The 56,117-nt window shown below is 46.0% G+C and carries 46 protein-coding genes, 5 tRNA genes and 1 pseudogene; 30 read left to right on the forward strand and 22 right to left on the reverse strand.

Features of this window, described 5'->3' with window-relative positions; genetic code table 11:
* Positions 1 to 180 precede the first annotated feature (180 nt).
* The 3 genes from QUB77_RS25620 (at position 181) to QUB77_RS25630 (ending at position 5,453) form a co-directional block, all read left to right on the forward strand.
* Positions 181 to 3,399 (forward strand): tetratricopeptide repeat protein, encoded by a 3,219-nt coding sequence (locus QUB77_RS25620; RefSeq protein ID WP_333178720.1) that lies wholly within the window; start codon positions 181 to 183, stop codon positions 3,397 to 3,399.
* A 51-nt stretch (positions 3,400 to 3,450) separates the two neighbouring features.
* Positions 3,451 to 3,609 carry a hypothetical protein gene (locus tag QUB77_RS25625; protein WP_333178717.1) on the forward strand — a complete coding sequence of 53 codons (159 nt, stop codon included), beginning with the start codon at positions 3,451 to 3,453 and terminating at the stop codon, positions 3,607 to 3,609.
* Positions 3,610 to 3,998: 389 nt separating this feature from the next.
* Entirely contained in the window at positions 3,999 to 5,453 is a 1,455-nt protein-coding gene (locus QUB77_RS25630; protein WP_333178714.1) for a hypothetical protein, read from the forward strand.
* A 394-nt stretch (positions 5,454 to 5,847) separates the two neighbouring features.
* Here QUB77_RS25630 and QUB77_RS25635 read toward each other — a convergent pair whose 3' ends face one another.
* The 5 genes and pseudogenes from QUB77_RS25635 to QUB77_RS25655 all read right to left on the reverse strand — a co-directional run bounded on the left by QUB77_RS25635 (position 5,848) and on the right by QUB77_RS25655 (position 12,446).
* The gene (locus tag QUB77_RS25635; protein ID WP_333178712.1) at positions 5,848 to 6,627 is read right to left on the reverse strand and encodes a photosystem II S4 domain protein; all 780 of its coding nucleotides are present in this window, start codon (positions 6,625 to 6,627) and stop codon (positions 5,848 to 5,850) included.
* Between the two features lie 238 nt (positions 6,628 to 6,865).
* Positions 6,866 to 7,690, reverse strand: coding sequence for an SWIM zinc finger family protein (locus QUB77_RS25640; RefSeq protein ID WP_333178709.1), 825 nt, complete (start codon positions 7,688 to 7,690; stop codon positions 6,866 to 6,868).
* A 15-nt stretch (positions 7,691 to 7,705) separates the two neighbouring features.
* Positions 7,706 to 10,984 (reverse strand): DEAD/DEAH box helicase, encoded by a 3,279-nt coding sequence (locus QUB77_RS25645; RefSeq protein ID WP_333178706.1) that lies wholly within the window; start codon positions 10,982 to 10,984, stop codon positions 7,706 to 7,708.
* Positions 10,985 to 11,250: 266 nt separating this feature from the next.
* Positions 11,251 to 11,865: pseudogene (locus QUB77_RS25650) on the reverse strand (Uma2 family endonuclease).
* 74 nt (positions 11,866 to 11,939) lie between these two features.
* Positions 11,940 to 12,446: a hypothetical protein gene (locus tag QUB77_RS25655; RefSeq protein WP_333178703.1), complete on the reverse strand. Its 507-nt coding sequence runs from the start codon at positions 12,444 to 12,446 to the stop codon at positions 11,940 to 11,942.
* A 293-nt stretch (positions 12,447 to 12,739) separates the two neighbouring features.
* Between QUB77_RS25655 and serA the strand changes: the two genes are divergently transcribed.
* Entirely contained in the window at positions 12,740 to 14,323 is a 1,584-nt protein-coding gene (gene serA, locus QUB77_RS25660) for a phosphoglycerate dehydrogenase (protein WP_333178700.1), read from the forward strand.
* 701 nt (positions 14,324 to 15,024) lie between these two features.
* Positions 15,025 to 15,915 (forward strand): 50S ribosomal protein L11 methyltransferase, encoded by an 891-nt coding sequence (gene prmA / locus QUB77_RS25665; RefSeq protein ID WP_333178698.1) that lies wholly within the window; start codon positions 15,025 to 15,027, stop codon positions 15,913 to 15,915.
* Between the two features lie 54 nt (positions 15,916 to 15,969).
* On the opposite strand, the gene QUB77_RS25670 is transcribed toward prmA, so the two are convergent.
* Together QUB77_RS25670 and trxA are read right to left on the reverse strand one after the other, a co-directional pair.
* Complete coding sequence (locus tag QUB77_RS25670; RefSeq protein WP_333178696.1) at positions 15,970 to 16,566, reverse strand: hypothetical protein; 597 nt, start codon at positions 16,564 to 16,566, stop codon at positions 15,970 to 15,972.
* Positions 16,567 to 16,653: 87 nt separating this feature from the next.
* Complete coding sequence (trxA, locus tag QUB77_RS25675; protein WP_333056552.1) at positions 16,654 to 16,971, reverse strand: thioredoxin; 318 nt, start codon at positions 16,969 to 16,971, stop codon at positions 16,654 to 16,656.
* 73 nt (positions 16,972 to 17,044) lie between these two features.
* On the opposite strand from trxA, the gene fabG reads away from it, so the two are divergent.
* The gene (gene fabG, locus QUB77_RS25680) at positions 17,045 to 17,809 is read left to right on the forward strand and encodes a 3-oxoacyl-[acyl-carrier-protein] reductase (RefSeq protein WP_333178693.1); all 765 of its coding nucleotides are present in this window, start codon (positions 17,045 to 17,047) and stop codon (positions 17,807 to 17,809) included.
* 61 nt (positions 17,810 to 17,870) lie between these two features.
* Here fabG and QUB77_RS25685 read toward each other — a convergent pair whose 3' ends face one another.
* From QUB77_RS25685 to QUB77_RS25695, 3 genes are all read right to left on the reverse strand, one after another.
* Entirely contained in the window at positions 17,871 to 18,326 is a 456-nt protein-coding gene (locus QUB77_RS25685) for an HD domain-containing protein (protein ID WP_333178689.1), read from the reverse strand.
* 62 nt (positions 18,327 to 18,388) lie between these two features.
* The gene (locus QUB77_RS25690; RefSeq protein ID WP_333178687.1) at positions 18,389 to 18,817 is read right to left on the reverse strand and encodes an NUDIX domain-containing protein; all 429 of its coding nucleotides are present in this window, start codon (positions 18,815 to 18,817) and stop codon (positions 18,389 to 18,391) included.
* A 36-nt stretch (positions 18,818 to 18,853) separates the two neighbouring features.
* Complete coding sequence (locus QUB77_RS25695; RefSeq protein WP_333178683.1) at positions 18,854 to 19,909, reverse strand: adenylate/guanylate cyclase domain-containing protein; 1,056 nt, start codon at positions 19,907 to 19,909, stop codon at positions 18,854 to 18,856.
* Between the two features lie 549 nt (positions 19,910 to 20,458).
* On the opposite strand from QUB77_RS25695, the gene QUB77_RS25700 reads away from it, so the two are divergent.
* A complete protein-coding gene (locus tag QUB77_RS25700) occupies positions 20,459 to 21,592 on the forward strand; it encodes a class I SAM-dependent methyltransferase (RefSeq protein ID WP_333178680.1) in 1,134 nt (377 codons plus the stop codon).
* A gap of 329 nt (positions 21,593 to 21,921) precedes the next feature.
* Positions 21,922 to 23,625 (forward strand): lipoxygenase family protein, encoded by a 1,704-nt coding sequence (locus QUB77_RS25705; protein WP_333178677.1) that lies wholly within the window; start codon positions 21,922 to 21,924, stop codon positions 23,623 to 23,625.
* A 126-nt stretch (positions 23,626 to 23,751) separates the two neighbouring features.
* Here QUB77_RS25705 and QUB77_RS25710 read toward each other — a convergent pair whose 3' ends face one another.
* From QUB77_RS25710 to QUB77_RS25730, 5 genes are all read right to left on the reverse strand, one after another.
* Positions 23,752 to 24,903: a fatty acid desaturase gene (locus tag QUB77_RS25710; RefSeq protein ID WP_333178675.1), complete on the reverse strand. Its 1,152-nt coding sequence runs from the start codon at positions 24,901 to 24,903 to the stop codon at positions 23,752 to 23,754.
* 420 nt (positions 24,904 to 25,323) lie between these two features.
* On the reverse strand, positions 25,324 to 26,589 hold the full coding sequence (locus tag QUB77_RS25715; RefSeq protein ID WP_333178673.1) for a glutamate-5-semialdehyde dehydrogenase: 1,266 nt from the start codon (positions 26,587 to 26,589) through the stop codon (positions 25,324 to 25,326).
* Between the two features lie 4 nt (positions 26,590 to 26,593).
* Positions 26,594 to 26,998, reverse strand: a complete 405-nt coding sequence (locus QUB77_RS25720) for a hypothetical protein (RefSeq protein ID WP_039888086.1) — start codon at positions 26,996 to 26,998, stop codon at positions 26,594 to 26,596.
* A gap of 247 nt (positions 26,999 to 27,245) precedes the next feature.
* A tRNA-Gly gene (locus QUB77_RS25725) sits at positions 27,246 to 27,317 on the reverse strand.
* A gap of 68 nt (positions 27,318 to 27,385) precedes the next feature.
* Positions 27,386 to 27,613 carry a hypothetical protein gene (locus QUB77_RS25730; RefSeq protein WP_333178723.1) on the reverse strand — a complete coding sequence of 76 codons (228 nt, stop codon included), beginning with the start codon at positions 27,611 to 27,613 and terminating at the stop codon, positions 27,386 to 27,388.
* A gap of 222 nt (positions 27,614 to 27,835) precedes the next feature.
* Between QUB77_RS25730 and QUB77_RS25735 the strand changes: the two genes are divergently transcribed.
* The 4 genes from QUB77_RS25735 to QUB77_RS25750 all read left to right on the forward strand — a co-directional run bounded on the left by QUB77_RS25735 (position 27,836) and on the right by QUB77_RS25750 (position 30,984).
* Positions 27,836 to 28,252 carry a hypothetical protein gene (locus QUB77_RS25735; protein WP_333178670.1) on the forward strand — a complete coding sequence of 139 codons (417 nt, stop codon included), beginning with the start codon at positions 27,836 to 27,838 and terminating at the stop codon, positions 28,250 to 28,252.
* A 490-nt stretch (positions 28,253 to 28,742) separates the two neighbouring features.
* Positions 28,743 to 30,560 carry an ABC transporter ATP-binding protein gene (locus QUB77_RS25740; protein WP_333178667.1) on the forward strand — a complete coding sequence of 606 codons (1,818 nt, stop codon included), beginning with the start codon at positions 28,743 to 28,745 and terminating at the stop codon, positions 30,558 to 30,560.
* A gap of 197 nt (positions 30,561 to 30,757) precedes the next feature.
* Positions 30,758 to 30,839, forward strand: a tRNA-Tyr gene (locus QUB77_RS25745).
* Positions 30,840 to 30,912: 73 nt separating this feature from the next.
* Positions 30,913 to 30,984, forward strand: a tRNA-Thr gene (locus tag QUB77_RS25750).
* 364 nt (positions 30,985 to 31,348) lie between these two features.
* Here the strand turns inward: QUB77_RS25750 and QUB77_RS25755 are convergent.
* Complete coding sequence (locus QUB77_RS25755; RefSeq protein ID WP_333178664.1) at positions 31,349 to 33,907, reverse strand: PhoD-like phosphatase; 2,559 nt, start codon at positions 33,905 to 33,907, stop codon at positions 31,349 to 31,351.
* Between the two features lie 145 nt (positions 33,908 to 34,052).
* On the opposite strand from QUB77_RS25755, the gene QUB77_RS25760 reads away from it, so the two are divergent.
* The 7 genes from QUB77_RS25760 to QUB77_RS25790 all read left to right on the forward strand — a co-directional run bounded on the left by QUB77_RS25760 (position 34,053) and on the right by QUB77_RS25790 (position 42,982).
* Complete coding sequence (locus tag QUB77_RS25760; RefSeq protein ID WP_333178661.1) at positions 34,053 to 36,215, forward strand: CBS domain-containing protein; 2,163 nt, start codon at positions 34,053 to 34,055, stop codon at positions 36,213 to 36,215.
* A gap of 957 nt (positions 36,216 to 37,172) precedes the next feature.
* Positions 37,173 to 38,039, forward strand: coding sequence for a ferredoxin:protochlorophyllide reductase (ATP-dependent) iron-sulfur ATP-binding protein (gene bchL / locus QUB77_RS25765; protein WP_333178657.1), 867 nt, complete (start codon positions 37,173 to 37,175; stop codon positions 38,037 to 38,039).
* Positions 38,040 to 38,073: 34 nt separating this feature from the next.
* Positions 38,074 to 39,531: a DUF5331 domain-containing protein gene (locus QUB77_RS25770; protein WP_333178655.1), complete on the forward strand. Its 1,458-nt coding sequence runs from the start codon at positions 38,074 to 38,076 to the stop codon at positions 39,529 to 39,531.
* Between the two features lie 482 nt (positions 39,532 to 40,013).
* Positions 40,014 to 41,423, forward strand: a complete 1,410-nt coding sequence (locus tag QUB77_RS25775) for a ferredoxin:protochlorophyllide reductase (ATP-dependent) subunit N (protein WP_333065577.1) — start codon at positions 40,014 to 40,016, stop codon at positions 41,421 to 41,423.
* A gap of 113 nt (positions 41,424 to 41,536) precedes the next feature.
* Positions 41,537 to 42,241, forward strand: a complete 705-nt coding sequence (locus QUB77_RS25780) for an AbiU2 domain-containing protein (protein ID WP_333178652.1) — start codon at positions 41,537 to 41,539, stop codon at positions 42,239 to 42,241.
* A gap of 134 nt (positions 42,242 to 42,375) precedes the next feature.
* Positions 42,376 to 42,645: a type II toxin-antitoxin system HicA family toxin gene (locus QUB77_RS25785; protein ID WP_332955243.1), complete on the forward strand. Its 270-nt coding sequence runs from the start codon at positions 42,376 to 42,378 to the stop codon at positions 42,643 to 42,645.
* Positions 42,629 to 42,982 (forward strand): type II toxin-antitoxin system HicB family antitoxin, encoded by a 354-nt coding sequence (locus QUB77_RS25790; RefSeq protein WP_332955242.1) that lies wholly within the window; start codon positions 42,629 to 42,631, stop codon positions 42,980 to 42,982. The genes QUB77_RS25785 and QUB77_RS25790 overlap by 17 nt, the downstream gene beginning before the upstream one ends.
* A gap of 130 nt (positions 42,983 to 43,112) precedes the next feature.
* Here the strand turns inward: QUB77_RS25790 and QUB77_RS25795 are convergent, their stop codons facing one another.
* Positions 43,113 to 43,241 carry a hypothetical protein gene (locus QUB77_RS25795; RefSeq protein WP_333323586.1) on the reverse strand — a complete coding sequence of 43 codons (129 nt, stop codon included), beginning with the start codon at positions 43,239 to 43,241 and terminating at the stop codon, positions 43,113 to 43,115.
* Between the two features lie 16 nt (positions 43,242 to 43,257).
* Between QUB77_RS25795 and QUB77_RS25800 the strand changes: the two genes are divergently transcribed.
* The 5 genes from QUB77_RS25800 (at position 43,258) to QUB77_RS25820 (ending at position 49,608) form a co-directional block, all read left to right on the forward strand.
* A complete protein-coding gene (locus tag QUB77_RS25800) occupies positions 43,258 to 44,313 on the forward strand; it encodes a hypothetical protein (RefSeq protein ID WP_333178650.1) in 1,056 nt (351 codons plus the stop codon).
* A gap of 816 nt (positions 44,314 to 45,129) precedes the next feature.
* Entirely contained in the window at positions 45,130 to 45,798 is a 669-nt protein-coding gene (locus QUB77_RS25805; protein ID WP_333056576.1) for a DUF3318 domain-containing protein, read from the forward strand.
* 396 nt (positions 45,799 to 46,194) lie between these two features.
* The gene (locus tag QUB77_RS25810) at positions 46,195 to 47,193 is read left to right on the forward strand and encodes a sugar transferase (protein WP_333178648.1); all 999 of its coding nucleotides are present in this window, start codon (positions 46,195 to 46,197) and stop codon (positions 47,191 to 47,193) included.
* Between the two features lie 547 nt (positions 47,194 to 47,740).
* Positions 47,741 to 48,178, forward strand: a complete 438-nt coding sequence (locus QUB77_RS25815) for an ATP-binding protein (protein ID WP_333178646.1) — start codon at positions 47,741 to 47,743, stop codon at positions 48,176 to 48,178.
* A gap of 161 nt (positions 48,179 to 48,339) precedes the next feature.
* Positions 48,340 to 49,608, forward strand: a complete 1,269-nt coding sequence (locus QUB77_RS25820; protein ID WP_333178643.1) for a WcaI family glycosyltransferase — start codon at positions 48,340 to 48,342, stop codon at positions 49,606 to 49,608.
* 8 nt (positions 49,609 to 49,616) lie between these two features.
* On the opposite strand, the gene QUB77_RS25825 is transcribed toward QUB77_RS25820, so the two are convergent.
* The 5 genes from QUB77_RS25825 to QUB77_RS25845 are packed head-to-tail and all read right to left on the reverse strand — an operon-like array spanning position 49,617 to position 52,722.
* Positions 49,617 to 49,979 carry a hypothetical protein gene (locus tag QUB77_RS25825; RefSeq protein WP_333178641.1) on the reverse strand — a complete coding sequence of 121 codons (363 nt, stop codon included), beginning with the start codon at positions 49,977 to 49,979 and terminating at the stop codon, positions 49,617 to 49,619.
* 4 nt (positions 49,980 to 49,983) lie between these two features.
* Positions 49,984 to 50,877 carry a DMT family transporter gene (locus tag QUB77_RS25830; RefSeq protein ID WP_333178638.1) on the reverse strand — a complete coding sequence of 298 codons (894 nt, stop codon included), beginning with the start codon at positions 50,875 to 50,877 and terminating at the stop codon, positions 49,984 to 49,986.
* Positions 50,878 to 52,209 (reverse strand): Na+/H+ antiporter NhaC family protein, encoded by a 1,332-nt coding sequence (locus tag QUB77_RS25835; RefSeq protein WP_333178635.1) that lies wholly within the window; start codon positions 52,207 to 52,209, stop codon positions 50,878 to 50,880.
* Positions 52,209 to 52,484: a BrnA antitoxin family protein gene (locus QUB77_RS25840; protein WP_333178632.1), complete on the reverse strand. Its 276-nt coding sequence runs from the start codon at positions 52,482 to 52,484 to the stop codon at positions 52,209 to 52,211. The genes QUB77_RS25835 and QUB77_RS25840 overlap by 1 nt, the downstream gene beginning before the upstream one ends.
* The gene (locus QUB77_RS25845) at positions 52,447 to 52,722 is read right to left on the reverse strand and encodes a BrnT family toxin (RefSeq protein ID WP_333178629.1); all 276 of its coding nucleotides are present in this window, start codon (positions 52,720 to 52,722) and stop codon (positions 52,447 to 52,449) included. Before QUB77_RS25845 ends, QUB77_RS25840 begins: the two co-directional genes overlap by 38 nt.
* Positions 52,723 to 52,934: 212 nt before the next feature.
* On the opposite strand from QUB77_RS25845, the gene yqeK reads away from it, so the two are divergent.
* From yqeK to QUB77_RS25875, 6 genes are all read left to right on the forward strand, one after another.
* Positions 52,935 to 53,570, forward strand: coding sequence for a bis(5'-nucleosyl)-tetraphosphatase (symmetrical) YqeK (gene yqeK, locus QUB77_RS25850; RefSeq protein WP_333178628.1), 636 nt, complete (start codon positions 52,935 to 52,937; stop codon positions 53,568 to 53,570).
* 138 nt (positions 53,571 to 53,708) lie between these two features.
* Positions 53,709 to 54,128 (forward strand): ribosome silencing factor, encoded by a 420-nt coding sequence (gene rsfS / locus QUB77_RS25855; protein WP_333178626.1) that lies wholly within the window; start codon positions 53,709 to 53,711, stop codon positions 54,126 to 54,128.
* Between the two features lie 2 nt (positions 54,129 to 54,130).
* Positions 54,131 to 54,640, forward strand: coding sequence for a CGLD27 family protein (locus tag QUB77_RS25860; protein ID WP_333065555.1), 510 nt, complete (start codon positions 54,131 to 54,133; stop codon positions 54,638 to 54,640).
* 180 nt (positions 54,641 to 54,820) lie between these two features.
* Positions 54,821 to 55,774 (forward strand): asparaginase, encoded by a 954-nt coding sequence (locus QUB77_RS25865; protein ID WP_333178623.1) that lies wholly within the window; start codon positions 54,821 to 54,823, stop codon positions 55,772 to 55,774.
* A gap of 116 nt (positions 55,775 to 55,890) precedes the next feature.
* Positions 55,891 to 55,967 (forward strand) — tRNA-Met (locus QUB77_RS25870).
* Positions 55,968 to 56,041: 74 nt separating this feature from the next.
* Positions 56,042 to 56,115: transfer RNA gene (locus QUB77_RS25875), tRNA-Met, on the forward strand.
* Positions 56,116 to 56,117 lie beyond the last annotated feature (2 nt).

A 56,117-nucleotide genomic window follows, 5' to 3' on the forward strand; every position in this document is an offset into this window, starting at 1 on the left:
TATTCATTTTTTTATTCACGATCGAGTATTGCATATAATTGTATCATAGTCTTGATAATGATTTAGGATTGCTATATTGTCGCCCAAATGCGAGAACCCTTACAAAAAACAGGGTCCCAAACAGATGTGTTTAACCGGTAATAAATTAATGGATCGCACAATCCAAAATCCTAAATCGCAATGAACTCAGAACGCGAACAAGCCTATCTCAACCTGATAAATCAACTGCTAACCTGTACCAGCGGCGAAGAAGCGGAGATATTGAAAACTCACCCGGAATTGCTGGATAATGGCTTGGTGGCGGTAATGCTAGAAGAGGCCGAGCGTCTTAGAGAATTTGGCGAACTAAATAGCGCTAATCGGTTGATGAATTGTGCCGAGATACTGCTTGTGCTTGGGATGAATGACAACACCTCAGTGGCAGTCACCGGAAAAGCGGAAGCAGACAGACTGTTACAACAAGGAATTCAGCAGTATAAAATTAGTCAATTTCGAGAAGCTTTGCAGTCTTGGGAACAGGCATTAACTATCTATAGGGAAATCGGAAATCGCCAAGGAGAAGCTACTTCCCTCGGCAGTTTGGGCAATGCTTACGATTCCCTAGGGCAATTCCACAGGGCGATCGCATTTCACGAACAGTCTTTAGAGATTTCACGGGAAATCGGAAATCGCCAAGGAGAAGCCGCTTCCCTCGGCACTTTGGGCTCAGCTTACGATTCCCTAGGGCAATTCCACAGGGCGATCGCATTTTACGAACAGTCTTTAGAGATTTTACGGGAAATCGAATATCGCCCAGGAGAAGCCGCTTCCCTCGCCAGTTTGGGCTCAGCTTACCAATCCCTAGGGCAATACCACAGGGCGATCGCATTTCACGAACAGTATTTAGAGATTTCACGGGAAATTGGAGATCGCCAAGGAGAAGCTGCTTCCCTCGGCAGTTTGGGCTCAGCTTACGATTCCCTAGGGCAATACCACAGGGCGATCGCATTTTACGAACAGTATTTAGAGATTTCACGGGAAATTGGAGATCGCCAAGGAGAAGCCGCTTCCCTCGGCAGTTTGGGCTCAGCTTACCAATCCCTAAGGCAATACCACAGGGCGATCGCATTTCACGAACAGGATTTAGAGATTTCACAGGAAATCGGAGATCGCCAAGGAGAAGCTAATTCCCTCGGCAATTTGGGCTCAGCTTACAATTCCCTAGGGCAATACCAGCAGGCGATCGCATTTCACGAACAGTCTTTAGAGATTAAACGGGAAATTGGAAATCGCCAAGGAGAAGCTAATTCCCTCGGCAATTTGGGCTCAGCTTACAATTCCCTAGGGCAATACCACAGGGCGATCGAATTTCACGAACAGTCTTTAGAGATTGAACGGGAAATCGGAGATCGTCAAGGAGAAGCTACTTCCCTCGGCAATTTGGGCTCAGCTTACAATTCCCTAGGGCAATTCCACAGGGCGATCGAATTTTATGAACAATATTTAGAGATTGAACGGGAAATCGGAAATCGCCAAGGAGAAGCTGCTTCGCTCGGCAATTTGGGCATTGCTTACAATTCCCTAGGGCAATTTCACAGGGCCATCGAATTTCACCAACACTGTTTAGAGATTTCACGGGAAATCGGAAATCGCCAAGGAGAAGCTATTTCCCTCTGCAGTTTGGGCATTGCTTACGATTCCCTAGGGCAATTTCACAGCGCGATCGAATTCAAACAACAGTCTTTAGAGATTCAACGGGAAATCGGAGATCGCCAAGGAGAATCAATTTCTCTAAACAATTTGGGTTTAACTTTACTAAAAACCAACCAATTTGCAGAAGCTGAAATAGCACTTTTTGCTTCCATCAAAATTCATGAAACTCTACGTTCTGAATTAGTAAATAATGACCACAAAGCCTCAATTTTTGAAACCCAAATATCTGGCTATCGCCTGCTGCAACAAATTTTAGCCGCCCAAACTAAATTTGATGAAGCCTTAGAAATATCTGAAATGTCCCGCACCCGTGCCTTCGTCGAATTATTACGACAAACCTTATTAACAAATGATTTACCAGCCAACGACCAAACAAATAAATTATCAATTCCCCAAATCCAAGAAATCGCCCGCGACAGAAACTCCACAATAGTTGAATATTCGATTGTCGATCCAGAAATTTACATCTGGGTAATCCAACCAAACGGCAACATCACCCATCGCGCCGCCAACCTCGAACCCCTCAACCAACAAAACCAAACCCTCAAACAAATCATCCTCAAAACCCGCGTCTCCATCGGCACCGAGGAAACCGACGACAAAGGCAACAAAATTCAGCTAGAATCCCAGTACAATCGAGACGAAACAGGCAGCTTTCCCCTCTTGCAACTCCTCCATCAAATCCTGATCGAACCCATCATCGACTTGCTACCCACCGATGCCAATTCCCCCATCATCTTCGTCCCCCACTATGACTTATTTTTAGTACCATTCGCAGCCTTGCAAGATAGCAAAAACCGCTACCTCATCGAAAATCATACCATCCTCACCAGCCCATCCATCCAAGTATTAGAAATCACCCGCGAACATCAAAACCGAGTGCGAGGATTGAGACAAGCCGCCCTAATTGTCGGCGCTCCAACTATCGCCACCAAATTCAAAGAAAAGCCCTACGAACTCAAACAACTGTCCAGGGCAAAAGAAGCCGCCGAAGCCATCGCCGCAACTTTAGGAACCCAAGCAATTAGCGGAGAAAATGCCACAAAAGTCGCCATTTTAGACAAGATGCTAAACACCCGCATCGTCCATTTATCCGCCCACGGACTCCTCGACGATTTCCAAGGTTCCGGCATCCCCGGCGCGATAATTTTAGCACCATCAGGAGACAGCGACGACGGCGCACTTATAGCGGCAGAAATCCTGCAATTAAACCTCGATTCCGAACTCGTAGTATTGAGCGCGTGCAGCACCGGGCGCGGTAAAATCAACGGAGATGGAGTCATCGGATTGTCGCGCTGCTTCATCGTCGCCGGAGTCCCCAGCATCATCGTTTCCCTGTGGAATATGGGAGCGATTTCCGCTAAATTACTAATGACTGAATTCTACCAAAATTTAGCACGGGGTGACAATCGAGCAGCGGCATTGCGGTGTGCTATGCTAACCACAAAAGCTCGATTTCCGAGTCCCATAGCTTGGGCTGCATTTACCTTAATTGGCGAAACAGAAACTTTACCACTGTCAACTGAAAAAAGTGATTTAAGGAGATTAGTAATGTCACTTCCCGATGAGGCTACACCCAAAGAAATTGTGGCGGCTTTCAGTAAGTTATTGAAAATATCCGAGCCGCAATTTGTCAAACAATTATCAGCGATTGATGTTGGTTCAACCGATAATATCAATATTATCGCTCAAACAATCAAGAATTAGTGCCAAACTCGGCCTCAAAGTGAAGAGAATTTAGAGAACGAAATTTATCAAATGGGTGCGGGCGGGAGTGATAGCGATGCGCCGGAGGAAGTGGTGAGGGAGTTGTATGAGACGTTGAAGAAAAATAAGATTCGATTGGGTTTGTCTGGGGATTCTGCGGTGGTTGAGACGGATAATTCGGGGATGGAATCGGTTGATAATCCAACATAAATCCCGTAGGGGCGGGTTCACCAACAATCTTTAATCAGTACCGACAATCTGCATAAACCCGCCCCACCCAATGACAGAAATGCGATCGCGCATTCCCCCAATTTCTTACAAATTCCCTCGCACGCTAATCTCAGAAACCCGGTTTCTGACTGTATTTTTCGTACCCAACCCAAATTTGTCTCAGAAACCGGGTTTCTCGCCACCTACCAAAAAGGTCGATCGCACATACCTTAATTTTATCAAAAAGGTCGATCGTGAATCCGTGGTTTGGTGCGGGCGGGTTTATATAGATTGTTGGTGATAGTTAGATATGGTTGGTGAACCCGCCCCTACGGAAATTCGGTTTATTTGACCGGATATAATATTAGTATATTCCACAAGGTTGGATTATGACCGAACCACCGCAAATTAAAAATCCCAGCATTACCCTGTATCCTTTCCACCTGCGAGATGATAGCGACGAAGGCTACGGACAAGTAGCCAGAAATGCTCAATCCTTGTGGGAAAATCTAGCAGATAATGTCGGTAAAGAATTTAACATCAACGAACTAAAATCCCTCAGACACAAGCTAATTTGCTACAAAAACGGGCTGTACTATCCCGACAGCGAACGGGAAAATCTGACTAACGGCAAATTGCTGCTTCCAGAGGGAAAAACTCTGAATTTCCCGACAATAACTCAGCCCGATAACCAGAAACTTGATGGTTCTATCTATGCTCTGCGAGTTCAGGATACTTACACCGCAGACTTGACATTTTACTATCAAAATGTCACAATTAAACTAGCGGACTTAACTCGATTAAATCCCCAAGGTTGCTTGTTGCCAAATGCGATTCAACCGTCTCTGGGACAGACATTATTATTATACGCCGCACCAGCAGTTTATAATACTTACCGGAAACTAGCTGACGAATCAGTTAAAGCTTTTGTACAGGATAAACAGCCAGCATCACTAGACTTTCGCGCCGAAGGAAAGTTATTCGGGAGTCCGATTTTTGAGTATGACAGCCGAGAAGATGATGCGCGTCAGCGGTGTCACTTTCTAGTATGGTTGCAAGAAAATCCCCAAACTTTGAAATTCGCAACCCCGACGTTTAACTCTTACTTGATGAATCTGCTGTGCTCTCGCGCTAAAATCGTATTTGTGTATCGCGAAGCTAGGAAAAAGTATCACCAAGCACAGCAAATAGTCAGCAAGTTAGAAAAGAAGCTGCCCGAATTCAGTGTAATAGAAAGCGAACAAGATAAACAAATTAAGCTGCTGAAGTTAAAGAAATTGCTGGCTGAAGTCCGAACCAAAATGTTTGATTGTGCTCAGCAAGTGCGGTATTTGCAAGAAGATAGAAATACTATTGATACTAATGCTGAAAATTATAGTGAAACCTTGAAAAAAATTACAAGTTTGTGCATCCCAGGCGATAATCTAGATTTCTTGCAGAAGTTTCTAGATTTGGCTGAGAATAAATATCAGCGACAAATTGAAATCGATTTAAACTACCTGATTGCGAGTCAAGATTTTTTCCAGCAGTCGATATCCACTGTGCGCGGGATGGTTGAAATCGAACAGGTGGAATTGGACAGGGAACAGGAAGACAGGGAGAAAAAGGGATCTCGCCAACTTGAGAATATCATCTTTTTTGTCGGAACTGCGATCGGCGGCGGACAAATCTTTTCCGCCGCCTATCCTCTAATCAAGGATACACCGATTCAATGGCAACCCGATTTTTCTCTACCGCTGCATCTCTTTACTGCGACAATTATCTGGAGTCTGCTGTTTGGCTTACTATTGGGCTTGTTAATGCTGGGTATCGTCCTGTTGGTAAGGAAAACTTTTCTCCGATAAATTGGATTTAGGACTTACGCATAAAACCAAAGAAACCGGGTTTTTCGGGGTTTTTGGGTGGTATAACTCATGTGTTGCGGCATTCTTAAGAACAGGCAAGATGCCTGTTCCACAAAGAGTCAATCGATTTTAGATTTTAGATTCTAGATTAAAGAATTGAAGCATTGACCCCACGGATAAATTCGGGGGGCAAGTTTCATCGGATACAGGTTTTTTATTTCTGGATAGATAAATCAGGGGGCCTGTATCCTGGATGCTTTCGGTCAATTTTTTGTGGGGAGTAGGGATTGGGCATCTTCGCCTCAGCATTCTTAAGAACAGGCAAGATGCCTGTTCCACAAAGAGTCAATTTTTTGTGGGAGGTAGGGGTTGGGCCGAAGATGCCGCCCATAAATTACAAATATCGAGTTAACTGCACTCGATAGCGTTCCTTCTTAGTAACAGCAACTTCCCCAACTTCCAATCTTCCCTTGCCCGTAACAGCAATTAAATCTCCAGACTTGACATTATAACTAGCTTGAGTAACGTCTTTCCAGTTAACTCGCACGTCGCCGCTGTCAATTAAATCGGCCATTTTGCTGCGAGACATTGCGAACCCAGCCGAGGCGACAGCATCCAATCTCATGGATGCTTCAACCGTGGTCATTTCTTTCTTTTTGGGTTCTCTAATTTTGAGTTCGCTCAACTCAATGCGGCGCGTTTGTACAGGAACCGATCGCACTTGCTGCAAACTCATCTCCAAATACTCTACCATCTCCGGCATGACAATGGCTTGCGCGCCGCGTTCTCCCAAAACAATCACATCGCCAGTTTTCTCGCGGACAATTCCCGTACCCAACATCGCCCCCAAAAAGTCGCGGTGAGAAGCTGTATCGAACAAGAAATTGCCAGCGATTTCTACCGCAGCAACGTTAACGCTAGCAGAGTCGATCGGGATATCCGATCGCGCGATCGCAATTCTTTGTCTTTCAGCTTGCGGGTAGCCGCCCCAAGCCACTACTTCCACGTCTGTTAAGCGCTTAAATACCGTCAGAGTGTCCGCCAATTCCGGAGGCGACAGAAAATCAGTCAGAGTAACTTCCCAAGTTTTAATTGCTTGTTCCGCTTGGTCGATCGCCCGCGCCACACATTCGCGGTTTTCAATGCCTTTTAACAGTTCTTCTCTTGGTAACATCAGTCAATTTTAGATTCTAATTTGAAATTGCAAAAGCTTGCTGTAACTAAAAAGTCTACTTTTTTAACAGTCGCACTAATTTAATTATAGTCTAAAATCATCAAATAACGATCGTATGATTTTAGTTGCTGGTAAAGCTGATATGATGAGCACGATTATTGTACCAAATCGATGAAGTCTTCGAGTTTAAGTTTTTGCAAGAACTCGATCGAGTATGGCAGCAAAATTGTCCACCCAACTACTTATTCTTCTTCACCCGCAAATACAACTCTTCCATCGCCTCAATAAACGAACCATCCTTGTGCCAAAACTGTGGAAAATCTCCCTGTTTCTTCACCACGATCGCACTTACGCCACTTGGCGCTGCCACCTCAATCGTCTGCGGCAATCGCTTCGCACCATGCCAAAACTCTTTCAGGCTGACCGTTGGCGCCTCACTGGCGATCGCCTGCGTGTAATAGGAATCCACCGCCACAGGGGCCGCTGCATCCGCCGTTAACTCGGCAGAAAGCGCCATTCCCAAAGGCGTTTTTGCCAATTCGCGGTGCAGCACTTCCTTAGAAAGCCCCCGTAATTCAAACAGTAAAAATGGATCTTTGTCCAATTCTGCCGCCACCAAATAATAAACTCCCGCAATATGTTTGCAGGGATTGCTATAGTCTGGGCAAGAGCAAGTAGTCTTAAAGTCCTCGCGGCTGCTGGGTAAAAGGTGCAATCCGAGGGGTGAGAAAGCATTTTCAATGTTGTCAGGCATTTCGTTGAGTAGCAGCCGGGAAATGAAGCTGGCTTTCGATGCCATTTGGGCGATCGCCATTTGCCACTTTTCCTGACTAATTGGCTCAAACTCAATTTGAGTTATGTACAGAGGCTCCTTATAAACCCCAAAATAAGGATTTACCGAGCCTCTCACCTGTGCCATCACTAACCCATCATTCATGCCAAAGCTTTTTACCTTGCCGTTTCGTGCATAGGAACGTCCCCGTCCGAGCCGCCCCGAATCAGTAAATCTTTCCAGCCCCTCTATAAATTTATTGCCCCACCAAGTCCGAGTAAATTGTGACATATTTTTTGGCTTCTCCTAATCTAGAACCGCATTTTTATTGAGCCTAATTAACTTTTTAAATGCCTCATTATCCAACTCAGTCAACCACGACTCATCCGCACCAATAATTGACCCTGCCAATTTCTTTTTGTCCTCAATCATTTGGTCAATCTTTTCTTCCAAAGTGCCAATCGCCACAAACTTATGCACAAACACATTTTTTTGCTGTCCGATCCGAAACGCCCGATCCGTCGCCTGATCTTCCACTGCCGGATTCCACCAGCGATCGAAATGGAATACGTGATTGGCTTTTGTCAGCGTAATTCCCACCCCGCCCGCCTTCAGTGACAGAATAAATACCGAAGGTTCAGACTCTGGATCTTGAAACTCTGAAATCATCCGTTCCCGTTTTTCGCGACTGGTTCCCCCGTGGATGTAGTAAGTGTTGTAATGTAGCGTTTGTTTAATGTATTTTTCCAACGCGCTTCCCAGTTCTGTAAACTGCGTAAATACCAATAAACTTTCGCCTTCTGCTTTGACTTCCTCAATCATCTCGATCAGCCGTTCCAGTTTGTGCGATCGCTCTGGTGTAAACTCACTTTCATCTTGCAAAAACTGGCGCGGATGGTTACAAATTTGCTTCAGCTTCAGCAGTGTCGCCAAAATCATCCCCTTGCGCTTCATCTCTTCCGTCGCGTCAATTTCTTGCTCTACCTCTTTCACAATTGCTTCATAAAGCGAAGCTTGCTCGCGGGTGAGATTGCAGTAGAGTTTTTGCTCAACTTTGTCGGGGAGATCCTGAATAATCGACTTATCAGTTTTCAGGCGGCGCAGGATAAAAGGTTCCACTAATTTTTTGAGCGCTGCCGATTGCGTGCGACTCCCATTTTTTTGAATCGGGATCTCAAACAACTTCCGAAACTGTGCCTCTTTGCCCAGATAGCCCGGATTGAGGAAATTAAAAATTGACCACAAATCCAGCAATCGATTTTCCACGGGTGTTCCAGTCAATGCCAGTCGATGGGTAGCGGGTAACTTTAAAATCGCCTTGGTTTGCGCCGCTTTCGGATTTTTAATATTCTGCGCTTCATCAATTACCACGCGATGCCACGCTACGCTGCTCAACAGCTTCTCATCTTTTCGCACCAAGGTAAAGGAAGTAATCAACATATCGCAACCTTGGAGGGCGGCTTTAAATGCTTTTGCATCTTGCAAACGTTGAGGGCCGTGGTGTATGAGCGATCGCAATTCTGGAGCAAATTTTTCCATTTCCTTCTGCCAGTTGCCTACTACGGAAGTGGGCGCAATTAGCAGCGTGGGTAGAACCGAATGTGCGATCGTTTTTTCCGTCTCTTTTGTAGGAGATAAAACTTCTCTTTCTTGCAATAATCGAGCAATTACCTGCGCCGATTTACCCAAACCCATATCATCGGCAAGACAGCCATTTAATCCCAAACTTTCCAAATAACTCAACCAAGAAACGCCGCGCTTTTGGTAATCCCGTAACTTGCCCTCAAACTTTGCTGGATCTGCAATTAACTCTAACCGACTCTTATCGTGCAACTTCTCCAACATATCCGATAAAGTGCGATCGCGCTCCACCTCCAACTGTTCGCTCGCTTCTCCTTCTGCCGTCAACTTCATAAAGTCAATCAGGCTTAAATGGGGGTTTTCTTGTCGATGTTTTTTCCAAAACTCCAACATCTCCTGCATCTTGTCTTTGTCCAGTTCCATCCATTGTCCTCGGAACTGCACCAGCGGTGTTTTACTATTTACTAACGCCTGCCATTCTTGTTCGCTAACCCGTTCACCCCCGATCGCCAATTCATACTGATATTCCACCAAGGAATCCGCCGAAAACAATCCTTTGCCCTTGATTGCAGAGCTCTTGATGCCCTTCCCTTTGACTTGCAGGCGAATCTTCGCCCGCTGTCGTCCCTTCGGCGTCCACCAAGCGGGGACAATCACTTTGTATCCGGCATCTTCTAATACCCAAGCGGACTCGCTGAGGAAGGTGAAAGCATCATCTAAGCTGAGGGAAATGTTAGCAGGTTGGTCGGTTTCTAGCCCTTGCCAAAGTTGGGGATAAATGCGGGCAGCGTAGCCGAGATTTGTCAGCAAATGTTGCTCAAAGTTGTCGCCGAATTGTGTTTGCAACTTTTTTTGTTGAGTCGATCGCGATCGCCAATAATCCTGCAACGGCATCCGCAGAGATGGGTCTTTTTTCGCAGCCACCTGAAACTCTAAAACCCAAGGCTGTTCGGGGTTTTCGGGGGATTGTAGTTGAAAGCAGAGGGAGAATGAGTCAGCAGATTGATTGCGCGTAATGCGATCGCGCCAGGTTTGCCATTGCCGATATTGTTCAAGGCTTACTCGCGCGATTTTTCGTGTTTGGTTGAGGCAGATTTGCAGTAAAGAATCCGCAATCTTATTTTCAAACGATGCTGGGATGGGGGTTTGAGTGACAATTTCCGCGATCGCACACTCGGAAAAATGCCGCAGCAACCGTTCGCGATCGTAGAACTTTGGTGTATCTTGTAGCTGGATCTTCGGAAAACCGGACACACAAACTAAAGGCATCCATTCCACATAGCGTGGTAAATCAGTTTCGTACTGTGTTGAAACAATTTCCCATCCCGGATAAATCTCAAAGCTGGGTGCAATTTTGGCAGTTGTTTTTGGAGTTTTTGCAGTTGTTTTGGTTTTTGTCTCGCCCGCTTTCTTACGCCCGCGCGTGGCTTTCTCAGCGGGTTCGGATGTTTCGATGGGTGCGATCGCGATCGGAGCAGTTTCTCGATAGCGCAACGCCGGAATATAATGATCTTTCAGAACAATTTGCTTAAAACTTTGGGTGTAGTGATACCAAAATAGCAAGTCTGAACCAAACTGAACTTCTGCTAAATCGTAGAGAGCAAAAAAATGCAGATCGTTCAATACTTTAGTCAAAGTGTGGGTGGCGATGGACACACAATCAACTTCCCAATACTCCAACTCAAATGTTTCGGGTAACTCTGTCTCTAAATATCGCGCTAACTCTAAAGATGGTAACGGCTGGTTGTCGGCAGTGGGCAGTAAAAAATACCGAGGGACGATCGCGTATTCTAGCCCCATCGCACTTGTATTGCTGACTGGTTGCAGTTGAATCCCGGCTTCTTTCGTTAGAAACTCTCTTAACTGTGCCGTCTTCAATTGTCGGGGATGAACCTTAGCGGGCTGTTTTTTCTTTTCAGTGGTTTCAACCCAAATATAAAACGTTCCAGGTTGAATAAAATTCTCTTCTGCTTGAGGAATCCAAGTCCCGTGGAGGATTTTCATAGGTCATACCAAACGCAACCTTTGGCAGCCTATCATATCATCAATTAGCGGGAAAAGATAAGACGGCGGTTGAAACCGCTGCTATACAAACGATGTCCGCCTCCGCGGACTAAAGAGAATAAAATAATTTTACCGCGCTATCTTTAACCGGCGTCGGCAGGTTTTGCTTGTAGAGACGCGGTTTCAACCGCCTAGTTTTCTTTAATCGGCGCGGGCAGGTTTTGCTTGTGTAGATACGGTTAAAACCGCCGAGTCTTCTTACAAATTTAGAAAATATCAGTTAAATCCAAAACAAAACCGGGTAATACATCTTCACCTGACAGAGTTGCAGGTTCATCTAAAATTTCTACTTCTCTACCTTGACGGGAGATTTCTACTTTTCTATTTTTGCGATCGAGCAACCATCCCAACCTCGCTCCATTTTTCACATACACTTTCATTTTAGCCCGCAATTTTTCTAGGGAGTCAGTGGTCGATTCCCTTCGGGATAGCTTCGCTTCACGCAATTCCACCACAAAATCGGGACAAATCGGCGCAAATTTCTTTTTTTATTCCGCAGTTAAAGCATCCCACCGATTGCGCCGAATCCAAGCAGCGTCGGGAGAAATATCAGTACCGTCGGGCAGTTTAAATCCAGTTGAAGAATCAAAAGCAATTCCCAAATGCTTATTTTGACGGCTCCAACCTTCGAGTTGAAAACTTAGATCCGCATTCCGCCTGCCTGTATCGCTACTCGCAGGCGGCATAATAATTAATTCTCCCGTTGCAGTCCGCTCAAATCTTAAATCCCGGTTGTCTATACACAACTGAAAAAACTGCTCGTCTGTTAATTCGAGTGTTAATTCTAGGGGAGAATGTAGGGGGATAGTTTGTAATTCAATAACTGCCTCCAAATATTACACGAGTTGAATGTCAACAGTTAACAGTTAACCGTCAACTGTTAACAAACAAATAACTAAGTCTCTGTATAACCTTGGATATTTTCCGGTTCAAACTGCTGCAAAATCTTCGCAGCTTTCCCAGTCAAATCATCAGTACCCTTAACCGCAATCAAATATTTACCCGCATTCAAACGGTTGCGGTAGGGCAAAGCATCGCCGCTGCCAAAAGCCATGCCCCCGGCTCCGCCAACAACAAAGCTGCCCATCCCGCCGGCGATCGCACCTAGCACTCCGCCGATCGCGTGATCGCCAATTTCGCCCGCCCACGCAAAAGTCTTCAACTGAGTCATCAGACTGAAAGTAACCCCAGCAATAAAGCCAAACGGCACCAGCCAAACAGCCATGAGTTTAGCTTGTTTACTCGCTTGCTGGTTGGGGTCGATCAAGCCAAATTCATCAGCAGTTTTGTAGCCGCGGCCCAAAATGCTGACTTGCTTCATGGGCAAGCCTTCTTTTTCCAGAGCACTGTAGGCAGCTTCGGCTTGAATTCGATCGGGCAGTACGGCGATAAGATAATTCATTGACAATAATTCCTGATGGTTAGGCTCGGACACCTAGAAATAATTATAGTCGGAAAAGACATACTAGCTAAGCAGTTCGGGGATTTCCCGACCATCCGAGAGGGCGATCGCCCGCAAAGCTAAAATATTTCACGCAAAAAACGGCCTACCTTGACCGAATACAGATACAATTCAAACTGCACAAAGGCAAGCTTGAGCTGAGCTGTTAGATACTGCTCTAAGTCATAAGTCTCACTCAACTTTGAGCTCGCCAACGCTCGGTCTATTTTTACTATTGCACTCAATTGCTTGCTATGCCTAAAGTTCTAGTATCCGATCCGATCGACCAAGCCGGAATTGACATCCTCTCCCAAGTCGCGCAAGTTGACGTAAACACAGGACTCTCAGCCGAACAACTGGTACGAATTATTCCAGATTACGACGCTTTAATGATCCGTTCTGGCACCCAAGTTACCAAAGAAATCATAGAAGCCGGGAATTCACTTAAAATTATCGGCAGAGCCGGAGTCGGCGTAGATAATGTCGATGTACCCGCCGCTACCCGCAAAGGAATTGTAGTCGTCAATTCCCCCGAAGGCAACACGATCGCCGCCGCCGAACACGCGCTCGCCATGATGCTCTCGATGTCCCGCCACATCCCGGAAGCTAACGAATCCGTCAAAGGTGGTAAATGGGAACGCAACCGCTTTCTCGGCGTAGAAGTTTACAAAAAAACCCTCGGCATAGTCGGTTTGGGCAAAATCGGCTCCCACCTCGCCGCCGCAGCCAAAGCAATGGGCATGAAACTGCTGGCCTACGATCCCTTCATTTCCACCGAAAGAGCCGACCAGTTGGGCTGCCGCTTGGTAGAACTCGAACTGCTGATGCGCGAATCCGACTACATCACCCTACACATCCCCAAAACGCCGGAAACCCTGCACTTAATTAACGCTGAAGTGCTGTCAAAAATGAAGCCCACGGCCCGCATCATAAACTGCGCCAGAGGCGGCATCATCGACGAAGCAGCCCTCGCAGAAGCAATCAAAGAAGGCAAGATAGCCGGTGCAGCTTTGGACGTTTACGAACACGAACCCCTCGAAGCCGATTCCCCGTTGCGGAAGGTCGGCCAGAACATCGTGCTAACGCCCCACTTGGGAGCATCCACAGCGGAAGCTCAGGTGAATGTGGCGATCGATGTTGCTGAACAAATTCGCGATGTACTGTTGGGATTGCCCGCGCGATCGGCTGTCAACATACCTGGCATTTTCCCAGACTCGATCGAAAAACTCAAACCCTACCTGCAACTCGCCGAAACCCTCGGCAACCTCGTCAGCCAGCTAGCCGGAGGCCGAGTCGATTACCTCAACGTTCAACTCCAAGGCGAATTGGCCAGCAACCAAAGCCAGCCCGTAGTCGTTGCCGCCCTCAAAGGCCTGCTCTCCCAAGCCCTGCGAGAGCGCGTTAACTACGTCAACGCCAGCATTGAAGCCAAAGAACGCGGAATTCGCGTCGTCGAAACCAGAGATGCCTCGATTCGCGACTACACCGGCTCCCTGCACCTCTCGGCCAAGGGAACTCTCGGCGAACACACAGTCACGGGTGCAGTGCTCGGCGAAAGCGAAATTCGGATTACCAGCGTTGACGATTTCCCCGTCAACGTTTCCCCCACTCACCACATGCTGTTTACCCTGCACCGCGATATGCCGGGGATTATTGGCAAAATCGGTTCCCAATTGGGCAGTTTTAATGTCAATATTGCCAGTATGCAGGTAGGCCGTAAAATCGTGCGAGGCGATGCGGTGATGGTTTTGAGCCTTGATGACCCTCTACCAGAGGGGATACTGGCGGAGATCCTAAAAGTTCCGGGAATTCGGGATGCTTACACAGTAAATCTTTGACGGATTTTGGAGTTTAGATTTTGGATGCAAGCGCTGATAATTGGTAATGGGTAATTGGTCATTGGTCATTGGCCAGAAAGCGGGAATTTTTCTATTAGCCAATCCTCCTTCCTCATTTCCCAGTCTCCAGTTCCCTTGGGCCAATCTAAAATCTAAAATCTAAAATCTAAAATCGTTGACCCTCTACCAGAGGGGATACTGGCGGAGATCCTAAAAGTTCCGGGAATTCGGGATGCTTACACGGTAAATCTTTGACGGATTTAGAAGTTTAGATTTTGGATGCCAGGACTGATAATTGGTAATGGGTAATTGGTCATTGGTCATTGGCCAGAAAGCGGGAATTTTTCTATTAGCCAATCCTCATTCCTCACTCCCCAGTTCCCAGTCTCCAGTTCCCGTGGGCCAATCTAAAATCTAAAATCTAAAATCTAAAATCGTTGACCCTCTACCAGAGGGGATACTGGCGGAGATCCTAAAAGTTCCGGGAATTCGGGATGCTTACACGGTAAATCTTTGACGGATTTAGAAGTTTAGATTTTGGATGCCAGGACTGATAATTGGTAATGGGTAATTGGTCATTGGTCATTGGTCTGAAAGCGGGAATTTTTCTATTAGCCAATCCTCATTCCTCACTCCCCAGTTCCCAGTCTCCAGTTCCCTTGGGCCAATCTAAAATCTAAAATCTAAAATCTAAAATCGTTATGGCACATAGCTGGTGGGAAATTAGAATTCTTTGCGATCCGGCGCTGGAAGATATCATCTTTTGGCGTCTGGAACGGTTTAACTGTCGGGGAACTGCTACTGAGATCAAAAGCAATTCCTGCCTGATGTCGGCTTATTTGCCCGAAGAACAGGCAGGATTGCTGGATTTGGCCGCTCTGTCTCTGTGGCTGCGCCAAGATGCTCTGTGTGCAGGTTTGCCCCTACCTGCGATGCAGTGGGATTTGATTGAAGACGAAGACTGGGGCAGCACTTGGAAGGAGCACTGGCAGCCTCAAGAAGTGGGCGATCGCTTTTTAATTAATCCGGCCTGGCTGCCCTTACCGACGGATACCGATCGCGTCATTTTGCGTTTAGATCCGGGTGTGGCTTTCGGTACCGGTGCTCACGCTACTACTCAACTTTGTCTGGAGTCGCTGGAAATGCGTCTCGGTTTTGATGACAGCAAGTGCGTAGTTGCGGATATCGGGTGCGGATCGGGTATTTTGTCGATCGGCGCAGTGTTGTTGGGCGCTACAAAAGTTTATGCTTTGGATACTGATCCTTTGGCAGTGCGATCGACCATTAGCAACAGACTACTCAACCGCGTTAATTCTCAGCAGTTGGTTGCAGAGCTCGGAAGTATCGATCGCTTGAAGGAAATGGTCGATGAGCCGATCGACGGTTTGATCTGCAACATTTTAGCAGAAGTAATCATTGATTTAATCCCGCAGTTCACCGCAATTAGCAAACCCACTACTTGGGCCGTGCTCAGCGGCATTTTGCTCGAACAAGCTAAGCCAATTGCTGACACTCTCGAACAGCACGGCTGGATTGTTGCTACTCTGTGGAAGCGCCAAGATTGGTGCTGTTTTAACATTCGGCGCAGTTAACAATATGGTAATTGCTAATTCCTAATTGCTAATTGGTAATTTTGAATTCATGTTTCATCTTTGGGAAGTGAATTTAAATAAATCTCGCACCTGAAAATAAACCGCGCCAGCCCAGTAAAAACCATTTACCAAAATTAACAACGTTTTTCCAGCATAAGAATTAACAAAACCAAAAACGCGGTAAGTTGACAGCAGCACTAACAACATTTCTACAAAAGAAACAATTGACCCGTAGTGCTTTCTATCCCAATAAGAAATCGGACTGATAAAACGGTAATTGCTGAACGGAAAAAAGTGCCGATGAGCGTCGTTATTGTGGACAGGCAAATCTCCCAGAGAGTGCAGTATCATGCTAATAAACAGAATTTGCACACTTTGCCAGCCAAAGTAATAAGCAATTAGCAAACCAATAACCGCAAGGGGAATTGAATGAAACAGAGCTACAATATTTTGCACAAAAGGCTCATAATATGCTTCTGACCAAATTGTAGCTGCGGGCAAGCGAGCAATGTATTTCGCCCAAAAGTAAAATAAAAATATCGGAATATCCGGCAAAATTCCGCCGATCGCAATAATAATGAGATTAGCTGGCGGCAGTTGCGGTTTGCCGAGAATTGCGAGATTGATAATAGCGTGGCTGGGAGTTTTCATCAGTAGGGTGCGTCAACTAGGATTATCTTATTCATAATTAATCAGATATGAGCTGACGCACCCTACTTGTGAGATAATTGGCTCGTGTTACAAGAAAGGTTGCACTCGATCGATCAACTGCGCCGCTTGCATCACTCCCTCAATTCGATCGACCTCAGCGCCATTTTTGAACAACACCAAAGTCGGCAAAGCATAAATGTGATGCTGCGACGCCAACTGTTCGTACTTATCGGTGTCAATTTTGACAACCATCAGCTTGTCTTTCATCTGACCACTCACTTGTTCCAAAATCGGTGCCATCATCTGACAAGGCCCGCACCAAGTAGCGTAAAAATCTACCAACACCGGCAAGTCAGAGCCCGATAGTAACTCCTCAAAACTGCTGAACTGTTTTTGAACTGCCATAAGACAAAATAATTTTTTGGGTTCTGGCTCGATTTTAGTGCAAAATTCTCTGGTAGATTGCGAGGATACAATTATGGAATTATTACCAGAGACTTTTCAGAGATTGCGGGGCCAAGTTGCTGTCGTGACCGGTGCGTCGCGGGGAATCGGCCGCGCCGTTGCTTTAACACTAGCAGCAGAGGGCGCTAAAGTCGCCGTCAACTATGCGAGTTCGAGTGCTGCTGCTGATGAGGTGGTAGCAGAAATAGTCGCTGCTGGAGGAGAATCTGTGGCGCTTGCAGCAGATGTCTCGAAAACTGACCAAGTAGATTTACTCACCAGTAATGTCATGGAAAAATGGGGACGGATTGACATTTTGGTGAACAATGCAGGCATTACTCGCGATACTTTGCTGCTGCGGATGAAGTTGGAAGATTGGCAAGCTGTGATTGATTTGAATCTAACCGGCGTGTTTTTGTGTGCGAAAGCGGCCAGTAAAATCATGCTGAAGCAGCGAAGCGGCCGAATTATTAATATTGCTTCGGTTGCTGGACAAATGGGCAATCCAGGACAAGCTAATTACAGTGCGGCGAAGGCTGGGGTAATTGGGTTTACTAAAACTGTGGCGAAGGAGTTGGCGAGTCGCGGGATTACTGTGAATGCAGTTGCACCGGGTTTTATCACTACAGATATGACTAAAGATGTCAAGTCTGATGAGATTTTGAAGTTTATTCCGCTGGGGAGATACGGGGAAGTTGAGGAAGTTGCGGGGATGGTGAAGTTTTTGGCGGCGGATGCGGCGGCGGCTTATATAACAGGGCAGGTTTTTAATGTGGATGGGGGGATGGTGATGGCTTAGATTTGGGGATTTTTTTAACCGCAGATGCCCGCGGATGAAGGCGGATATTTGCGGTTAATAATTACTTGAAGGCTGCACGCAACTGACTGAGGACTTTTTTGTATTTTGCAATACGTTGAAAATCTGCCTCTGTGGGATTGGCGATGCGACGCAGATCGAGGTTATGAGTAACATCAGCGATTTTGACTCGCAGTGCGATCGGGTTGGCAATCACACGTTCTAAATAAGCTGGATAAGCTTCTCCTTCTATTTTGGTAATCGCCTGGATCGCCGAGACGATAACTTCTGGAAAACCTTCGCTTCTAAGTTGCTCAAGTGTAAGTTCAGAATCTTCGACCGCATCGTGTAGAACCGCTACGATTTTTTGCTCTATAGAATTTACATTTTCCATCACAAATAGCGGATGATCGAGATAGGGATTGCCTGCCTTATCGACCTGCCCCTCATGAGCTTTTGCTGCGATCGCGATCGCTCGTTTAAGTAATAATTCGTACTCGTAATTCGTATTTGACAACATAGTAAAGAAGTCCTTTATTAAAGTTTCAGTCCCCTCGCGGGGAAAGCGTAGGGTGGGAATTTTTATTTTAAATATTCCTGCAACAATTTCCAAGCCATGTGAGTACCTTCCCCGGCGTTGACTTTTTCAAAGTCTACATCTTTTCTCAAAACTACCAAACCCACACCTTCTTTGATTTCTATTTTTTCACAATCGCTCACTCTCGCCAAAAAAAGGTGGTTTTTTTGTAAAACTTTTCTATCATTTTGAGTCTTTTGGTGAGTAAAAGTTGTGATAAATTCCATTGTGTAATAATTGATTGTGAGGCAAGTTTCTTCCTCCAATTCTCGCACGGCTGCCTGCTGTGGACTTTCTCCAATGTCCACGCCACCACCAAAAGTAGAAAGCATTCCTTGACTGGCAATACCGGGAATATTATCTCGCAGTTGTGCCGCAATCTGACCGTTGGGGAGCATGAGAAAAATGCGAACTATTGACTGAGGAATATTCATCTTATCGAGGGAATAACAAAACTCAAAAAAGTGGATCTAGAGTTTTCTAATTTGAATCCAAATTTTCCTAATCCAATTGTACACCGCAGCATACAAAGCCCGCACTTTATTGACAAAAGTTTGCCAAATATCACCTTCCCTTACCTCAGAAACTTCTTCGATTTCTACGGGCAGCGGCGGCATCCCGACTACTTCATAGAGCGGATATTCGCCGCTTTTTCCCGGAATTTCAACTAATATGCACCGATCGACGATCGCCAATTCCTTCACTTCCTGATAAGTATCCTCGGAAATCAATAAACTTGTTCCTACTTGCTTGTTCGCAGCTTCAATCCGGCTGGCAAAATTCACCGCATCTCCGATTGCCGTCACCGTCTGATTTTTCGACGCCCCCAAATTCCCCACAACCACCAAACCGCAGTGGATGCCAATCCCAATCCGCAACGGGTGACGGTATAAAGTCTCAAAATAGGGATTGAGTTTCTCTAGTTCCTCCAGCATCTCCACCCCAGCCCTCACCGCTTGTTCCGCCGCCTTGTCGGGATTTTCCAACCCAAACAGCGCCATAAAACCATCTCCCATGTAATTATTAATCATGCCACCATTCCGGTTGATTACATAACCCATTCTTTGGAAATAGCGATTTAAAACATAGATTACGTCGTAGGGTAACAGCGATTCTGCAAAAGGCGTAAATCCTCGAATATCCGCAAACAAAATTGCAATTTTCTTCTCTTGACCCACAGGAGTAGAAATCAACTTTCCGGCCATTTCGTCGTTAAATGATTCCAAGTCTTCAGAATCGATCGCCAATCGGCGCAAAATCACCTTGCCGCCAGCAATCTGCGTCTGACAAGCCAGCCTAATTTCGGGCTCTAAACGCAATTTTTTGGCAAGTTCCTCCTCCGGCGAAGTGCGCGGAGAGCAAAATTCCAAACCTTCGACAATCAATACCCGGCAAGTCGAACATCGGGCGCTACCGCCGCAGATGTGGGTGTGGGGAATGTCGGCACGCAGAGAAGCTTCGAGAATTATATCGTCGTCGTCTATCTCGATCGTGCGATCGTCCGGCAGATAGTGAATCTGTGGCATACGTGGCGCGTTTAGCTAATTAGCGAGGAATCTCGCGGACATCTGTTATTGCAGCGAACCTTTATGCAAACCCGGTTTCTCGGCATTTTTTCTGTATCCCCTGATTCCTTAACTATAAGTCGCGATCGGCATTTTCTTCTCGTTGCGTCAGCTCAAGCGCCCAACTGACACCAGTTTAAAAAAAGAAAGCAACTTTACGCAAGAGTCGAACTCTTAGCTGATCATTCATCCTCAATTCTAAAATCTAAAATGGTATAACTGAGCACTAAAACCCATCGCACCGTGAAAGTACCCCCATTCAAGCTGTGGAGTTAATCTAAAATCTAAAATCTAAAATCTAAAATAGACTTACATAATTCTTAATAAATTTCCTATCGCCCAACCCCTATAAATCCGTTATAAAATCCCCTTCAACCGCCATCTATTTTAGGATTTTGCAGAGTTTTGCTGTGCAACCCTTACTTGGCAATAGTTTTAGCTTTTTGGCTCTATAACCACCAGCCAATTTTCGTGAGATAGAATAGCAGCATCTTTAAAACCACTATAACCATGACTTCATCAACAGCCCTACAAAACATCGAAAACCACATTCCCATCGTGGGAAATATCCATACCAAAAGTCCGATCGCCTACGGAGCAACCAGGCTCGCAGTCAGTGCAGTTAACGCTGCCCACATGGCAGTAGCAGAGTCTTATATCAATGGATTAGAAGTCCCTGATTCTGTATTGCGATCGCTTTTTGATACCTGTATGCCCGTATTATTTCGGTACTTTCCCTCTCTGCTTATGGCCTACGAATGGGTACTGACAGAAACAGACCGCACCGCCGAAGGGTCCCGGGATTTAATGAAAATTCACTACGACTTGCCTCAAGCAATGCTGAATTCGATGTTAGGCGACGGCAAACTCATTTATCCTAAATACACCATGGGGTTGTGGGAAAAAGGAGCGGTCAACCTTGAACAATCGCAAATGCAGATGATTGATGATGTGATTGAGAAGCTAGACATTCAGGATGGCGATCGCATTTTAGACTTTGGTTGCGGTTGGGGTTGCGTTCCCAATTACATTCTTTCCAAATTCCCCAATGTCCAGTTTACTGGCATTAACCTCAGCCACAACCAATGCGAGTATATGCGTCAGAAGATGCAAGACCCCGAAAGCTACCTCAGTTCCGGTCGATTTACCCTATATGAAGGCGATTTGAACGACGCCAACTTCGAGACAAAATTTGACAAAATTCTCTCCATCGGAGTTTTTGAGCATGTAGGCAATTTAACGAAGGGTTTCCAAAAGCTTGCCTCTTTCCTGAAGGATAACGGCAAAGTTTTCATTCACATTATCACAGTCCGCATTCCCAACAATATGTCCAGCCCTTTCCTCCACAAATACATTTTCCCCCACGGTCGTATCTGGAAATACGATGCCGTTGCCAGCCACAACAAAGACCTCAAAACGATAAAAAACTGGTATCTCAACGGATACAATTACTCTACAACCTTAGTTAATTGGCTGAAAAATTTTGATGATTCTCAGGCAATAGTCAAAGATTTAGACTACGGCATGGACTATGGCAAATTTCGTCGCATCTGGCGGTTTTTCTTGATTTGGGCGGAAACTCTTTTCGCGAGTTGCGATGGTGAATATATCGGCAACGGCCAATATTTAATGGTTCGTGCATAACCGCTAATCAGTAGACAAAGCTCAAAAAGCTCAACAACAGAACACCCCGAACCCCGACATCTCAAAGAAGTCGGGGTTCTTGAGTGCGAGCTACTTATCGGGAGAATGAAACGTTTCAACTTAGATTTAGGGCGATCGAGAAGTGTTGCCTTCTTTTGAGGAATTTTTCTGAGTTTAAAAAAATCCGGAATAAGATTATTGCTCGGTGAATAAGACCTATATCAAGCGTGAGCCTGCACAATACTTTTTAAACTCCCTCCTCGATCGGTAGCGATGATGTCCGATATTTTACTACAAAAAGAGAGTTGATTTATACAATGGTAGACAATATGAAACCTTCTCTTCCTCAAGACGACCCGAACCAAGAACAGCGCAAAGATTCCTTGAATCGTCAGCAACAAGCTTATCAGTTTGACTATGAGTGTTTATCACCTTTGGCATTATTGAAAAATGTGCCGGCAGTCGAGAACTTTTCGAGCAAGTATCTTGCAGAACGGCTATTAGCAACATCGGAACTTCCAGCAAATATGCTGGCAGCCGATTCGAGAACTTTTCTCGATCCCCTCGACGAACTCCAAGACTATGAAGACTTTTTTACTTGGCTGCCGCTACCTGGAGTTGCCAAAATTTACCAAACCGATCGCTCTTTTGCAGAACAGCGCCTGTCTGGAGCAAATCCGATGGTGCTTCGCCTGCTAGATGCCAGCGATCCTCGGGCAGAAACGCTGAGGGGTCTTTCCAGTTTGCACCCATTATTCGATCTGCGCCAAGAGTTGCAGGACAAAAACATTTACATTGCCGATTACACAGGTACTGACGAACACTATCGCGCGCCTGCTCTGGTTGGAGGCGGAACCTATGAAAAAGGCAGAAAATACTTGCCGAAACCACGGGCTTTTTTCGCTTGGCGGTGGACGGGAGTCCGCGATCGCGGTGAAATGACACCTATTGCCATTCAACTAGATCCGACGCCCGGTAGCCATGTCTATACCCCATTCGATCCTCCTGTCGATTGGCTGTTTGCGAAGCTCTGCGTGCAAGTAGCAGATGCCAATCACCATGAAATGAACTCGCATTTAGGTCGAACTCATCTGGTGATGGAACCAATCGCGATCGTCACCGCCCGACAGTTGGCTAAAAATCACCCGCTTAGCCTGCTGCTGAAACCGCACTTTCGCTTTATGTTGACCAACAACGATCTGGCGCGTTCTCACTTGATCGCTCCCGGCGGGCCCGTCGATGAATTGCTAGGCGGCACCTTGGCTGAGACAATGGAACTGACTAGAGAGGCGTGCAGTACGTGGAGTCTCGATCAATTTGCCTTGCCCGCTGAACTGAAAAATCGGGGAATGGATGACCCCAATCAACTGCCTCACTATCCTTACCGAGATGATGGATTGCTGCTGTGGGATGCGATTGAAACCTTTGTATCGGGCTATCTTAGATTCTTTTACCCGACAGAGATCGCGATCGCGCAGGATATAGAACTGCAAACCTGGGCTAAAGAATTAGCGTCTGATAACGGCGGTAAAGTCAAAGGAATGCCAGACCACATCGACACAGTTGAACAATTAATTGCAATTGTCACAACTGTAATTTTTACCTGCGGCCCGCAGCATTCAGCACTCAATTTTCCCCAGTATGACTACATGAGTTTTGCCGCCAATATGCCCTTGGCCGCCTACCGGGACATTCCTAGAATTACTGCTTCGGGTACTCTAGAAGTGATTACGGAAAAGGATATTTTACGGTTACTTCCTCCGTACAAACGAGCGGCTGACCAACTGCAAATTCTGTTTATTTTGTCAGCTTATCGGTATGACCGTTTAGGTTATTACGATAAATCTTTCCGAGAACTCTACCGGATGAGTTTCGACGAAGTTTTTGCGGGAACGCCGATCCAACTTTTAGCCAGACAGTTCCAGCAAAATTTGAATATGGCAGAACAAAAGATTGATGCCAACAATCAAAAACGAGTCATTCCTTATTTTGCTCTCAAGCCTTCGTTGGTGCTAAATAGTATCAGTATGTAGAATTAAAAATTCAGCAGGATATCTCAAAGTAAGGTGTGCAGTACACACCTTACTCTGTATTGGTCGTTAGCGTCGGTTTTTAGTTGTAGTCTGGGGGAAACTTGTGAGCGTAACGGGTGTATTTAGCTAGATCAAAGGTGTTACACCAAAATTATCAAGAGGGCAATTTACCGAAGTTTTCCCTAAATAATCAGTTAAGGTGACTTCATCTTTGTAATGCCGAGGAGTTTGCATTAACAATTGCCAAGCTTCACCAGCATCAAGTAAATTCATCCGCCCGGGATAGTGAGTTTGGAGCAACTCTTGAACCAAAGGGTAATAGTCTGAGTTAAGACTAGGGAAAATATGATGCTCCGTGTGATAGGAAAAATTGAAATGCAACAAATCAACTATTTTGGGAACCCGTATTGAAAGACTATTAATCAGCGGGTCATTAACACTCGTCATCCGACAAATCAGGTGATTTGTGTAGATATAAAACATTGCAACTGTATGACCGATTGCTAAGGGTAGCAAGTACCCAAGAACGATTTTTAGCGGATGAAACTCTAAATAGAATAAAATGCTAAAATGCAGGCATAAAACCGCAAACAACTCAAGAGCAATTTTCAATCTATCTTTCTGACTGACTGTGAATGCAGCGGGCACATAATCCACAATTTTATTATTAAACAATAGGCTCGACGAGAGGTGGCAAAATTGATGAAATAACCACGATGCTGGAAGTCCTACTATTAATAACCAAGATGGATTATCAATCGCTGGCGCAAAGAAATTATGAATCCATTTTCCCCAACTATTCGGCTGCTTGTCAAGGTAATTGCGATCCGGATCTTCTAGATAATTTGTTTGACTGTGATGTACAATGTTATGAACATATTTCCACTGAGTTGAAGGCATAAACATCATTGCAAACCCTATAAAACTAATTATATGATAAGTCATACGAGACTTTTTATTGACGCTACCGTGCATGAAGTCATGCGCGAAAAATCCCATAGTTACGATACTATTACCCATACTTAAAGCTAAAGGTAAATAAAGCCATAGAAGATAGATGGGCCACTGATCTAGACGAGCGGCAATTCCCCAACCCAGTAGCAAAATGACCATATTAATGAACAGTATAACCAACTTACTAGAATCTGGTTTAAAGGCTTCTGATGGCAGGAGTGGGCGCAATTTCTTAGCGTATACCGAGTGGTGAATTAGCGTTTCTTCGCCTAAAGTCGGCGTTGGCGTCTTGTCTAGAGTATTGAGTGATTTTTCTGATTTCATGTGAGCGCTAAGAGTATTTTCATGTGACTTAATAAGTTTCTAAATTTAATTAGAGTCCGTACCCGATTTTAGATTGAACCCACATAAATCCGGCGGCTTATTGTTAGGATGCAGAGATTTTATCGGTCTCCACTGCGGCTATCCGGGAGCTTGCGATCAAATTGCTTTAGATCAAGGCTGCCTGATTGTTCTACCCAGATATTATTGTATCCTATAAAAAGATTTTTGGAACAAATATTAAAGGCTTACGCATCGACGATAGTCTCCCACTTTTCAGTTTGGTTTAATCTCAATAAGCTGTTACCCATTTAAATTGGAAATTAGGGGCAGGCTAGAAGCCCGTCCCACAAGAGTTTGATTGATTTTTGACATACAGTTTAAATGTAGAACAGCTTAACCAATCCTAAATAGCCTCTAAGATTAAAAAAGTCCGTTTCCCTGAACAATTTCTTTAATTGTCGTCAGCGTATCTAACCCGATCAATCCCCGGCGATAACCTTTTTGGTTGGACATTCCCAAAAATATCGCATCTCCCCGATTTTGATAACGCCAAAACCGAGGTGAGGCATTAATAAAAGTTGAGGCGCTGTTAACATCCAGAGCAAATTGGCGACTTTCTAAGTAAGATTCAGTGGCGATGCAGTCAGCGTGACCACTGCTGTAGCGGTTGATCCAGCCGATCGCAATCTCTAAACTATCGACAACTTTAAACGCTATGGTTTTGTTTAAATACGGTTGAGTCCACTCGTATGGTTCCGCCAGCTTCAAGTCGGGGAAATCTGCAACAAGATCCGCATCGGCGCTAATTTGAAAGCCTTTTTCTTTTAAACTGTTCCACAGCCTGACTAAGGAAGAAGGCTTTTGGTTGCGATCGATGAGCACTTTCTCGATCGCATTAACAGGATCGGGCACGCTTTGATGGCTGTCCAAAATCATCCACCTTGCCATCTCCAAACTGCCAGTCGGTGACCAATAAAGGTAACAATTTCCCATTGCCGACCTCAGAACTGGTGCTGTGCACAACCTTACCACCTGCTGCACCAAACTTGGTCGGCCGTAAGGAATAATTAAATTGAGATATTGGTCTTGAGTGACCAATTCTCTGATCGAAGCGCCCCGATCCGGTGGTAGTACCTGCAAACATCCCGAAGGCAAACCGACCTCATCGATCGCCGACACCAAAGCTTCTCCAATTACTGTATTAGTTTGCCAGCTTTCGCTGCCGCCTTTAAGAATCAAACTGTTAGCACTTTTGAGAGACAAACCTGCCGCGATCGCCCCCAACTCTGGAAACGCCTCGTAAATTAGAGCGATCGCCCCCAGGGGTAGCGACTGACAGTAAACCTGACAGCGATCGACCTGATAAGAAGCATTGATCACCCTGCCGATCGGATCTGGCATTTCCCCCAACCGTTCCAGAATTTGCACAGTTGTCTTGATCCGTTCCGGCGTCAGCTTCAGCCACTCCACAATCAAGTCGGGAATCGCCATGTCCCGACTCGCTTCTAGATCCAGAGTATTTGCTTCTAAAATGTCATTTTGCCGCCGTTTCAGCGAGCCCGCCATCGCCTGCAAAGCAGCCGCGCGATCGGCACTCTTTGTCGTAGCCAACTCCAAAGAAGCTTGATAAGCGCGACGCGCGACATTTGCGGCATCTGATGAATGGGTAAAATCCTCTATTATCATCTAGCTAACGCCTATAAGCCAGCCATACCATCAGCGCCGGCAGCATTGCTAGCAGCACGGCGACCATTGCCCACAGAATAATATTCGGGCCCGGCGAGTGCAGCGCCAAGGGCAACCAAATCACTAGCGGCACCAATATCATACCCAAAGCCAGTGGCAAGTAATGGGCCTTCAAACCCGGATGCGCTCTGTTCCACTGGTTCCCTGTCCACCGCCAAGCCTGCTTGTAAGGATAGTTCGTTGATAGTTGCTCAATCACGTATCCACTTTCGTCCAATACAAATATTTGTTGACAGCGGTTGCAGCCAAAGGCTTCTGTCAACGTTATGGGAACTAGACGACCCCGGCGTCGGCAAGGACAGGGGTACTCATCGTTTAAGTCAATCTTTGGAGCTTTTTGAGATGGCACTAGCGATCGGATAAAAAAAGCGTTTTTGCAAAAATAATCGTTAACATATCCACTTAATCAAACTTGTCAATTCCGCCCTAGCGAGGCTTTCAACTGCCTATTCCGAGGTATCGCCCAATCGGCAATTTTGACTTGCAAGTTCTGCATTCAATATTACCACTAACTTAGGTATTTTCAACCATCCTTAGGAGTAGACCGAAAAATTTCTTGATTTACTTTCCGGTTTTCTTGATTTTTTATCTTCTAAAGCGGGTGACGCGATTCGAACGCGCGACATTCACCTTGGCAAGGTGACGCTCTACCACTGAGCTACACCCGCATTTCCTGCGGTATTAACAATATTGTCTCACTTCCCGAAATTTGTCAAGTCTTTTTAGTAATTTTTTTTCACAAACCCAGTAAACCCCTCTCAAACCCAGTCCCCACCTGAACTTTCAGCAGCCAGATTCTTAACCAAATCAGTAATTGTGAAAATTGACCGCCATCGGCCAACTGCAAAGCTACAATCAAGCTGGAATTGTGGGAGAACACTGTCATGTCAGATTTAAATCGCGGAATCATGAAGTTCAAGGGAGCTGACAGTCCTATAGCGATCGCCATTTCGGCGATTGTCATTGCCGGCGGAATCGGCTTCTTGATCTGGTGGGCGCTGCAATCAGCCTACACCTTTAGCTAACAGACTACGCAAACGTAAAACTTATAAGACCTTGCTCAGAAGGCAGAATTTAAGAAAAATTCTGTCTTTTGCATTTTTTTGCCCTCAGACAGCACTTGCCAAACAGTCGTAGGATGCTTATCTTGATTTTGATGACTCTTGCATTCTCGTAACTCACCTATATGCGATCGCTTGTCTTGACGATAGCTCTTCTTTGTTTAGCCACCCCCGCTGTTGCCACAACCTGCGAGGAAAGCTTTCAAAAAAAAGGCGACTTTTTCAATGGTGCAGCCTTTTCTGCGCGCGTTCAGGTTGAGGGGTTATCAATAGAAAGAGCCTTTTCGCAATTGCGACCCATTTTAGCCCGCGAGGGTATCAAGACTGTCAGCACCGATGTGAACCTGGGTGTCATGAAAGCGGAAAATCCCGCAACAGCATTTCAGCGTGCTTTGCCGATCGATGTATTTGCCTCACAGGATGGCAATCTATTAAATGTCGAGATGATCTTTACCATTCCGAGTGGGGTGGGTGCAAGCAGGGATACCGTGAAAAAATATTTGTGTGGTGCGCTAAATCAATTATTGCCCAAAAGTAAGTAAACCCGCCCCGACGAAAATATTATGGTCGATCGGACACGATCTGAAATATCGTTGCGCGCGATCGATCTGCTTCCTTACCAGAAAGAATTGGTTTAAAGCCGGAATCCTTTCAGGGAGAAATTAAAAGAAGACTATTCATTACTCCAATCCTCGGACTTCCAGGTAGAGGTCTCTATCAACTGTCAACTGTCAACTGAATGAAGATGCCCGACTCACAATAAATAATATCTATTGACCTCTCCAATGATTATTGTGGAACAGGCATCCTGCCTGTTAAAGACCTGCTTTTCTGGAGAGGTCTATTCCTCATCAGCGAGGGTGGTGATCGCGCAAAAACCTCGATCGCCTTCAAAAGCCGGCTGATCTGCTTCAACTTATCCCCAGAGAGTTCCCATATCGACTACTTTTGTAGTACACTTGTAATCAGAGCGCCAGGAGCGCGCAGTTATCAGACTCAAGTGTTTGCAAGGGTTGTATCGCAAAAAGAATTATGGCAAGCTTTCAGGACATCTTCAAATACTACAGTCGCTACTGGAAAATCTCCGTTTACAGCATAGGCGCATCCAGCGTTTTGGCACTAGCCGATTTGCTTGTTCCCTACGCGATCGGTCAAATATTAAACGTATTGTCGGGTCAACCTACAGATACAGTAACGCAAAAACTCATAACAGCGATCGCCTCTGTTACCCAGCACTCACCCAACAAAATATTATCGCTATCCGTCTTGCTGGGCATAATTTTTCTGGTAACAGTCGCAAAAGCACCCGTACAGCCTTGGGTGGCAAATTGGTTCCACTGGGCGATACCATTGAGGGCGAGGCGCGATCGAATGAGAAGTGCGATCGGCAAAATCCTCACCTTACCCCTAGAATTCTACGACGAAAACAACGCCGGACGGATTGCCAGCCGTATCGCCAAAGGCATCGCCAACCATACTTGGACTTACCCAGAAATTGCCGGCGAATTCATCCCCGAAGTCGTCCGCTTAATCGGCATTTTTGCCGTTATCTGCTTAATTGAGTGGCGGATTGGCTTATTAATTTTGGTTTCATTCCTATTTATCCTCAGTTTCACCCTCAAAGGCCTGCAAGGGGTGACTGCGCGGGAAGAAATTCTGGATGAATACATCGAAGATACCGAAAGCCGCAACTCGGAAATTATCACCAACATCAAAACAGTCAAAGCTTTTGCGACAGAAAGCGATGAACTCAAAAGGCAAACAACCAGACTCGATCGCGAATTAAAAGTCGTGATCAACCGCATTCACAAAGGATACGTCACCCTGGGGACATACCAGCAGACGATCGTCCAGTTGTGTTTGTTTTCAGTTCTCGGTTTTAGTCTAGCAGCCACGGTTGCAGGCAAAATTTCCCTCGGATATTTTGTTACCGTGTACACCCTGGCAAGCATGGCCTATTCCCAACTGCGTCCGATTAGCATTATCGCTGAATTATTGGCGCGGCGTTATTCTTCAATGATCCGGTTCCACGAGTTTATGCAAACGCCAGACGGTGTTGATGCGGTCAATTTAGCAGAAAATGCTCGATCGGCGTCGCCTTATAAATTTACCGGCAAAGTTGAATTCAGCGGTTTGACCTTCGGGTACGACAGTCAAAAACCCGTTTTGCAGGATGTGAATTTATTGATTCATCCCCGTCAAACTGTAGCATTAGTCGGGCGATCGGGTTCCGGGAAATCGACTTTAGTTAAACTTCTGTTTCGCTACTTTGAACCCAACTCCGGCCGCATTCTGATCGACGGCGAAGACATTCGCAGCTTAGACGTGACTCGCTACCGCCAGCGTTTAGCCATTGTCCACCAAGAAGTAGACGTTTTTAACGGTACTTTGCTGGAAAATTTGACTTACGGAAACAGAAATGCAACTTTCGAGCAAGTTGAAGATGCTTGTCGCATTGCCAAAGTAGACGATTTTGTGCGGCTGTTGCCCCAAGGTTACTATACCGTTGTCGGGGAGAGAGGAATGCGGTTGTCCGGCGGTCAGCGGCAGCGGTTGGGGATTGCGAGGGCGCTGTTGGTGGAGCCGGATGTGTTAATTTTTGATGAGGCTACTTCTAGTTTGGACTATGAGTCGGAGCGATCGATCCAGCTAGCCATGCAGAATATTCTCGGTACCCGCACCACCATAATTATTGCCCACAGACTGAGTACAATTCGCGAAGCCGATACGATCGTCGTACTCGACGGCGGTAGAATCGTCGAAGTTGGCAGCCACGAAGAACTTTTGAGTCAACAAGGCATTTACCGCCGCCTCCACTCCCTGCAAGAAACCGGGGAATTAGTGAATTAGGGATTTCCTCTCAGTCTAGACTTAGGGTGCTCCGGGCGGGCACCCAGCCTAGACTTAGCAATGCACACCTTAAATAGTGTTCAATTTTTCATTCTGCCACTAACTTACTTATGTGTTCTCAAGTGAATCATTAGAGTTTTAAATATAATGTTGCAAATAAAGATTCTGGTGCTAGGATTTATAACTGTGATAGAAATGGGTCGATGCCCGAGTGGTTAATGGGGGCGGACTGTAAATCCGCTGGCTACGCCTACGCTAGTTCAAATCTAGCTCGGCCCACCTCAATTTAATAAAAAGTTAAAATTTAAGAATTAAAAATTAATTTTTTAATTGGAGGTTCTTAATTTTTTATGCCCGTGTAACTCAGTGGTAGAGTACCTCCTTGGTAAGGAGGAAGTCACGAGTTCAAATCTCGTCACGGGCTTGCTATTCTCTGCTATATACCTCAAGGATTTCAGGTTCATCGCACAGCAAGAAGGTTAGTTTTCCGCTCAACTTTCGCGCCCATGATTTTCTAATATCTCCAAAACGACTTCCATATCTGTCAAGTTGGCGCCGGACTTTTTCCCTCTGACTGTGAACTGGTTGAGTAAGTCGGCCGGGGGAGCATCTCATATTGGTAAAAACACTTCTTCTAGCTCCTTCCTTCTTCCTCTGTCCTCTTGGCTCCAGGCTCCAGTTTCTAGCTTGGCTGCTTTCATTGAGATGCTCCCGGCGGACACTTCTACAAACTCATCACAATATTGTCCCCATATCGAATTCCCGGACTTGTTCAAGAAATCGGGAATCTAATCATCCTCATCCAATCCCAGTGGGACGAAATATTGACTGTAAACCACACTATCCGGCTCCCAAAGAGGTCGCCAATAAACATTTTGCATCACCGCTTTTTCCCCATCACCCTCAGCAGGCCACTGAAAACTGACGATCGCAATATTGCTATATCCCACAATCTCATCACCCTCTTGCAGCCAGCGATTGCGCCACAACAGCGCTATAAAATTCCACAACCTACGCAGGAATGACAATTGTTTATTTTTATGAGATCTATCTGACGCAGTTCCCTTTTCTAGCAGCAAAAATACCCGAGCTCTTTGCCGTTTAATCCAGTCAATCCGATAGCCCCAGTCAGGCAGAGATTGTCTATTCCTAACAGCAGCCTCCAGAGCTTTCTTTCTGCTACTCCTGGGAATTTTCATTAATTCCAGCGGCTGATTCCATCCCAAACATTCATGCGAGCGCTCAGGAAACAGCGACTTAATCTTAGTATGAACTAAATGCGTTTTCCACTCCTCATTGATAAAAGCACTAGCAGTCAACTGCGCCAGCACAGAATATTGACAATTTGACCGATAATTCTCCTTCGTCAAAGGCTCAATATTCGGCCGAGAATCGCCAAAATGACAATCAGACCAATAACTCAGTCGCACAGCAGCAGCATAGTGAATATCCCCAGTCAACACAATCACCCGATCGCGCTGCTTAAAAAACTCCGACAACAGCTTTACAAAAGCCAACTCATGAAAATTCCAAGCATCCCCCGCATCACTATTAAAAACCTTCCCCTGTTCCACATCCCACTTTTGCACCGCATCAATAATCCACAGACCCACCAAATTTGTTGGTACAACTACCAGCGTCGCCTCAATCTCAAACTCCCCAGTTTTATTCAGCAAATCAGTCTCCTTAAAAGGTTTCTGAATTTGCTCCTCAAAACCTTTGTGAGTCAAAAGCATGGGCGGATCGATCGCGCTTTTCACCGGATACCCGCGCCAACTCCGCGTATCCAGCACAATCACCTCGTGCTTAAAACTTCTCACAGTAAAATGCCAATTCAAAACCTCATTGACACCCTCCTCATCTCGATCCAAAATAAAAACATCTTCATCTAATTTCAACTTAGGCAAATGAGTTTTCGGATCGAGTGCAGGAATTCCCAAATACGAAGCCGCCTCCTCCCAAGCAGAAACATCCGTACCAGCAGAAGCCGACCATTTTTCCGCAGTTGTTAATAATTTATCTCCGGGTTTTTCCCGATCGAACTGTGCAGGCGTATTGCCCCAAGCCTGAAACACAGCGTAAGCCAGCAAAGCATTCTGCACCACCCGTCGACCCAGCGGCTTTCCCAGCACCCGGTAACACCACTCTCGATTCAAATACAAATCGTCGCTAACATCATGGTCATCGCAAATCATATAACTAGGAATATTCGCTAGCGCCCTCCTCACCCTCCACAAATTGCGAGCAAAACCGTTAAGTTCAACAACTTCTCTATCCCAAACTTTTGCCTGCTTAGAATTTGGACAAATATCCTTACCCTTCGGAAAACTCGTGCACCAGAGTACCGGCGACCAAACTAACAAATACATCGCATAATATTCGCCCAAGCTAAATAAGTGACTTTTAGCATTGGCGGGTTTATTCACCAACATCGCCGTAAAGCCGCCAAAATCTCTGGCAATATCGCTGCGAGTCCCCGGCTGTAACTCAATTGGTTTTTTGGACTGATACTCAGCATCAGACGGTTTCTGAATTGGCGACTCTCTAAAAATTTCCCTCTCTTGGTCAACTGCATTTTCGTTTTCCGAATTTTTAGGTATACTGATACACAAATTATTTTTTATTTGGGCATCATCCATCAGGGGTAGACTTTCTTCCCAGCCCAACAGGGTATCGCCAGCATCAGTCAAAGCCCACAGCATCGCATCGGCAACGTCATCGCCGTAAATTTGGTCGCCCGTTAAAAACAGTTGGTGGGGCCTGCTATTTGCCGTTCCTGCAAACTGTTCGATCGAATTATCCAAGATTGGCAGCGCATCTCTGCCGTCTCCGTGGGGTTTGCGACAAGAACCGTGAACGATACGCAAATAGTTTAAATCTTGCGGCGGCAGGGCAAAAGTCGGCAACTGGTGAGCGAAATAACTAATCGTCTCCGGCCCTAAAGCCGATAAATCAGCGGCGGCAGGCCACAGGCAAGAAATGAGATTTTCTTTCTCATTTTCTGCGACTGCACCCCCGACGTTCGACTCGCTACTCGCAGCAAACTCGATGTCATAAGCATAAATCTGCCCCGATGTCAAGACATTGCTATTGATTGGTTTAGCAGTCACCGCGACCACGTGCAGGTATTTGCCGATCTGCACGGTAGAGTTCGCACCTTGCAGTAAGGGCTGACCGACAATTTCGCCGGTTCCGCCCTCTGTCGAATAAACCTTGAGTTCGACTTGGCGGGGTGCTTTCAGAGCCAGCCAAACTGTCACGGCCCGACTTTCAGTCCGGCGCAAAATCGGGCCCGCAAGGATCAGCGGCAAGTGATGAATTCGATGACTTAATGGTGTCCAGGACATAGGATTTAAAAAATAAAAATTAAATAAGAGTGTTCTAGCAATCAGATTTTAGGCGATCGAGCATCTGTCACCCGCTTAATTAATGCTAAGTCTGCCAACCCAAGTCTCCAAAATTGTAACAACTCATTAAGTAAAATTAATAATCATGCTACAAGAAGAAAAATTACAACATTTCCGAGATTCAGCCCCGCAGTTGCCCGTAATTAAATCATCAGAACCAGTCGCACGGCCTAACAGCCGGCCGCTCTACTCGTCACCTTTAGATCGGGCGATCGACCGCCACCCCCTCACCGTGCCTCCAGAAACCCCGATCGCCCAAGTGTTGGCTCTCATGAACCCCATGCGTGTCTCCTGTCAGCTTTGTGGCGAAAAACAAAACGCTGTTGCTAGCGCAGCCAAGCGCAGTTGCGTCTTAGTCGTCGAAGATAATCGACCGATCGGCATTTTTACAGAACGGGATATCGTCAAGCTAACTACCGTCGCAGCTTGTACAGTCGGACTGACAATTGCTGACGTAATGACTCGATCGCCCATTACCCTCAAACAATCCGAGTCTCAAGATATTTTCACAGCGATGTTCACGTTGCGCCAGCACTCCATCCGGCATTTGCCCGTAGTCGATGACGACTCGCAACTTCTCGGCATCATCACCCGCGAAGCCATTCACGAAGCCCTGCAACCGATTAACTTGCTAACCAATTTGCGCTGTGCAGCAGATGTCATGACCAAAGAAGTCATTTGGGCTTCAACAACTGCCTCAGCCCTCGATTTAGCCCAGCTAATGGTCAAGCATCGAGTTAGTTGCGTCGTCATTGTCAAAGAGCCAACTCAGCATCCCGATCGGGCGATCGCACCAACACAAAATTATCAAATTCCGATCGGCATTGTCACCGAGCGCGACATCGTGCAGTTTCACGCCCTCGAATTAAACCTCTCGGAAATCCCAGCAGCAAGGGCCATGAGTGCGCCTTTATTTTGCATATCTCCCGCCGATTCCCTCTGGAGTGCTCACCAGTCCATGCAGAGATACTGCGTCCGCCGTTTGGTCGTAGTTGGCAGCCAGGGAGAACTTTTGGGCGTTGTGTCTCAGACAAGTTTGCCACAAGTTTTTAACCAATCTGAAATGTACGGGACGATCGAGCTTTTGCAACAAGCAGTGGACGATCGAGCCACCCAATTGCAGAAAGCCAACGAACTTTTGCAGCAAGAAATTTTAGAGCGGCAGCGGGCCCAAGAAGCCCTGCGCCAAGCTCACGACGACTTAAAAAAACAAGTTGAAGAACGCACCGCTCAACTTTTAGAATCAAATGAATTGTTGAGACGCGATATTATCAAGCGCCAGCGAGTCGAAGAAGTGCTGCGCCGAAAGCAAACTTGCTTGAAAAATCAAGCGCAGCAATTAGAGCAAACTGTGCGAAAGTTGCAGCTAACTCAAACTCAATTAGTGCAAACCGAAAAAATGTCTTCTTTGGGACAAATGATTGCCGGTATCGCTCACGAAATTAACAATCCTGTTAATTTTATCTACGGCAACCTTTCCCACGCCAGCCACTACATCAAAGAATTGATCCAACTGCTGGAACTTTACCAGCAGCACTATCCCGAACCAGTCTCGGAAATTCGGGAAGCAGCAGCAGAGATGGAAGTCGATTTTTTGGTAGAAGACTTATCTAAGCTAGTGTCTTCTATGCAAGTGGGAACCGAGCGCATCCGCCAAATAGTTGTGTCGATGCGTAATTTTTCGCGTTCCGATCAATCTAACATCAAGCTCGTTGACATTCACGAGGGACTCGAAACCACTTTGTTGATTTTGCAGCACCGGCTCAAAGCTCACGGGGGACATCCACCTATTCATATTATTAAAGAATACGGGAATTTGCCCCAAATCGAGTGCTGTGCCGGTCAGATCAATCAGGTGTTCATGAATATTATCGGCAATGCTATTGATGCTTTGGATGAAGAAATCCAGCAAGGGGAATGGGCGACGAGAGATGGGCAAAATTCACCCCCGTCAAATCCTAGTTCTCCATTGACTGTTCCCACAATTACAATTCGCACAGAAGTTGTTGGTGGCGATTTTGTGGCGATCCGCATTTCCGACAACGGGCGGGGCATACCGGAGGAGATTCGCCGCCAATTATTTGACCCGTTTTTTACTACCAAGCCAGTTGGCAAGGGCACTGGGTTGGGACTGTCGATTTCTTACCATTTAATTGTCGAACAGCACGGGGGACGGCTCAACTGCGTTTCGGAACCGGGACGGGGCACTGAGTTTGCGATCGAGATTCCGATTGTCAGTTGTCATTAGTCAGCAGTCATACGATTTTAGATTTTCGATTTTAGATTTTCGATTGAAGAATTGAAGAATTGGAAATGACTGAGGAAGCTCGTGGTTGGGAACACGGGCCTACAGTTGGATTCTTTTTTTCAACTGCTATCAGTAGTCATGGGCAAGACATCATATTCTCCCACTCCCCCACTCTACCCATCCACTCTCCCTCTCCCCGACTCACTCCCCCACTCTCGAACTCCCCACCATTTCCTAAAAATTCACAATTTTTTACAAAACACCAGAAATCCAAGAAAAGTCAATCTTTCCCAATCTAAAATCTAAAATCTAAAATCTAAAATCCTATAACTTTGCCCTCGCCTGACCCAACCGATCCGAACTCACTTCGAGTTTGCCTCATCCACTAGCGCCTTGATGACCGTTTCAGTTACCCGCACAAGCCCTCAACTGCCTGCATCCTAGCCCCAAAGCCAAAAGCCCAGATTGTTTGAGAAGTTAATTTTTGTTTTATTTTTGTACCTCTTTATATTAAGAAAGTATTCTAAAATATATTTAAAAGCTAAAAAAAATATAAAAATAGATTTTTATATCAAAAAACCAGTTAAGATTTCCCAAGATGCAAAATAAACTAATTTACTAGCATTTTCATTTAGAGGCCCCCTTTCTTTTCATCGCAAGTTAGCTAATAATGCTTTCAACGAGGTGACTAAGGGCCGAGTCCAAAATTGGCCTAACCCAAAGACGGATACAAGCCCCAAACAAAAGTCGTCGAGATCGAAAATTTTAGTTAGAGAGAAGCCCCAGATTCATCTGTGGAGTCCATTATTTCATCTCAAATCTGAAATCTCAAATCGACTGAAAGTAAGGGAATTGCAATTGGGCTATTGCAATTGGGCTATTGGAGTTGGGCGATCGAAAAAAAGCATGAAACCCCAGCCCTCATCGTTTTGATAGAAACCTATAGGAGAACAAAGAGTGAAACTCGCAGTTTACGGAAAAGGTGGAATTGGCAAATCGACAACAAGCTGCAACATCTCCGTTGCCCTAGCCAAGCGCGGCAAGAAAGTTTTGCAAATCGGTTGCGATCCAAAGCACGACAGCACATTTACCCTCACTGGCTTCTTGATCCCCACAATTATTGACACCCTTCAGCAAAAGGACTATCACTACGAAGACGTTTGGCCCGAAGATGTCATATACAAAGGCTACGGCGGCGTTGACTGCGTAGAAGCAGGTGGCCCCCCCGCAGGAGCTGGTTGCGGCGGCTATGTAGTCGGTGAAACCGTCAAACTCCTCAAAGAACTCAATGCCTTCGACGAATACGACATCATCCTGTTCGACGTGCTCGGTGACGTAGTGTGCGGCGGTTTTGCAGCCCCCTTGAACTACGCCGATTACTGCATGATTGTTACCGACAACGGGTTCGACGCTTTATTTGCCGCCAACCGCATCGCCGCCTCAGTCCGCGAAAAAGCCCGCACTCACCCGTTGCGGCTCGCCGGTTTAATTGGCAACCGCACCTCAAAGCGCGACTTGATCGACAAGTACATAGACTCTGTACCGATGCCGGTGCTGGAAGTGCTGCCCCTGATTGAAGACATCCGCGTTTCTCGCGTCAAAGGCAAAACATTGTTTGAGATGGCCGAAAGCGATCCTTCCCTCAACTACGTCTGCGATTACTACCTCAACATCGCTGACCAGATTTTGGCAATGCCCGAAGGAGTAGTGCCCAACGACACGCCCGATCGCGATTTATTCGCCTTACTTTCAGATTTTTATCTAAATCCAGTGCAACCGGTGGTCAAGAAGGAGGAAGATGAGCTAGACCTGATGATGGTTTAATAGGTCTAGCGATCAGGATGAGGATAAAGAGGTTATGGCTTTTTTTGATACTTTTTCAGTTGCTCTCAAACAGAAGTGGTTGGACTACTACCAGGTAAATCGGGCTTGGCTGCTCCTGCACATGACGGCTGACAACACGGTCGCCACACCCGACGGCGGGAAAAGGCCTGTTTCTTACCTCATCCTGGGAATTGCGGCTGCCCTGGAGCCGGAACTCCAGCAATTAATGCTGCCCTTCTCAAAACTCAAGCCGGATGCAGACAGCCTGATCGAAGTGTTGGGGCTAAATTTTGACCCGGACATCGCGCTGGGTATGCCCTCAAATATCGCGCCGCAGACGGCCGGCACATCTCCAACACCCGCATCAGCTCAAACTGCAACTGCTGCACCCGCAGCGGCTCAAACTGCAACTGCTGCACCCGCAGCGGCTCAAACTGCAACTGCTGCACCCGCAGCAGCTCAAACTGCAACTGCTGCACCCGCAGCAGCTCAAACTGCAACTGCTGCACCCGCAGCAGCTCAAACTGCAACTGCTGCACCCGCAGATGCCAAATCTAATAAATTGGGCGGTGCGGCCTTAACAGCAGCCGGAGTAGCCGCCGGAGTCGCCGGAGCCGCCGGTCTGGCTGCTGCTGCGTCAGCACTCAACTCCGATGACGAATCCTTCGATGAGTTTGAGGAAGAAGCAGTCTCCGACTTCGACCTGGGCGATGACGAGGAAGAAGCAGTCTCCGACTTCGACATGGACGATGACGAGGAAGAAGCAGTCTCCGACTTCGACATGGACGATGACGAGGAAGAAGCGGTCTCCGACTTCGACATGGACGATGACGAGGAAGAAGCCTCGGCTTTGGACGGTCTCGGTCTCGAAGACGATGAGGAAGACGCCGTATCTGACTTTGATATGGGCGACGATGAGGAAGACGCCGTATCTGACTTTGATATGGGTGATGACGAGGAAGACGCCGTATCTGACTTTGATATGGGTGATGACGAGGAAGAAGAAGCCTTAGCTTTGGGCGGTCTCGACCTCGGCGATGATGACGAGGAAGAAGAAGCCTCGGCTTTGGGCGGTCTCGACCTCGGCGATGATGACGAAGAAGAAGCCTCGGCTTTGGACGGTCTCGACCTTGACGATGACGAAGAAGAAGCCTCACAATTTGGGACTTTGACCTCTGGGGATCTCGAATCGGGAATATCCGATCCGTTTGGGGAAGAAGATGCAGAGTTTGTCGCCGAAGAAATACCCGATCCTTTTGGGACAGCGACCTCAGATGACCTAGACATGGATCTGGGCGACTTGGACGATGACGGTATTGACGATTTCTCTGTATCTGATGATGATGACCTCGATGATCTCGGACTCGACGATCTGGGGGAAGCAACTACCGGAGATCCCGATGAAGATGATTTAGATGCTCTAGGTCTCGGTGATTTGGATTCCGACGATGAGGATGAAGAAATTTCCGGCTTTTTATCTGATTTTAAGTGAGGTTGTTGCGATCGCCCCAGTCTCTCCTATTCTTGAAGTTTCCCGCTCTATTTGTGAGTTGTGAGTTGTGAGTTGTTAATTTTTAATTAGCTCAAACTCACAACTGCCAAAAGGCTTTTTGCCGCGAGCGAGTTGAAGAAAACTAAATCCCTGCTGTGAGGGATTATAAGCCCTCGCGCAGAATTTTTTAGCTCAAATTTTGGATGCTGCGGCTGCGGAAATATTGAGTGGGTTGCATCTATTTTTCAGAGGAATTAGCCGAAAATCAGGTATTTCTATTTATTGTTCGCTGCGAAAGCGCGATCGCAAAAAACAGACAGATTTTTTTTCGCTCCTGTGCCTGTTGGCGTTCGAGAGGGAAAAAAACCTATTTCTATCGTCCGCGAGAGCAACGAGGCGATCGCAAAAAACAGGTATTTCCTCGCTTAGCGAGCCTGTCCTGTTTCAGACTAAAAACAATTTAAAGGGAGAAGATTTGAAATATGACTGCTATTACTACTAATGAACCGGAAGCTTTAAACTTTGAATGCGAAACAGGCAATTATCACACCTTTTGTCCAATTAGCTGCGTAGCTTGGCTTTATCAAAAAATTGAAGATAGCTTTTTCTTGGTAATCGGTACCAAGACTTGCGGCTATTTCTTGCAAAACGCAATGGGCGTGATGATTTTTGCTGAGCCTCGCTATGCGATGGCTGAGTTGGAAGAGGGCGATATTTCGGCTCAGTTAAACGATTATGATGAGTTGAAGCGGCTGTGCTTGCAAATTAAGCGCGATCGTAACCCCAGTGTAATTGTCTGGATCGGCACTTGCACCACCGAAATCATCAAAATGGACTTGGAAGGGTTAGCGCCGAAACTCGAAGCAGAAATTGGCATTCCCATCGTCACAGCGCGCGCTAACGGCTTGGATTACGCTTTTACTCAAGGGGAAGATACCGTTTTGGCAGCGATGGCTGCTAAATGCCCTGACAAAGCTCCTGTTGTAGAAGCTCAGAAACAAGAAAGAAATGCTATCTCTCAATTGCTGAATTTTGGCAAGAAAAAAGAGGAAGTTGCAGCAGATGAATCGGAATATGTCAAGCACACGCCGCTGGTACTTTTCGGTTCTTTGCCCGATCCGGTTGTTACTCAGCTAACTCTAGAATTGAAGAAGCAAGGAATCAAAGTTTCCGGTTGGCTTCCTTCCAAGCGCTACACTGAATTGCCAGTCTTGGAAGAAGGTTATTATGTATCGGGTATGAATCCGTTCTTGTCGCGCACAGCTTCTACGTTGATGCGCCGCCGCAAGTGTAAGCTAATTGGTGCGCCATTCCCGATCGGCCCTGACGGAACTCGCGCTTGGATTGAAAAGATTTGCTCAGTGTTGGGAATTGAACCAAAAGGTTTGGACGAACGGGAAGCGCAAATTTGGGCTGGTTTAGAAGATTACCTGCAAATAATTCGTGGCAAATCTGTCTTCTTTATGGGCGACAATTTGCTGGAGATTTCTTTAGCACGTTTCTTGATTCGCTGCGGCATGACTTGCCCGGAAATCGGCATTCCTTACATGGACAAGCGCTATCAAGCGGCCGAGTTGGCTTTGTTAGAAAAAACTTGTCACGAGATGGGAGTTCCTACTCCTCGGATTGTGGAGAAACCAGACAATTACAATCAGTTGCAGCGGATTTACGAGCAGAATATTGATTTGGTGATTACTGGTATGGCTCACGCTAATCCTTTGGAAGCGCGGGGAATTAATACTAAGTGGTCTGTTGAGTTTACTTTTGCTCAGATTCACGGCTTTGGTAATGCGCGGGATATTTTGGAGTTGGTGACTCGTCCGCTGCGCCGGAATAATTCCCTGAAGGATTTGGGTTGGGGTGATTTGGTGAAGAAAGAAGCGAAGGTTTAATCTCTAGCTCATCTACTTCCGGTTTTCACTGCTGTAAAAACCGCTATAATTATATAAGTGGGGTAGGTAATGCCTACCCTACTTTATAATTTCATCAATAAAAGGCTATCAAAATGACAGTTGAACAAGAAGAATTTGGTGAGATGGTTCACTCTATTAATGATAGGCTATCCGATGCTCAATACTATTTGTCGGTAGCTTATGATTTATTGTATGGTTTGGGTAGTACACCAGAAAAATACGCTAAAGCACGTCATTTCTGGACGATGACTGCCTTGGGATTTCGCGACCTGTGTGTATTATATTTGTGTCAAGTATATGACTCACATGATGATGCTGAAAGCGTTCCCAAAATTTTAAAAATTGTTGATAGTAATTATAAATCATGGAAAAAAACCTCCCAGGAAATAGGTGAGTTAGACATAAAACAATTACAGAAAGACAAAATTAAATTCAAAAATAAAAAAGCGGATGACAAAGATTACGCTCAGAATCTAGATGGATTGAAAAAAATACTTTTTAATCAGAGAGACAAAGCAATAGCTCACTATGACAAGGCAGAACTTTTTAAATATAAAAAAGCTTTAGGTGTTAGGGAAAAAAACAGGAATATATTAAAAAATGAGGAAGATGAAAACGCGCCCTTCTTGCCATTGCCTGAAGAGATGACTAGGCTTAAACAAGATGAGTTGCAAAAACTGATCGATGAGGCGAGAGCAATATGTCATCGTTATATGTCTCTTTTAAATATTGAAATTCCTTCCCTAGAGATTCAAGAGGATTACAATAACTTATTAGATATAAGTACAACCCCCTAATGAAACAGGACTTACGCATTGTAACGGTAGTATCAGACCTTGAGATTCTTTGCTATCGCTGAGAATGACAAAAAATCGTTATCACTGCGTAAGTCCTGGAAAGCTGTGATAGATAGTCGGAAAATTTGGTTAAGATGAGTAAGTTAGGAAAACTGATCGAACAATTTTTATCAAACCCGTCTGAAGTGCGGTTTGACGATGTGTGCTATATCCTAACTGCTTTTGGGTTTGAAGAAAAGCGATCGAAAGGAAGTCACCATTCTTTCCGAAATGCCGATGGATTAAAGATTACAGTCCCTAAAAAGGGCGGTCAGAAGGTAAAAGGAGTCTACGTCAGGCAAATTGTGGCATTATTGAAGTTAGAGGAATGGAGCGATGAATCAGAAGATGAAAGTCAAGCTTAAATCCCTAGATTATTACTTGAGCCTGAAATATCCTATCAATTTTTATCCCGAACCTGAAGGTTATACAGCTATAATAAAAGACCTTCCTGGCTGTATGTCTCAGGGTGAAACTTTGTCCGAAGCGATGGAGAATATTCAGGAAGCTAGGGAATTGTGGATAGAGACTGCTTATGAGTGCGGGGATGAGATTCCTTTACCTGCAACGGAGGTTGAGTATAGTGGAAGTCTATCTTTACAGATTCCTAAATCTCTACATTTGAGTTTAGCAGAAAAAGCAGAAAGGGAAGGAGTTAGTCTTGACCAGTACATTCTGCTTGTGTTAAGTAAAGCAGGCTAAAAGATAATCAGATAAGGATTATCAAGTTTGAGGCACGCTTCAAGGGCGATCGCTCTTTTGTTTTTTTAGGAACCGCTGATGCAGGCAGATTAACGCAGATTAACGCGGATGAAGAGTGCGATCGTACTTTTCAATCAATTTTCTTTGGGTAGCTTTCCTCACGTGCAATTTTTCCCAACTTTTCCAGAATTCCAGCCCAGACATCTGTAGCACGATCGCAGGTACGATCGCCTATAATCGAAACTAGCCCAACTCTCATCAGTTGAGAAACCGCCATGAGTCAAGACAAGGAAGAAACTAGCTATTCAGAGAAAACAGAACGTCTCAGAGTTATCGGTCAGTTTATCAAAACTGTCACACCGATGATTTGGACGATCGTAATTTTAGTAGTCATCATTCCCCTATTAGGTAACTTTCTAATTTCCCAGTCACTAACAAATACGGGAACCACAGCAGTTGTAGTCTCGCCGCCACACGATTTTAGCAAAGTCAACCAAGACATTAAAAACGCTATCCAACAATCCCATATAACAGCCGAAACTTTCGCCTCCAAAGAATTGGACAAATGGGAAGCCGAAGTAATCGCAAGAGTTGACAACAGTTTTCTCGATTGGTACTTTGATTACTTCAATCAAAAAAAGATGGAGTTTACCGTACCTTTTAATTTCGTGAAATCTGCCGTCCTCAACAGATTTGATATGACAGCAGCATCTCGTGCTGTTTCCGAAAAATTAACCGAAGACTTTCAAAGAGAATTTGCTAACCGCGTGCTGGTTCCCAAAAATGCTCAATTGCGATTTCAATTAATCACTCAAGATACTGCTAATTTGTACATATCAGAAGTTAGCAAGAATGTGAAAGTTGTTCAAAACAATTATAATATACCCCAAGTACAGTGGGACAAATATCTGAACGATATTGCTACCACAATTAGCGACAAAGGAAACGTCTCTAATTTATCGTTAAAAGTCTTAGTTGGCGGCAGCGGCTACTTAGTTGCTAAACCCTTAATTTTGGGAGTAGCAGCTAAAGTTGGCAGCAAAGTTACCGCAAAAGTTGCCAGCAAAGCCGCCGCTAAGGTAGCCACAAAAACAGGCGGTACAGTGGCTAGTCAATTGGGAGTAAGTTTAATCGACCCGATTGTCGGAATCGGGATTATCATCTGGGATTTGTGGGATTACAATCACACAGTCAAAGTAGAAAGACCGATTTTGCGGGCACACATTGTAGAATACTTGAAAGATGTCAAAAAGTCCCTGCTCACAAATCCTGAAAGCGGAATAATGGCAGCAATTTATCAGTTAGAAAGTGGTCTTCTCAAGTCACTTTAAATTTGGCGTTGCTTAATACAGGTATGAGTTGAAAAGAGCGGAATTGCCATAAGCCAAGTTTGGTGAGTTTGGTAACTTCCGAAAAAAGTTGGTTCATACCGTTAATCAGCAACGTAAAAAAAAGATAAGATAGAGGAACAACTAGAAGATTGGCAAGATTTAATCGCATATAAAAATATCATAAAACGGCCTAAAGCGCAAGCTATTTAACTCAGCTCACAATGATTAGGTTATCGATAAATATAAAAAGATGAGAAATTTCAACAAGTTTTATTGCCCAAACTCACAGAAAAGACTTAGCCGGTAATGTCGGAATTAAAGTTAAAATATCACGGCTAAACAGCTCTCCACAACCCCTCGACTTCCTATCTCAATCAGCAGCTTAAATATATCAGAACTAGAAAGAGATTTGAGGTAGAATTATGATGTAATATTTAAATCATAGTCAAGTTACTATCGAATATTGAAAGCTGTTAATTAACCGGGCATAAAGCCAAGGTATAAAAATCTAGAAAACAGTAATAAGTTATTCAGAAAAAACGCTGTTTTTGCCAAAAAGGATTATCAAAGCCGAAGCCAGAAATAGCAGTAGGATAACTGGTGCTTTATGGCTTAGATGATTGTCAGTCCGCCGCTCAAATACTCCAACGGAAATGATCGAGCAGGCAGTTGCGATCGCCCCCTGAGACTAAAATCAAGTAAAATTGCAAGTATTGGTCGATCGACCCCCGTTGCTAGACTATATTTGGATTCAAGGTTTGCTATACTCCAGAAATAGACACATATTAACCTTTGGAAAATCAATAGGCCGGAGCTATGACATCCTATGCAACCTCTACAGCAAGAGCCGAGATGAGTGAGATCCGGCGCTTGAAAAACATACTGCCCCCAGAACTCCAAAGTTGGGTAACAGTAGAAAAAACAATAGAAGTTAATCCTACTCTGATCCGCAGCGAAGAAATAGGCAAAGACCAGGTAGAAATCCAAATAGACCTGATCCGCTGGGAACAGCTAGCAATGGATCAGCGGAACCTCCTATTTTGGCACGAAGTCGCCAGAATCCAAAACGACACCATCCCCAGAGACGGTTGGGAAATGGCAGCCCTCGCCATTGGTTTAGGCGGCGCCGTCGGCGAACTTTGGGTGCAAGACGGCTTGCTGCTGTTACTGGCCCTATCCCTGTGCGGCGTCTCCGGCTGGAGACTTTACCAAAAAAACAACGGAGAGAAAAGTTTAAAAGAAGCAATAGACGCCGACGAAAAAGCCCTCGCCCTAGCCACCCGCTTCGGCTACACTCTCCCAAACGCCTACAAAAGTCTCGGCAGCGCCTTAAAAACCTTAATCGAGCAAACCTCGAAAAAACAGCAGCGGGCTAAATACGAAGCTCGTCTCCAGGCCCTCAAACGCAACGCAGCCAAAGCCAAAGCCAAAGTCAAACCCATCACCCGCGAAACATCCCAGTCAGAAAACGTCTACAATTCTTAACCTCATCCCCCGACGCTTGTTACGGGGGTTTTCCAGTTAACGGTTAACTGTAGACTTCTGTGTTAGCTGTTAACTGTTAACTGCGATGGCTATCTGGTGCAAGACAAGCACCAAAATGATTAACGACCAGATTAATCGGCCTGAATCCACAAAAATGTTGATTCCGATGTCCAAGTTTGGCAGCGACTGCGTTCAAAAATCTTTGGGCCAAAACTGGCACTGCTAGACTCAAGTCTATTTTTGCCTTTGATATCACTTTCGGCGGGGGAGTTTGCAGGCGTTTTTGTAAAGTTTGTATAAAGCTAGCCTTTTGTTAACCATAATATTTGGTAAAGGTGGAGCTGCTAGGACAGAATAGGCTAAAGACATAAGCTTGAAATTTGAAACCAGGACTTCATGGTCAGTCAAACCCCAGAGGCAGATTTTCGGGTAACGTACTCGGACGAGATTCCCTCAGTTCACATACCCGTGCGCTTGAGCGTACTTGAAGCCGTAAACTTCAAGACAACCTGCCAGCAACTTTTTTCGGGCAGCACCGTTCCCAGCAAGATTGTCCTAGACTTCAGTCAGACGACATTCATCGACAGTAGCGGGATAGGTGCTTTAGTCAGCAATCTGAAATTTGCCAAACAGCGTGGCAGCGACTTGGTGCTCCGAAGCCTCAAGCCGCAGGTGATGGCAGTATTTGCTCTCACCAGCCTAGATCAAGTGCTGACGATCGAGCAGCCCTCTGCAACCTCAACTCCCACAGAAACCAACCCCTCGGACAATCAGCTACCGATGACGCACCCCTCAGTGCAATCGTGGGTGAAGCGGATGATAGATATCGTTGGGGCAATCGTCGGTTTGATAATTACAGGAATTTTGCTCGTACCCATAGCCGCAGCCATCACTATCAACGATCCAGGCCCGATATTTTTCGGTCAAACCCGGTGTGGCTGGATGGGCAAAGAATTTCGGATTTGGAAATTTCGATCGATGTGTACTAACGCCGAAGCCATGAAAGCCCAAATCAAAAACCAGGCTTCTGGCGCATTTTTCAAAAATGACAACGACCCGCGGATTACCAAAGTCGGGCGCATCTTACGCAAAACCAGCCTCGACGAACTGCCGCAGTTTTGGAACGTGCTCAAAGGCGAAATGAGTCTAGTGGGCACTAGACCGCCTACCCCAGACGAAGTTGAGCGTTACGAAGTCCCTCAGTGGCAGCGTTTGGATGTCAAACCCGGGATGACAGGCGAATGGCAAGTCAACGGTCGCTCTCAAGTCCGCGATTTTGAAGATGTCATCCGTTTAGATTTAAAATACCAACAAAACTGGAGCCTGGTGTATGACCTCAAACTAATTGTCAAAACTGTAACAGTCCTGTTTAACAAAAATAGTGGCGCTGTGTAGGAACCCTCAACAACCCACCGCTGAACTTTGAGGTGCTGTTGCCGACGGGGGGCGGGAAGTCGAACTCGATACTTAGTCAAGCAGACGATCGCTAGCGATATCTACGCTAGCATTAAGTGTTAAAATTCACACGCCCAGAAAATGCACAGCTAGTTGCCAGCTCTGCAATCAGAGCATTAATAATTAGCAATTGGCGAGATCGAGGTCATACTCGAATGATCCCAGCATGATTTTTGAGGAGGAGAAGAACTCACCTGTGTTTAGAAAAGTAGCGACTGCTAACACGGTCGAAGCTTAAATCACTTCCTCGCAAGCTGACTCGGGAATTTTCCCTATTTAAACGCCCTACCGAGGCGGGTTACAGTATCGGAAGTCTCTCATTTGCTGTGCGAGTAAATGGTGCGAAAGGAATGCTCACCTTGAGGCAAAACGGGCTTCTTCAACTCAAGCTTGACTTAACTAATATGTTGCCAAGACCTTGCCCTCCTTTTTCTCTCCCTCCGGCGCTGAGTACAGCGGTGGTGGGGGCCGACCAGGGGGAAGAAAGATGAAAGACAAGCAACCAAAGGCCGAGTGGCACCTGCAGGTTGAAACAGACCTGAATGCTTTAACATCCATTTTGGAATGGTTGGAGAATATCGTTTTGCCCATGATACCAGCGGATTTCTGGTGGCAGTGCCGGCTGATAATCAACGAAGGCTTTACAAACGCTGTCCGCCACGCTCACCAGAACTTGCCCCCCACGACGCCCATAGACATTGAGGTAAAAGTGTTTGCCGATTACTTAGAAATTAGGATTTGGGACAGGGGTCAACCCTTCAACTTAGAAGCAAAGCTGCACTCGATCATGCAAGAGCAGCGCGATCCCTTGGACAGAGAAGGAGAAAGGGGACTGGTGTTCATGTACAAGCTTACAGACGATCTTCGCTATATCCGTACCGACGATCGCCGCAACTGCCTGGTAATGCGAAAAAACATTAGCTGAGGGGGCGATACCCGCCCGGTAAGGGCGGCTTCTTTCCCCAAGAGTGGAAGATCGCCTCGCCCCCTATTGTCCTACCCGGCACCCAACCACATCCTCTGCAATTCTGCGGGTGCAGGCTCGATGCACGCGGCTGCAGGACAATTTGCTTCAAAATAAATATTATGCGTATTCTAATTTATTCCTATAACTATTATCCAGAGCCGATCGGCATTGCCCCCCTGATGACAGAACTAGCGCAAGGCCTAGTCAAGCGCGGCCACCAAGTCCGAGTCGTCACAGGAATGCCCAACTATCCGCAGCGCCGGATTTATCCGCAATATGAGGGCAAATTGTACCTCACCGAAGAACACAACGGCGTCACAATTCAGCGCAGCTATCTGCGTGTCAACGGCCCCCACCCCAGCCTCCTAGACCGACTTGTGCTAGACGGCAGTTTTGTCGTCTCCAGCGCCGTCCAAGCCTTCAGAGGCTGGCGTCCCGACGTGATTTTCTCGACAATGCCCCCTTTACCGATTTGCGTCCCAGTCGCCTTTTACGGCTGGATGCGCGCTTGCCCGATCGTCCTCAACGTTCAGGATATCGTCTCAGAAGCAGCCGTGCGGGTCGGCTTGGTCAAAAAAAACGGACTGCTAGTTCGCATTGCTGACGCTTTAGAAAAATTGGCCTACTCCACAGCTAGCCAAGTCAGCGTCATCGACAGCGGTTTTATCAAAAAATTGCACTCTCAGGGAGTACCCCCGGAAAAAATAGTTTGCGTTCCCAATTGGGTTGATGTCAATTTTATTCGCCCCTTACCCAAGGAAAGTAACTCATTTCGAGAAACTCACAAACTCAAGGGAAAATTTGTCGTTCTCTATGCAGGCAATATTGCCCTCACTCAAGGATTGCAAACAGTTGTCCAAGCAGCGGCTCGTTTGAAACACCTAACCGAAATCGCTTTTGTAATTGTGGGGGAATCAACAGCACTCGCGCGCTTGCAACAAGATTGCGAAACTTACAAAGCTAATAATGTAATGTTGCTGCCATTTGAACCGCGAGAAAAATTACCCGAATTGTTAGCTGCTGCTGATGTTAGTTTAGTCGTACAAAAGCGCCGCGTTACTAACTTCAATATGCCTTCAAAAATTCAAGTAATTCTCGCCAGCGGTCGGGCAATTTTGGCTTCGGTTCCCGAAACTGGTACGGCCCAGAAAGCAGTGCAGCAAAGCGGCGGCGGGGTTGTGGTGGCGCCGGAAGATCCGCAAGCTTTGGCTGATGCTGTTGAGGATTTGTACTTGCACCCTGCTAAGGTGGATGCGTTGGGCGAGCAAGGCAGAAATTATGCTGTGGAGAATTACGGATTTGAGGAAGCTTTGAATCATTATGAAGCTTTATTTGCGGCGGTGGCAGCGAGTCATGCTGAGAAAATATTGGCACCGCTGCCAAAGTAATCAGATAATTAGGTTATTGAACACCCACAATTATCTGTTGCTTGGTCAGCCCTAGACGCACTCGGACTCCTAGGGGCAGTTTTATTCTCTCCCGCCTCGTATTTTAGCGAATCTACGGGCTGCAACCAAGTATTTTGGTAAAAAAAGCGGTTTCTGCCTACCCGTGCCTCCACGGCTGATTTAGCACAAAAAGAGGCATCGCACCCAACAAGAATTAGAGCAGTTGCGGACTCAATCGCGATCGGCTGGAATTGAACCGGAATTGTCGAAATCTTGACGGGGCGGTGACTGATGTCATGTCCATTTAAATCATGATCATTAAGTTTGTAGTAACGCAAGTCTTCAAATCCCGTCCATTGTCGATCGCCCATAATTTCATTGTGACTCAGTGCGGTTAGTAATAATAATGCCGGAGACGATCGCCAACGTACTAAAAATATGCACCAGCGAAATCGCTTCACCTAGAAACAGCCACGCAGAAATACCGCTAAAAACCGGAATCAGGTAATAAATTAAGCCGGTGCGGTTCGGGCCGATGAGGGCGATCGCCTGATTCCATGCTAGAAACGCCACCACCGACGAAAGAACCCCAACATAAAGCAACGCCAGGGCGATCGAAGGATTCAATACCACAGGATGATAAATCCAACATTCCAGCGCATAGAATGGCGATAAAAACAACAGCCCCAAGCTAAAAGTGCATAAAGTGAAAGTTGTCATCCGCAGCTTGGGCGGCTTGCGCTTTACCAGCATAGTATATGCAGCAAAGATTATAGATGCCAACAGCATATACAGATCGCCGATCGCAAACGAAATACTCAGCAGCTTTTCTAACGACCCTCCCGCGATTAACAATACAACACCGCTGACTGCGATCGCCATGCCTGTGGCGCGCGTTAACGAGATAAGTTCGCCGTAAAAAAGACGAGACATAAGTACAATAAAAACCGGAGAAGAAGCGGCAATTAACGCCATATTCACCGCCAGAGTTGTGTGACCTGCAACGTAAATCAAAGTGTTAAAAGCAGTCACGCCTAACAGCGCGGATACAGTCAAGTAAGGGAGATATTTCTTAATCAATTTCCAGTCATAAACTGCCGCCCGCACGGTGAATGGAGCCAAAGTCGCCACAGCAATCGCCCATCGCCAGAAAGCTAGACCTATCGGCAAAATATCCTGATTCAAAGCTCTAGCAACGATGAAGTTACCCGCCCAAATAATAGTCGCAACTACTGCAAAAAAATAACCGATTGACCTTCTATTATTCATTTAGTAGGGTTGATTTTTATGAGATGGTTTAGCCAACTTCATTTCAATCAAGTTAAAGAACGGAATGAGATACAAATAAAAGGCATAAGGGATAAAATCTGAATTCACGCTCAAGACAGTTGCAGGCACTAATCCGGCAATATTCCAAGGAATTAACGGAGAAATCACAACAGCGGTATTTTCCAAATCTACGGCAAGTTGATAATCATCTAATCCCTCTTTTCGGTATTTCTCTTCAACTAGCTGATGAGTCAGGAGGATGGCGATTGTTTGGGTGCAGCCAAATGCTGCTGATAAAATGCTGATGACTGTCGTTCCCAAAAATAAATCGCCTCTCGATCGAGCTTTGTTTAGATACACTTCAATAAATTCTAGCGTTCTCGTTCCCGCAAAAAGGCCGGCAAATGCTGTCGATACAATCACAACTGTTGAAACTTTGACCATCGACAAAATGCCTCCTCCCGCCACAATATCTTTTAAACTAGAAGTTGATTCTAACTTAAATCCGGTGAGCGCGAATTGAAGAATGTCGATCGGCGAATAACCTTGGACGAAGATGGCGATCGCACTTCCGGCAATTACACTGGTGGCCATTGCTATTTTGACTTCAACACGCAATACACAAAGGATTAAAATTGTCAAGGCTGGCAGCAAAGTTATCGAGTTAAGATTGAAGGCTGTGCCTAGTTCCAAAGCCAAATTGTTGCCCGAAAGTTCTACGGGATTTAAAAAAGATAAAATTAAATACAACAGGCTGGAAACTATCAGCGGTAATAAGCCTGTCACGGTCATGTTTTTGAGATTAGTATAAATTTCGGTTTTGGTAATGGCGGCAATCAAATTAGCGCTAGAAGACATCGGAGAACACCGATCGCCAAAATAAGCTCCAGCCACAATTGCCCCCGCAATCATATTGGGATTGACACCGCTGCCGCGTGCCGCGATCGTTAATGCGACGCCGATCGTGCTCGCAGTGCCAAAGGAAGTTCCCAGCAGCACAGAAACAATGCTAGTTAAGATAAACGCCGAAAAGATAAAATACTGAGGGCTAATCAATTTAATTCCCCAATATACGAGAACCGGAACCGTCCCTGCAGCCATCCAGACAGCCATCACGGCCCCGATTAAAAGTAAAATACCGATTACTGAAAAAGACTTTTTACTTCCAGCAACAGCCATTTTGATTAAGCTTTTTAGTTGAAATCCCCTTTTTAACAAAATGGCAATCAAAATTACCATCGAAGCCAGAAGTGGAGCAACTATAAAATAACCTTTGATGGCACTGACTAAAAGTAAAATAAATGAGATAATTACAAAAAATAGCAAATCCATTATTGATGGGCTTTCATGTATTCTCTCAGTAAGGTGTTTATCTGGGTTTGATAACCACGACCTTGAGATTTAAACCACTCCAAAACATCACTGTCAATGCGTAAGGTCACTTGAGCTTTAGTCTTAGGGTTGGGCAAGCCTCGCCGAACTACGGCTTTAGCAAACATTTCAGGCGTAATTTCAGGGCAATCGGATAAGTCAATATCTTCATCAGTCATGGCATCTAGGCGTTGCCAGTCAGTTTGAGATTTGCTCGAAGTAGATTCGTTGTTCATATTTAGTTGCTTTCCTAGCAGAAATAATACGGGTACATTCCTCTCGTTCTGTATAAACAATAGCGACTACTCGCCCTTGCAACAAACCAAAAGTCACAAACCTTTGCTCCCCATAACTGAATCGTTCGTCCTCAACTGTTACGATTTCTCCATCAAAAACTAATGGAACGTCGATAAAGTCAATTCCATGTTTGCTAAGGTTGGTAAGACGTTTAGTCTCATCCCACTCAAATTCCATAGCTTGATTGTCACTAGATATTGTAACTACAATTTGTCGTTACAGCCACTTACTTTAACACATCTTTGGATTGTTCAGGTAAAGCCGATCGCCCCCTTCGCCCCCTTCACCCCTCCCCATCTCAGATATCACCACACCCCTGCGTGCCCGACACAGCAGCCGATCGAAACAAAACGCTAAAATAGTAGCTCATACAATTTTGGAGTTAATATTTGACACTTGCACCCGCGCGCGAAAACGTTCTAGCTTGGCTGTCAGACAGAGTTCCTGCTGCCCGCATCAAACACATCCTCGGAGTCGAACAGACAGCAGGTGACTTGGCACGCCATTACGGCCTCGACGAAGCAAAAGCCCGATCGGCCGGTTTGTTGCACGATTTGGCAAAATACTTCAAACCTCACCTGCTGCTGCAAATGGCCCAGAAGGAAGGTTTAGAGTTAGACTCAGTGTTGGAAGCACACCCGCATTTGCTGCACGCAGACGCGAGCGCGATCGTCGCCAGAGACGAATTCGGGGTAGTCGATCGAGAAATTTTGGAAGCAATCGCCAATCACACCCTCGGCAGACCAAACATGAGTCAGCTCAGTTGTACCGTATTTGTAGCAGATACCATAGAGCCGAGCCGCGGCAACACAGCCGAACTAAAAGCACTGCGCGAGACAAGCTTGCAAAATCTTTATGCAGCCGTGTGGCAAACTAGCGATTATTCTCTTAAATATTTGCTAGAAACTCGCTGCTACATCCACCCCCGCACCGTACTTACGCGGAATTGGGCGCTGCAAATGGCCCGCGAATCGCCGGAAACAGGAAATTCGACAGAAAAGTCGATCGAACAAATCACAAGTTAAAAGTAAAATTTATCAGAAATCCTGTCCTTACTTTTAGCTTCAACTTAACTCCTATTTCCCGTCTCAAACTGCCAACAACCGAAAGCGAATAGCGCACCCATTTCCCCTTACCCTATCACTTAGGAAATTAAACACTTAATGTCAGATCTAACTCAACTCGAATACTCCAGGGCCCAGTCTACAGCAACCGACGGCACATCCTCAGACGAAGCCCGTGGCCTGATCGTGACCGTTGCCCAAGCAGCCGAGGATCGCAAAGCAGTAGATATTGTATTGCTCCGAGTGGCAGAAGTATGCTATTTGGCAGACTACTTTGCGATCATCACCGGATTTTCCAACGTGCAGGTACGAGCCATCTCCCAAGCAATAGCAGACCAAGTGGAAGAAGAGTGGCAACGCTTGCCACTGCGTACACAAGGCCTATCAGACGCTAGTTGGGTAGTCATGGACTACGGCGACGCAATCATTCACATCTTGAAGCCTCAAGAGCGGGAGTTCTACAATTTAGAAGCGTTCTGGGGACACGCTGAACGCATTGACTTTTCCCCCGCGCCGTGAGGATGGCTAATGTGAAAAACGTTTCTGCTTCTATTTGTCCCGTTCCGCAAGAACAGCGACCGATCAATGAATACCAAGAACTTAAAGAATCCTGGTTTTTTAGCTGGGTAACACTCAATTGGCCCGGATACCTGGCAAAACTAGCTTGGGTGTGGGCTTGGAGTTGCTTGGTATCGGGGCCGATAGCTGCTTCTAGCTTTGCTCCTGTCAAGTATCCAGCTCAGTTTGTCCTCAGCAGTGCCGCAGGTGCCGGTTTTATTCTAGGATTAGCTTTGCTGCGGCTCTACTTGGGTTGGTTCTACGTGCGATCGCGCCTTTCAAATCCCACGGTCGTCTACGAAGAGTCTGGTTGGTACGATTGTCAATCTTGGCCTAAAACTCCAGAAGTTTTGCTTCAAGATCAGTTGATTGTCAACTACCAACTAGAACCAATTCTCAGGCGTCTGCGGCAGACATTTTATGGTTTGACAGTATTGCTGGTTGCCGGGGGACTAACTTGGAGTTGTTTGTAATCGTCAATGGAAGGGAGTTTTGAGTTTTGAGATTGCCGCGCACAGCCAACAACACGCACGGAGTGCATGAGTGAGAAACGATCGCAGAAAGATTAACTTTATAACTCTTAACTGGCAGCTCGCAACTCCTAACTTCCTGAACCCCAATCTAAAATCTAAAATCTAAAATCTAAAATTGATATGACAAGGGGAAAACGAACCCAAGCTCCCGAACTGGAAGTCACATTGCTGCGCGAAGGTATTGTGGAATCGAGGCACCGCGCCCAGGCCGCTGTCTGCGACAACCGTGGCCGCGTTTTGTCCGTTGCTGGTAACTCGGAAACGGCCTCATTTGTCCGTTCTTCACTCAAGCCTTTTCAAGCTTTGGCGGTGACGGCGACTGGCACTTTAGAACGCTACGAATTGACCGATCGAGATTTAGCGATTATTTGCAGTTCCCATCAAGGTACGATCGAGCAATCGCGCCAGGTATTTAACGTCCTGTGGCGCTGCGACATTGACCCCTCTAAACTTCAATGCCCCATTCCCGAAGGCAAAAAGAGCGCCCTGCAATACAACTGTTCCGGCAAACACGCCGGTATGCTGGCTGTCTGTCAGCAACTGCACTGGCCTCTGGACACTTATTTGCGCCGCAAACATCCTGTCCAGCAGCTTATTTTGGGCAAAGTGGCTGACTTGCTGGCAATGCCTGCCGAAGAGTTTATCAGCGCTCGCGACGACTGCGGCGCTCCTACCTATCTGTTGCAGTTGGGGCAAATGGCGTCTTTGTACGCTAAGTTAGCCTCCGGCGACAATGTGGAGATGGAACGGATTGTCCGCGCTATGACTCATCACCCGATGATGGTTGCTGGTGAGGGCAAATTTGATACGGAACTGATGCGCTTGACTCAAGGGGAATTGGTGAGCAAGTCCGGCGCCGAAGGGGTGCAGTGCATTGGCCGCGTTGGCGAAGGCATGGGCTTGGCAATTAAGGTGACGGATGGGGGAAAGCGGGCTCAATTTGCTGTGGCGATTCACTTGCTCAAGCAGTTGGGGTGGATTACTCCGACCATCGCCGAAACTCTTTCGGAAACTTACCTTACTCTCAGCGAGTTCAAGCGCTTGGAGGTAATCGGGGAAGTTTCGATGCTTTAGGGCGATCGAGACTCTGAGGCGATTTCAGCAACCCCTCCCACAATCTAAAAAGTTTTTTTGATTGAGGGGTTGCAATTTTCAGAAAGATATGTTTATATTAGAGAGAGACAAAGCAACGCGGGATAGAGCAGCCTGGTAGCTCGTCGGGCTCATAACCCGAAGGTCAGTGGTTCAAATCCACTTCCCGCCACCAAATTCAAGCGAACCCTGTAATCGTTAAGGTTTCAGGGTTTTGTTTTTGGAAACCACTAGAAAGAGACAAAGCGACGCGGGATAGAGCAGCCTGGTAGCTCGTCGGGCTCATAACCCGAAGGTCAGTGGTTCAAATCCACTTCCCGCCACC

The sequence above is a fragment of the Microcoleus sp. AT9b-C3 genome, from assembly GCF_036705485.1.
Taxonomy (GTDB): Bacteria; Cyanobacteriota; Cyanobacteriia; order Cyanobacteriales; family Microcoleaceae; genus Microcoleus.

Excerpts from the sequence above, each read along its gene's own strand:
- QUB77_RS25620 (WP_333178720.1), top strand. The coding sequence starts at position 181 with ATGAACTCAGAACGCGAACAAGCCTATCTCAACCTGATAAATCAACTG.
- QUB77_RS25625 (WP_333178717.1), top strand. The coding sequence starts at position 3,451 with ATGGGTGCGGGCGGGAGTGATAGCGATGCGCCGGAGGAAGTGGTGAGG.
- QUB77_RS25630 (WP_333178714.1), top strand. The coding sequence starts at position 3,999 with ATGACCGAACCACCGCAAATTAAAAATCCCAGCATTACCCTGTATCCT.
- QUB77_RS25635 (WP_333178712.1), bottom strand. The coding sequence starts at position 6,627 with ATGTTACCAAGAGAAGAACTGTTAAAAGGCATTGAAAACCGCGAATGT.
- QUB77_RS25640 (WP_333178709.1), bottom strand. The coding sequence starts at position 7,690 with ATGTCACAATTTACTCGGACTTGGTGGGGCAATAAATTTATAGAGGGG.
- QUB77_RS25645 (WP_333178706.1), bottom strand. The coding sequence starts at position 10,984 with ATGAAAATCCTCCACGGGACTTGGATTCCTCAAGCAGAAGAGAATTTT.
- QUB77_RS25655 (WP_333178703.1), bottom strand. The coding sequence starts at position 12,446 with ATGAATTATCTTATCGCCGTACTGCCCGATCGAATTCAAGCCGAAGCT.
- serA (WP_333178700.1), top strand. The coding sequence starts at position 12,740 with ATGCCTAAAGTTCTAGTATCCGATCCGATCGACCAAGCCGGAATTGAC.
- prmA (WP_333178698.1), top strand. The coding sequence starts at position 15,025 with ATGGCACATAGCTGGTGGGAAATTAGAATTCTTTGCGATCCGGCGCTG.
- QUB77_RS25670 (WP_333178696.1), bottom strand. The coding sequence starts at position 16,566 with ATGAAAACTCCCAGCCACGCTATTATCAATCTCGCAATTCTCGGCAAA.
- trxA (WP_333056552.1), bottom strand. The coding sequence starts at position 16,971 with ATGGCAGTTCAAAAACAGTTCAGCAGTTTTGAGGAGTTACTATCGGGC.
- fabG (WP_333178693.1), top strand. The coding sequence starts at position 17,045 with ATGGAATTATTACCAGAGACTTTTCAGAGATTGCGGGGCCAAGTTGCT.
- QUB77_RS25685 (WP_333178689.1), bottom strand. The coding sequence starts at position 18,326 with ATGTTGTCAAATACGAATTACGAGTACGAATTATTACTTAAACGAGCG.
- QUB77_RS25690 (WP_333178687.1), bottom strand. The coding sequence starts at position 18,817 with ATGAATATTCCTCAGTCAATAGTTCGCATTTTTCTCATGCTCCCCAAC.
- QUB77_RS25695 (WP_333178683.1), bottom strand. The coding sequence starts at position 19,909 with ATGCCACAGATTCACTATCTGCCGGACGATCGCACGATCGAGATAGAC.
- QUB77_RS25700 (WP_333178680.1), top strand. The coding sequence starts at position 20,459 with ATGACTTCATCAACAGCCCTACAAAACATCGAAAACCACATTCCCATC.
- QUB77_RS25705 (WP_333178677.1), top strand. The coding sequence starts at position 21,922 with ATGAAACCTTCTCTTCCTCAAGACGACCCGAACCAAGAACAGCGCAAA.
- QUB77_RS25710 (WP_333178675.1), bottom strand. The coding sequence starts at position 24,903 with ATGAAATCAGAAAAATCACTCAATACTCTAGACAAGACGCCAACGCCG.
- QUB77_RS25715 (WP_333178673.1), bottom strand. The coding sequence starts at position 26,589 with ATGATAATAGAGGATTTTACCCATTCATCAGATGCCGCAAATGTCGCG.
- QUB77_RS25730 (WP_333178723.1), bottom strand. The coding sequence starts at position 27,613 with ATGACAATCGCCGAAATGGCGATCGCTATAGGACTGTCAGCTCCCTTG.
- QUB77_RS25735 (WP_333178670.1), top strand. The coding sequence starts at position 27,836 with ATGCGATCGCTTGTCTTGACGATAGCTCTTCTTTGTTTAGCCACCCCC.
- QUB77_RS25740 (WP_333178667.1), top strand. The coding sequence starts at position 28,743 with ATGGCAAGCTTTCAGGACATCTTCAAATACTACAGTCGCTACTGGAAA.
- QUB77_RS25755 (WP_333178664.1), bottom strand. The coding sequence starts at position 33,907 with ATGTCCTGGACACCATTAAGTCATCGAATTCATCACTTGCCGCTGATC.
- QUB77_RS25760 (WP_333178661.1), top strand. The coding sequence starts at position 34,053 with ATGCTACAAGAAGAAAAATTACAACATTTCCGAGATTCAGCCCCGCAG.
- QUB77_RS25770 (WP_333178655.1), top strand. The coding sequence starts at position 38,074 with ATGGCTTTTTTTGATACTTTTTCAGTTGCTCTCAAACAGAAGTGGTTG.
- QUB77_RS25775 (WP_333065577.1), top strand. The coding sequence starts at position 40,014 with ATGACTGCTATTACTACTAATGAACCGGAAGCTTTAAACTTTGAATGC.
- QUB77_RS25780 (WP_333178652.1), top strand. The coding sequence starts at position 41,537 with ATGACAGTTGAACAAGAAGAATTTGGTGAGATGGTTCACTCTATTAAT.
- QUB77_RS25785 (WP_332955243.1), top strand. The coding sequence starts at position 42,376 with ATGAGTAAGTTAGGAAAACTGATCGAACAATTTTTATCAAACCCGTCT.
- QUB77_RS25790 (WP_332955242.1), top strand. The coding sequence starts at position 42,629 with ATGAAAGTCAAGCTTAAATCCCTAGATTATTACTTGAGCCTGAAATAT.
- QUB77_RS25795 (WP_333323586.1), bottom strand. The coding sequence starts at position 43,241 with ATGAGAGTTGGGCTAGTTTCGATTATAGGCGATCGTACCTGCGATCGT.
- QUB77_RS25800 (WP_333178650.1), top strand. The coding sequence starts at position 43,258 with ATGAGTCAAGACAAGGAAGAAACTAGCTATTCAGAGAAAACAGAACGT.
- QUB77_RS25805 (WP_333056576.1), top strand. The coding sequence starts at position 45,130 with ATGACATCCTATGCAACCTCTACAGCAAGAGCCGAGATGAGTGAGATC.
- QUB77_RS25810 (WP_333178648.1), top strand. The coding sequence starts at position 46,195 with ATGGTCAGTCAAACCCCAGAGGCAGATTTTCGGGTAACGTACTCGGAC.
- QUB77_RS25815 (WP_333178646.1), top strand. The coding sequence starts at position 47,741 with ATGAAAGACAAGCAACCAAAGGCCGAGTGGCACCTGCAGGTTGAAACA.
- QUB77_RS25820 (WP_333178643.1), top strand. The coding sequence starts at position 48,340 with ATGCGTATTCTAATTTATTCCTATAACTATTATCCAGAGCCGATCGGC.
- QUB77_RS25825 (WP_333178641.1), bottom strand. The coding sequence starts at position 49,979 with ATGGGCGATCGACAATGGACGGGATTTGAAGACTTGCGTTACTACAAA.
- QUB77_RS25830 (WP_333178638.1), bottom strand. The coding sequence starts at position 50,877 with ATGAATAATAGAAGGTCAATCGGTTATTTTTTTGCAGTAGTTGCGACT.
- QUB77_RS25835 (WP_333178635.1), bottom strand. The coding sequence starts at position 52,209 with ATGGATTTGCTATTTTTTGTAATTATCTCATTTATTTTACTTTTAGTC.
- QUB77_RS25840 (WP_333178632.1), bottom strand. The coding sequence starts at position 52,484 with ATGAACAACGAATCTACTTCGAGCAAATCTCAAACTGACTGGCAACGC.
- QUB77_RS25845 (WP_333178629.1), bottom strand. The coding sequence starts at position 52,722 with ATGGAATTTGAGTGGGATGAGACTAAACGTCTTACCAACCTTAGCAAA.
- rsfS (WP_333178626.1), top strand. The coding sequence starts at position 53,709 with ATGTCAGATCTAACTCAACTCGAATACTCCAGGGCCCAGTCTACAGCA.
- QUB77_RS25860 (WP_333065555.1), top strand. The coding sequence starts at position 54,131 with ATGGCTAATGTGAAAAACGTTTCTGCTTCTATTTGTCCCGTTCCGCAA.
- QUB77_RS25865 (WP_333178623.1), top strand. The coding sequence starts at position 54,821 with ATGACAAGGGGAAAACGAACCCAAGCTCCCGAACTGGAAGTCACATTG.